At 63.3% G+C, this 56,987-nt stretch carries 52 protein-coding genes and 1 pseudogene (2 of these 53 running past the window's edge); 31 read left to right on the top strand and 22 right to left on the bottom strand.

Features of this window, described 5'->3' with window-relative positions; all coding sequences use genetic code 11:
* The 10 genes from GA0004734_RS15195 to GA0004734_RS15150 all read right to left on the bottom strand — a co-directional run.
* Positions 1–206, bottom strand: partial view of a cyclic nucleotide-binding domain-containing protein gene (locus GA0004734_RS15195; RefSeq protein WP_092935006.1) — the 5' portion only. It extends 256 nt beyond the left edge of the window; only the first 206 of its 462 coding nucleotides appear in the window; its start codon is at positions 204–206; the stop codon falls past the left edge of the window.
* A 109-nt stretch (positions 207–315) separates the two neighbouring features.
* Positions 316–3,099 (bottom strand): ABC transporter transmembrane domain-containing protein, encoded by a 2,784-nt coding sequence (locus GA0004734_RS15190; protein WP_092935004.1) that lies wholly within the window; start codon positions 3,097–3,099, stop codon positions 316–318.
* Between the two features lie 148 nt (positions 3,100–3,247).
* Positions 3,248–4,396, bottom strand: a complete 1,149-nt coding sequence (locus tag GA0004734_RS15185; protein ID WP_092936343.1) for a glycosyltransferase family protein — start codon at positions 4,394–4,396, stop codon at positions 3,248–3,250.
* A complete protein-coding gene (locus GA0004734_RS15180; protein ID WP_092935002.1) occupies positions 4,393–5,637 on the bottom strand; it encodes a glycosyltransferase family 4 protein in 1,245 nt (414 codons plus the stop codon). The genes GA0004734_RS15185 and GA0004734_RS15180 overlap by 4 nt, the downstream gene beginning before the upstream one ends.
* 6 nt (positions 5,638–5,643) lie before the next feature.
* Positions 5,644–6,852, bottom strand: coding sequence for a glycosyltransferase family protein (locus GA0004734_RS15175; protein ID WP_092935000.1), 1,209 nt, complete (start codon positions 6,850–6,852; stop codon positions 5,644–5,646).
* 45 nt (positions 6,853–6,897) lie between these two features.
* Positions 6,898–8,115, bottom strand: a complete 1,218-nt coding sequence (locus tag GA0004734_RS15170; RefSeq protein ID WP_175386397.1) for an ABC transporter permease — start codon at positions 8,113–8,115, stop codon at positions 6,898–6,900.
* Positions 8,112–9,110 carry an ABC transporter permease gene (locus GA0004734_RS15165; RefSeq protein WP_092934998.1) on the bottom strand — a complete coding sequence of 333 codons (999 nt, stop codon included), beginning with the start codon at positions 9,108–9,110 and terminating at the stop codon, positions 8,112–8,114. The genes GA0004734_RS15170 and GA0004734_RS15165 overlap by 4 nt, the downstream gene beginning before the upstream one ends.
* A gap of 3 nt (positions 9,111–9,113) precedes the next feature.
* Positions 9,114–11,036, bottom strand: coding sequence for an ABC transporter substrate-binding protein (locus GA0004734_RS15160; RefSeq protein ID WP_092934996.1), 1,923 nt, complete (start codon positions 11,034–11,036; stop codon positions 9,114–9,116).
* Complete coding sequence (locus tag GA0004734_RS15155) at positions 11,033–13,015, bottom strand: ABC transporter ATP-binding protein (RefSeq protein ID WP_092936341.1); 1,983 nt, start codon at positions 13,013–13,015, stop codon at positions 11,033–11,035. The genes GA0004734_RS15160 and GA0004734_RS15155 overlap by 4 nt, the downstream gene beginning before the upstream one ends.
* 206 nt (positions 13,016–13,221) lie before the next feature.
* A complete protein-coding gene (locus GA0004734_RS15150) occupies positions 13,222–14,562 on the bottom strand; it encodes an adenylate/guanylate cyclase domain-containing protein (RefSeq protein WP_092936340.1) in 1,341 nt (446 codons plus the stop codon).
* Between the two features lie 257 nt (positions 14,563–14,819).
* Between GA0004734_RS15150 and GA0004734_RS15145 the strand changes: the two genes are divergently transcribed.
* On the top strand, positions 14,820–16,151 hold the full coding sequence (locus GA0004734_RS15145; RefSeq protein WP_175386396.1) for a nucleotide sugar dehydrogenase: 1,332 nt from the start codon (positions 14,820–14,822) through the stop codon (positions 16,149–16,151).
* 4 nt (positions 16,152–16,155) lie between these two features.
* On the opposite strand, the gene GA0004734_RS15140 is transcribed toward GA0004734_RS15145, so the two are convergent.
* Complete coding sequence (locus tag GA0004734_RS15140; protein ID WP_092934993.1) at positions 16,156–17,322, bottom strand: DUF3095 domain-containing protein; 1,167 nt, start codon at positions 17,320–17,322, stop codon at positions 16,156–16,158.
* A 134-nt stretch (positions 17,323–17,456) separates the two neighbouring features.
* On the opposite strand from GA0004734_RS15140, the gene GA0004734_RS15135 reads away from it, so the two are divergent.
* A complete protein-coding gene (locus tag GA0004734_RS15135) occupies positions 17,457–17,939 on the top strand; it encodes a class I SAM-dependent methyltransferase (RefSeq protein ID WP_092934991.1) in 483 nt (160 codons plus the stop codon).
* Here the strand turns inward: GA0004734_RS15135 and GA0004734_RS15130 are convergent.
* A pseudogene (locus GA0004734_RS15130) lies at positions 17,924–18,806 on the bottom strand (FkbM family methyltransferase). The gene GA0004734_RS15135 and the pseudogene GA0004734_RS15130 sit on opposite strands and share 16 nt — an antisense overlap.
* A gap of 240 nt (positions 18,807–19,046) precedes the next feature.
* Between GA0004734_RS15130 and GA0004734_RS15125 the strand changes: the two are divergent.
* Entirely contained in the window at positions 19,047–19,445 is a 399-nt protein-coding gene (locus tag GA0004734_RS15125; RefSeq protein ID WP_092934989.1) for a response regulator, read from the top strand.
* A gap of 17 nt (positions 19,446–19,462) precedes the next feature.
* Here GA0004734_RS15125 and GA0004734_RS15120 read toward each other — a convergent pair whose 3' ends face one another.
* Positions 19,463–21,394, bottom strand: coding sequence for a PAS domain-containing sensor histidine kinase (locus tag GA0004734_RS15120; protein WP_175386394.1), 1,932 nt, complete (start codon positions 21,392–21,394; stop codon positions 19,463–19,465).
* A gap of 399 nt (positions 21,395–21,793) precedes the next feature.
* Here GA0004734_RS15120 and GA0004734_RS26020 point away from each other — a divergent pair, with 399 nt between their 5' ends.
* Positions 21,794–21,952, top strand: coding sequence for a hypothetical protein (locus GA0004734_RS26020; protein ID WP_175386393.1), 159 nt, complete (start codon positions 21,794–21,796; stop codon positions 21,950–21,952).
* Between the two features lie 93 nt (positions 21,953–22,045).
* Here GA0004734_RS26020 and GA0004734_RS15115 read toward each other — a convergent pair whose 3' ends face one another.
* Entirely contained in the window at positions 22,046–23,224 is a 1,179-nt protein-coding gene (locus GA0004734_RS15115) for an aminotransferase (RefSeq protein WP_092934985.1), read from the bottom strand.
* A gap of 277 nt (positions 23,225–23,501) precedes the next feature.
* Between GA0004734_RS15115 and GA0004734_RS15110 the strand changes: the two genes are divergently transcribed.
* On the top strand, positions 23,502–24,032 hold the full coding sequence (locus GA0004734_RS15110; RefSeq protein WP_092936339.1) for a DUF3833 family protein: 531 nt from the start codon (positions 23,502–23,504) through the stop codon (positions 24,030–24,032).
* A gap of 15 nt (positions 24,033–24,047) precedes the next feature.
* Here the strand turns inward: GA0004734_RS15110 and GA0004734_RS15105 are convergent, their stop codons facing one another.
* Both GA0004734_RS15105 and GA0004734_RS15100 read right to left on the bottom strand, forming a co-directional pair.
* Positions 24,048–25,637, bottom strand: coding sequence for a VOC family protein (locus tag GA0004734_RS15105; RefSeq protein ID WP_092934983.1), 1,590 nt, complete (start codon positions 25,635–25,637; stop codon positions 24,048–24,050).
* Positions 25,634–26,512, bottom strand: coding sequence for an SDR family NAD(P)-dependent oxidoreductase (locus tag GA0004734_RS15100; RefSeq protein WP_092934981.1), 879 nt, complete (start codon positions 26,510–26,512; stop codon positions 25,634–25,636). The genes GA0004734_RS15105 and GA0004734_RS15100 overlap by 4 nt, the downstream gene beginning before the upstream one ends.
* 202 nt (positions 26,513–26,714) lie before the next feature.
* On the opposite strand from GA0004734_RS15100, the gene GA0004734_RS15095 reads away from it, so the two are divergent.
* Complete coding sequence (locus GA0004734_RS15095; protein WP_092934979.1) at positions 26,715–27,470, top strand: Crp/Fnr family transcriptional regulator; 756 nt, start codon at positions 26,715–26,717, stop codon at positions 27,468–27,470.
* Positions 27,471–27,482: 12 nt separating this feature from the next.
* Here GA0004734_RS15095 and GA0004734_RS26015 read toward each other — a convergent pair whose 3' ends face one another.
* Entirely contained in the window at positions 27,483–27,650 is a 168-nt protein-coding gene (locus tag GA0004734_RS26015; protein ID WP_175386391.1) for a hypothetical protein, read from the bottom strand.
* 302 nt (positions 27,651–27,952) lie between these two features.
* Here GA0004734_RS26015 and GA0004734_RS15090 point away from each other — a divergent pair, with 302 nt between their 5' ends.
* Positions 27,953–28,357: a response regulator gene (locus GA0004734_RS15090; RefSeq protein WP_280949496.1), complete on the top strand. Its 405-nt coding sequence runs from the start codon at positions 27,953–27,955 to the stop codon at positions 28,355–28,357.
* Here GA0004734_RS15090 and GA0004734_RS15085 read toward each other — a convergent pair.
* Positions 28,341–29,369: a DUF2793 domain-containing protein gene (locus GA0004734_RS15085; RefSeq protein ID WP_175386389.1), complete on the bottom strand. Its 1,029-nt coding sequence runs from the start codon at positions 29,367–29,369 to the stop codon at positions 28,341–28,343. The two genes, GA0004734_RS15090 and GA0004734_RS15085, sit on opposite strands and share 17 nt — an antisense overlap.
* A 172-nt stretch (positions 29,370–29,541) precedes the next feature.
* Positions 29,542–30,318 (bottom strand): 3'(2'),5'-bisphosphate nucleotidase CysQ, encoded by a 777-nt coding sequence (cysQ, locus tag GA0004734_RS15080; protein WP_092934975.1) that lies wholly within the window; start codon positions 30,316–30,318, stop codon positions 29,542–29,544.
* Between the two features lie 474 nt (positions 30,319–30,792).
* On the opposite strand from cysQ, the gene GA0004734_RS15075 reads away from it, so the two are divergent.
* The 6 genes from GA0004734_RS15075 to GA0004734_RS15050 all read left to right on the top strand — a co-directional run bounded on the left by GA0004734_RS15075 (position 30,793) and on the right by GA0004734_RS15050 (position 36,345).
* The gene (locus tag GA0004734_RS15075; protein WP_092934973.1) at positions 30,793–31,695 is read left to right on the top strand and encodes a branched-chain amino acid ABC transporter permease; all 903 of its coding nucleotides are present in this window, start codon (positions 30,793–30,795) and stop codon (positions 31,693–31,695) included.
* A gap of 4 nt (positions 31,696–31,699) precedes the next feature.
* Positions 31,700–33,103 carry a high-affinity branched-chain amino acid ABC transporter permease LivM gene (gene livM / locus GA0004734_RS15070; RefSeq protein ID WP_092934971.1) on the top strand — a complete coding sequence of 468 codons (1,404 nt, stop codon included), beginning with the start codon at positions 31,700–31,702 and terminating at the stop codon, positions 33,101–33,103.
* Positions 33,103–34,011 (top strand): ABC transporter ATP-binding protein, encoded by a 909-nt coding sequence (locus tag GA0004734_RS15065; protein WP_092934969.1) that lies wholly within the window; start codon positions 33,103–33,105, stop codon positions 34,009–34,011. The genes livM and GA0004734_RS15065 overlap by 1 nt, the downstream gene beginning before the upstream one ends.
* Entirely contained in the window at positions 34,008–34,730 is a 723-nt protein-coding gene (locus tag GA0004734_RS15060) for an ABC transporter ATP-binding protein (protein WP_092934967.1), read from the top strand. Before GA0004734_RS15065 ends, GA0004734_RS15060 begins: the two co-directional genes overlap by 4 nt.
* 39 nt (positions 34,731–34,769) lie before the next feature.
* Positions 34,770–35,114 (top strand): DUF6867 family protein, encoded by a 345-nt coding sequence (locus tag GA0004734_RS15055; RefSeq protein ID WP_092934966.1) that lies wholly within the window; start codon positions 34,770–34,772, stop codon positions 35,112–35,114.
* A 112-nt stretch (positions 35,115–35,226) separates the two neighbouring features.
* On the top strand, positions 35,227–36,345 hold the full coding sequence (locus GA0004734_RS15050) for a branched-chain amino acid ABC transporter substrate-binding protein (RefSeq protein WP_092934964.1): 1,119 nt from the start codon (positions 35,227–35,229) through the stop codon (positions 36,343–36,345).
* A gap of 92 nt (positions 36,346–36,437) precedes the next feature.
* Here GA0004734_RS15050 and GA0004734_RS15045 read toward each other — a convergent pair whose 3' ends face one another.
* Both GA0004734_RS15045 and GA0004734_RS15040 read right to left on the bottom strand, forming a co-directional pair.
* Positions 36,438–37,352 carry a response regulator transcription factor gene (locus GA0004734_RS15045; protein WP_092934962.1) on the bottom strand — a complete coding sequence of 305 codons (915 nt, stop codon included), beginning with the start codon at positions 37,350–37,352 and terminating at the stop codon, positions 36,438–36,440.
* On the bottom strand, positions 37,349–40,744 hold the full coding sequence (locus tag GA0004734_RS15040; RefSeq protein ID WP_092936337.1) for a hybrid sensor histidine kinase/response regulator: 3,396 nt from the start codon (positions 40,742–40,744) through the stop codon (positions 37,349–37,351). Before GA0004734_RS15040 ends, GA0004734_RS15045 begins: the two co-directional genes overlap by 4 nt.
* 273 nt (positions 40,745–41,017) lie before the next feature.
* Here GA0004734_RS15040 and urtA point away from each other — a divergent pair, with 273 nt between their 5' ends.
* The 18 genes from urtA to ureG all read left to right on the top strand — a co-directional run bounded on the left by urtA (position 41,018) and on the right by ureG (position 55,371).
* Positions 41,018–42,307 (top strand): urea ABC transporter substrate-binding protein, encoded by a 1,290-nt coding sequence (gene urtA / locus GA0004734_RS15035; protein ID WP_092934960.1) that lies wholly within the window; start codon positions 41,018–41,020, stop codon positions 42,305–42,307.
* Between the two features lie 355 nt (positions 42,308–42,662).
* Positions 42,663–44,282 (top strand): urea ABC transporter permease subunit UrtB, encoded by a 1,620-nt coding sequence (gene urtB / locus GA0004734_RS15030; RefSeq protein ID WP_092934958.1) that lies wholly within the window; start codon positions 42,663–42,665, stop codon positions 44,280–44,282.
* Entirely contained in the window at positions 44,282–45,460 is a 1,179-nt protein-coding gene (gene urtC / locus GA0004734_RS15025) for an urea ABC transporter permease subunit UrtC (RefSeq protein WP_092934956.1), read from the top strand. Before urtB ends, urtC begins: the two co-directional genes overlap by 1 nt.
* A gap of 5 nt (positions 45,461–45,465) precedes the next feature.
* Positions 45,466–46,218 (top strand): urea ABC transporter ATP-binding protein UrtD, encoded by a 753-nt coding sequence (gene urtD, locus GA0004734_RS15020; protein ID WP_092934954.1) that lies wholly within the window; start codon positions 45,466–45,468, stop codon positions 46,216–46,218.
* Positions 46,219–46,426: 208 nt separating this feature from the next.
* Positions 46,427–47,122, top strand: a complete 696-nt coding sequence (gene urtE, locus GA0004734_RS15015) for an urea ABC transporter ATP-binding subunit UrtE (RefSeq protein ID WP_092934952.1) — start codon at positions 46,427–46,429, stop codon at positions 47,120–47,122.
* Between the two features lie 47 nt (positions 47,123–47,169).
* Positions 47,170–48,036 carry an urease accessory protein UreD gene (locus GA0004734_RS15010; RefSeq protein ID WP_245292434.1) on the top strand — a complete coding sequence of 289 codons (867 nt, stop codon included), beginning with the start codon at positions 47,170–47,172 and terminating at the stop codon, positions 48,034–48,036.
* A gap of 32 nt (positions 48,037–48,068) precedes the next feature.
* Positions 48,069–48,371, top strand: coding sequence for an urease subunit gamma (locus tag GA0004734_RS15005; protein WP_062591957.1), 303 nt, complete (start codon positions 48,069–48,071; stop codon positions 48,369–48,371).
* An 8-nt stretch (positions 48,372–48,379) separates the two neighbouring features.
* The gene (locus GA0004734_RS15000) at positions 48,380–48,628 is read left to right on the top strand and encodes a DUF1272 domain-containing protein (RefSeq protein WP_092934950.1); all 249 of its coding nucleotides are present in this window, start codon (positions 48,380–48,382) and stop codon (positions 48,626–48,628) included.
* 75 nt (positions 48,629–48,703) lie between these two features.
* Positions 48,704–49,009 carry an urease subunit beta gene (locus tag GA0004734_RS14995; protein ID WP_092934948.1) on the top strand — a complete coding sequence of 102 codons (306 nt, stop codon included), beginning with the start codon at positions 48,704–48,706 and terminating at the stop codon, positions 49,007–49,009.
* Positions 49,010–49,016: 7 nt separating this feature from the next.
* Positions 49,017–49,442, top strand: coding sequence for a lysozyme inhibitor LprI family protein (locus GA0004734_RS14990; protein WP_092936335.1), 426 nt, complete (start codon positions 49,017–49,019; stop codon positions 49,440–49,442).
* Positions 49,443–49,534: 92 nt separating this feature from the next.
* Positions 49,535–50,191: a Urease operon accessory protein gene (locus GA0004734_RS14985; RefSeq protein ID WP_092936334.1), complete on the top strand. Its 657-nt coding sequence runs from the start codon at positions 49,535–49,537 to the stop codon at positions 50,189–50,191.
* A gap of 9 nt (positions 50,192–50,200) precedes the next feature.
* Positions 50,201–50,455, top strand: coding sequence for an AbrB/MazE/SpoVT family DNA-binding domain-containing protein (locus GA0004734_RS14980; RefSeq protein WP_092934946.1), 255 nt, complete (start codon positions 50,201–50,203; stop codon positions 50,453–50,455).
* Positions 50,452–50,862, top strand: coding sequence for a PIN domain-containing protein (locus tag GA0004734_RS14975; RefSeq protein WP_092934944.1), 411 nt, complete (start codon positions 50,452–50,454; stop codon positions 50,860–50,862). The genes GA0004734_RS14980 and GA0004734_RS14975 overlap by 4 nt, the downstream gene beginning before the upstream one ends.
* Positions 50,863–50,865: 3 nt before the next feature.
* Positions 50,866–52,578 carry an urease subunit alpha gene (gene ureC / locus GA0004734_RS14970; RefSeq protein WP_092934942.1) on the top strand — a complete coding sequence of 571 codons (1,713 nt, stop codon included), beginning with the start codon at positions 50,866–50,868 and terminating at the stop codon, positions 52,576–52,578.
* A gap of 59 nt (positions 52,579–52,637) precedes the next feature.
* Positions 52,638–53,339, top strand: coding sequence for a TIGR02117 family protein (locus GA0004734_RS14965; protein ID WP_245292433.1), 702 nt, complete (start codon positions 52,638–52,640; stop codon positions 53,337–53,339).
* A gap of 11 nt (positions 53,340–53,350) precedes the next feature.
* Positions 53,351–53,950 (top strand): urease accessory protein UreE, encoded by a 600-nt coding sequence (locus GA0004734_RS14960; RefSeq protein WP_092934940.1) that lies wholly within the window; start codon positions 53,351–53,353, stop codon positions 53,948–53,950.
* Between the two features lies 1 nt (position 53,951).
* Complete coding sequence (locus GA0004734_RS14955) at positions 53,952–54,647, top strand: urease accessory protein UreF (RefSeq protein ID WP_245292525.1); 696 nt, start codon at positions 53,952–53,954, stop codon at positions 54,645–54,647.
* Positions 54,648–54,759: 112 nt separating this feature from the next.
* Complete coding sequence (gene ureG, locus GA0004734_RS14950; protein WP_092934936.1) at positions 54,760–55,371, top strand: urease accessory protein UreG; 612 nt, start codon at positions 54,760–54,762, stop codon at positions 55,369–55,371.
* Between the two features lie 206 nt (positions 55,372–55,577).
* Here ureG and GA0004734_RS14945 read toward each other — a convergent pair whose 3' ends face one another.
* Positions 55,578–56,987 carry the 3' end of an efflux RND transporter permease subunit gene (locus tag GA0004734_RS14945; RefSeq protein ID WP_092934934.1) on the bottom strand. It continues 1,914 nt past the right edge of the window, so 1,410 of the gene's 3,324 nt are visible here — the last part of the coding sequence; its start codon lies beyond the right edge, outside the window — the gene reads right to left on this strand; its stop codon occupies positions 55,578–55,580.

Below are 56,987 nucleotides of genomic sequence, written 5' to 3'. Positions count from 1 at the left end.
CCGGTCGAGGATTCGACCAAAATCTCCGCCTTGCCGTCCAGCACGACATAGGCTGCATCGCCGGCATCGCCCTGATGGAAGAGCGTTTCGCCAATGCCGTAGCTCACGCGGTCCGAGGTGAAGGCCAGCAGCTTCAGCTTGCCGGCTTCCACACCGGAAAAGAGCGGCACCCGCCGCAGCATTTGCACTTCGTCCTTCAGCAACATCAGCTCGTAAACTCCCCATGTTCGGCGTTGCCCGTCCGTGTCCTTCCGGGCGATGCATCGGTGTCTGCCAGTCTTTTGGTGCCTGCCAGTCTTCTCGTTCCCGCGATTATCACGCGTTTACCAACTGTTTAAAGACACCGTCATTGTTTACCAGATTGGCGTGCGTGTCATCCTCAACGAGCGCGCCGCGATCAAACACCAGCACGCGCTCGAACAATTTCGTCAATCCGTTGTTCGACAGCACCCAGATCACCGCCGGATTTGCGCCGTTGCGGGTGAGAAGCTTCATCACGTCGCGGACGATCTCGTCCTGCAAGCGGTGATCGAGGCTCGGAAGCGGGCGGTTGAAGACATAGTAGTCCGAGCGGCGGATGATGGCGCGGGCGAGGTTCAGCTTCTGGCGCTGGACGGCCGTCAGGCGCTTGCCGCCGGCACCCAGATTGAAGTCGAGGCCGATATCGAGCACCTGCTCGATCAGGCCCTGCGAATTCAGCAGCGACGATACGATGGCACGGATGCGCTTGGAGCCATCGGTGTGCTTGTGGCTGATACGGCCGAACAGCACATTGTCCATGAGGCTGGCGGAGGCGAGGTATTTTTCCGGATCGTAGCGCTCGATGTCGTGCTGGAGGTCTTCCGGCATGTTCTCGTGGAACTGACGGCGCACCTCGACGATCTGCGCCATCAGGTCCTCGGTCAAGAGGCCGAAGCGGTGGCGGGGTTCGACATAGTTGAAGCTCAACCGGATGATCTGATAGCGATCGTCCTCCGTCGCGGTCTCCAGCCCCTTGCCGGCATATTTCTGAAGCAGCAACTGGTAGGCCGGGATGTCGTCGGCCGTCATGAAGGTCAGCTGCTGGAAGAAGGGGTGGTCCGGCGGCAGGTCTGCGAAGAGTTCCACCGCGTTCTCGGCGATCTGGTAACCCATGTCGAAGAGCACGCGGTCGATGCCGGTTTCCGAGACGACCTTGCGGAAATAGGGGTTCTTGGCGATGGCGCGGCCGGCCACGCTCGGGGCGGTCGCCGTGCCGAACAGCAGGTTCTCGCCGACGGTGGCTTCCATGTTGTATTCGCCGGGTTCGAAATAGGCGATCAGCCCGTTGAGGCCGGCTTCTTCCAGTTCCTCGCGCAGGGCCTGCCGCATGTCCACGATGCTGGCCGCAAAGTCCGGCCGGTCCGCCGGGTCGATATTGGTGCGGAGCGCAAGGTCGAGAATGTCCTTCGACAGTTGTACGGTATCGAGCACCGCGAGGATCGAGGGGAAGAGATCCTCGGCCTGCGTGGCGCCGGCGGCGATATAGTCGATCCAGTCGCCATTGACGTCGTAGTCGGGATTTCCGGCAAGCTTGGCTTCAGCCACTTCCCATTTGCGATGGGCGGCAAGGCTGCCCTCGTAAGTGGCGGCCGCCAGCGGTGCGTGCTTCAGGCCGTAGAGCAGGTTGTCGCGCAGCGAGCCGTAGAAGAAGTAGGTATCCGACGATGCATAGGTGATCGCCCGACCGACGACGGACTCCGGCATATGCAGCAGGTCTTCGCCGCCGAGCGTCACCTTGCCGCCTTCCGGCCAGATCAGGCGGCCGAAGGCCTCCGCCAGCACGTCGCCACCGCTCGCGGCACCGCCGATGATCGCCACCTTCTCTCCGGGTTTAATTTCGACCGAGACATGCTCCAGCAGGCGAGCACCGCTGTCGTCGGCAAGGGTGAGGCTGGAGGCGGCAAGGGCACCTGACGCATCGTTTCCGCCATCGTTGGCGCCTGCCGCAGCACCGGCAAGGCCCGCACCGGCGGCCAGGGCGCCGACGGCAACGGTACCGGTGGAAATCGCCTGGATCTTCGGATCGATCAGCGGCTCGACCGTGAACTGTTCGACCACCTGAACGTATTTCACCTGCACGTCCTGACGCAGCTGGTCCCAGTCGATCAGTTCCTTCAGAGGGCCGGGCAGGTCCTTGTAGGCGCTGATGACCGCGACGAGCTGGCCGATGTCGAGCTGTCCGCGCAGGGCAAGATAGCCGCCGATGCAGTAAAACAGGAAGGGCGTGAGCTGCGCGAGGAAGTTGTTGATGAACTTCACCATGAACTTCCACTGGTAGAGATCGTAGCGGATCTTGTAGATCCGTCCCAGCCGCGCGGCCACGTCGGCGCGCTCGTAGTTCGAGGTGTCGTAGGCGTGGATGGTGCTGATACCATCGACGATCTCGCTGACGCGGCCGGCAAGCTCGCGTGCGGTGATCTGGCGCTCGCGGCCAAGCACGAGCAAGCGGCGGCGCATGCGCGGAATGATGGTCGCCTGGATGCCGACCATGAAGGCGGCGATGAAGCCGAGCCACATATTTTGCATGAAGATGAAGGCGAGCGCCGTCAGGGCCTGTCCGCCAAGCAGCGCCGGCGAGACGAAGGCGTCGCCCGTAAAGCCGCCGAGCGGTTCGACCTCGTCCTTCACCATGGAGGAGACTTCCGCCCCCTTCATGCGCTTGAACTGGGTCGGCGGAAACCGGAGGATGCGATCGATGAGCTCGAAGCGGATGCGGCGCAGCAGGCGCTCGCCGAGCCGGCCCTTGTAGGTGTTGATATAGAGCTTGAAGAGGCCGTTGATGATGACGAGCAGCAGGAAGATGACGCTCAGCGCATAGAGCGTCTCCATGCGCGTCAGGTCGATGCCGTTGAACAGCGTGACGTTGCCGATCCAGGGCAATGAGAAGGAAATCTCGAAAAACCGCTCGGTCGCGCCCGGCTGCTCGAAACCCTTGCCCTGTATAGGCCCGTTCACGATCTGCTTGGGCAGGTCGAACGACAGGAAGTAGGGGATCATCGAGATGGCGACGATCATGAGGATCCACATCTGCTGCTTGCGCGTGTGGGTCCAGATGTAACGGGTAAGGCGGATATCCATGAAGGGCTGCCATCGAGACGAAGCGGAGACGACGCGGCGGACCAGGTGCTCGTCTGTCTCCTCCGTTACGGTGAAATCTATAGCAGTGATGGCAGGAAAACCACCCGCAAACGCATCGTCCTGAAGCGTGTGAGCGGCGATTTCGCCGTCACGCGTCCGACAGCATGTCGCGCAGGATATCGGCCGTCCGGTCGGCGCCCTCGAGGTCGATCGAGAGATCGCCCTGCTGGAAGGCCGGAGCCTCGAGACCGGAGCGGATGGCCGCGGCGATCCGCTCGGCCGAAATGTCGGAATCGCTAAGCGCTGTCACGAGGCCAAGGCGCTCCAGGCGTTCTGCACGGGCCGCCTGTTCGGTTTCGCCGCCGGTCGTGAACGGCACGACGATCGCCCGACAGCGCGCCCGCAGAATGTCGCACACCGTGTTGTAACCGGCCTGCGACACAGAGAGGGTCGCGCCCGAAAGGAGGCTCGCGAAATCGGGGCGAAAGCGGAAGACCTTGACATTGCCGACGACGCCGGCGGTGATCGCATCATGGTCGGCCTGCGCGAGGTTGGGTCCGGTGATCAGCGCCCAGGGCTTTTCCGGCCGGAGGATTGCGGTCGCGCCCACGACCGCGTGCAGCACGTGCCGGCCGACAGCGCCGCCGCCGGCCGAGACGATCACTTCGAAACGGTCTGCCGGGGCGTCGGGCTGCGGCGGGGCGACGAGGCCGGTATAGACCACCTTGTCGGCGATCTCGTCGGCATGGGGAAAGGTCTCTTCCAGCCGAGCGAAGGTCGGGTCGCCGTGAATGAGGATGCGGTCGAAATAGCGGTCGATATAGTCGACCGTCTCGCGGTCGCGCTCCGGCTTCGGGCGTTTTTGCAGGATATCGCGCACGGAGGCGAAGATCTTCGGCGGCTCGGGCATGGCGCGGGCGGCATCGAGGAAGGGGAGAAGCTCGAAGCGCATCTGACGCCGGCCGAACGGGAAGGCCTCGGTGAGGATGGCATGCGGCCTGATCTCGTGGAGGATCGCGAGCAGCCGGTCGCGGCGCATGTCGCGGAAGGCGTCATCGACCGGATTGCCATCCATGTCCTGCAAGGCGGAGAAGCCCTCGTCGCTGGAGACGACGGGCGGCAGCGCGATATGGCGGACGGCAGGGCCGGGAAAGCCGGACACGGGCTTTCCGCCGGTGACCACGGTCACGTCGAAGCCACGGACAGCGAGCGCATTGGCGATGCGGCTCGCGCGGGTCAGGTGACCGATGCCGAGCAGGTGCTGGACGTAGAAGAGAACGCGTTTCGTTTCGGTCATTCGGCTGTCCGCCATTCGGTTTCAAAGAGATTGCGAAGCTGGGTGATGCTGGTGTGGTAGTCGAAATCCCGGCGGACGCGCCGTTCGGCAGCGTCGCCGAGCCGCTTGCGGAGATCGGGATCGCGGATGCCGCGCTCCAGAGCCTGTGCGATCGCGTCCGGGTTCTCGGGTGGAACCAGCAGGCCGTTCTCCCCGTCGGACAGAAGCTCGGGCACGCCGGAGATCGTGGTGGACAGACAGACGAGGCGTTGGCTGGAGGCCTCCACGATCACGTTCGGCAGACCGTCGCGGTCGCCGTCCGCGCCGATGCGGCAGGCGAGCGCGAAGATGTCGGACGCCCGATAGCGCGCGAGAACGTCTTCCTGAGCCATCGCGCCCAGCCAGTCGATACGATCGGCGATGCCGAGGTCTTTCGCCATGTCTTTCAGGGATTTGGCGAGCGTGCCGCCGCCGATATGAACGAAGCGCCAGGCGAGATCGGCAGGCAGGGCTGCCACAGCTTTCAGGAGCAGGTCGTAGCCCTTCTTTTCCACAGCCCGGCCGACGCTGAGGATGATGACGGGGTCAGTGGGATCGCTGCCGTCGCGCCGACGGCGCTCCTGCGTGAAGGGTGCAAAGCGGGCGAGGTCGAGGCCGTGATAGCTCAGATGCACGGTCTTCTTGTCGGCGGCGAGCGTTCGCAGGTGGTGGAACCCGGTTTCGGTGCAGGTGACCGTCCAGCGGTTGGCGGCAAGCTTGTCGGCCAGCTCCCAGTCCGGCGAGGTCCAGATGTCCTTTGCATGGGCCGAGCATGTCCAGGGGATGCCGGTCAGGAGGCTGGTATAGGCGGCGACGGAGGCGGGCGTGTGGATGAAGTGGGCGTGCAGCCAGTCCCCGCCCTCCGGCCATTCCGCGGCAAGGACGGCGGCCTGCCCGAAGCGGCGGACCCTATTGCGCGAGATATCCCGGGCAAGATCGCGCCGGAAAGCGGCGACGGCTATGCGGAATCCCGGACGCCGGGCCGCCGCCCACAACCCGCGCAGCACGCGCAGCGGCTCCTGATGCAGATATTCGGGCAGGTAGAGAACCGGCGCGCGGATCTCCTCGTGAACGGGATGGCGTTTCTTATCGGTCGGGTGGCGCATCGAGATCAGCGACAGTTCCAGCCCGGACTGTTCAAGGCCCAGCAGTTCCTGGGCGATGAAGGTTTCCGACAGGCGCGGGTAACCCTTCAGGATGACGACGATCTTGCGGCTTTGCATGGAGTCTCAGGCCTTGACGACGCTCAGATGGTCGCGTTCCCGCCCGTCTAGCATGTTGCCGACGATCCGGGAAATATTACTCAGGCCGTCGAGATGCATGTTGCTCGCATGGTGGGACGGCGGCGCGCGGTGCGGCAGGGCATGAAGAGCGGCGGCCAGCCGCTTGGGGTCTGCGGCCTCCTGTGGCAGCAGCATATCGATGAGCCCGAGTTCACTGGCGCGGCGGGCGCGGATCAGCTGTTCCTCGCGCGGGACGACGCGCGGCACGATCAAGGCCGGTTTGTCGAAGGAAAGGATTTCGCAATAGGTGTTGTAGCCGCCCATGGCGACGACGCCGCTCGCATTGGCGATCAGCTCTTCCATGCGGTTGTCGAACTCGATCACCGTCAGGTGCGGGGTCAGCGCGCATTTCGACAGCAGCTTGTGGCGCTGCTTGGCCGGCATATAGGGGCCGAGCACGACGAAGGAGGGGTGCGTCAACGTCGGATCGGCGCGGTAGGCATCCACCACATCGTGGATGAGGTCGGATCCATCACCGCCGCCGCCGGTGGTGATGAGGATATAGTCGCCCTTCGGCTTGTGCTCGGAGCTGACATCGAGCGAGACGCTGCGCTGGAGGAAGCCGACGAAATCCATGCGGGCGCGCACCTGCGCCGGTACGTCGAGACCGACCAGCGGATCGTAGAAGTCGGGCGGGCCGTAGACCCAGACCGTGTCGTAGAACTGGCCGATCTTGCGCATCACGTCGTTGCGCTTCCACTCGGCGTCGAGCAGATGCGGTGCATCCATGACCTCGCGCAGGCCGAGCACCAGCGTCGTCCCCTGATGCTTGAGATAGGCCAGCGTGTCCTCCACCTCGCCGCGAAGGCCCATCGGCTCCTTGTCGACGATGAAGATGTCGGGCTTGAAGGTCTCTGCCGTGTGCCGGATGATCGAGCGGCGCATCTTCAGCGTCTCGTTCAGATCGATATGGCGATCCATCGACGTGTATTCGCCGTTGCGAAGCTTGATGACGCTGGGGATCTTCACGAAATCGACGCGGGCGCGGTAATCATAGGCACCGGCGATGGTCGCGCCCGAGATGATCAGGACCTGCAGGCCGCGATAATCCTCGACGAGCGCATGCGCGATTGCCCGGCACCGCCTAAGGTGGCCCAGTCCGAACGTATCGTGGCTGTACATGAGGATGCGAGCATTCTCGATGCGACGCGTCATCGGCACGGCTCCACGCACAGGGCAGGCTTCATCACCATGGAAAACTCACTTGTACGGATCAGCCGCATCTCTAAGTCCATCGCCGAGAAAGTTAAAGGCCAGGATGACGAGAATGACCGGAATGGTTGGGTAGAGCAACCATGGATAAAAAGCGATGGTACTGACGCTGCGCGCTTCCGTCAGGAGAATGCCCCAGCTGGTGATCGGTGGACGTAGACCAAGACCGAGGAAACTCAAGGCAGTTTCGCCCAGAATCATCGCCGGAATCGACATGGTCGCGCTGGCGATCAGGTGCGACATGAAGCCGGGCACGAGGTGGCGGCCGATGATGCGGCTGGTCCTTGCCCCCATCAGCTGTGCCGCAAGCACGTAGTCCTCCTCGCGCAGCGCCAGCAGCTTGGAGCGCACCGCGCGGGCAAGACCGGTCCAGTCGAGCAGGCCGAGAATGGCGGTGATGCCGAGATAGATGACGAGGGGGCTCCACGTGACCGGCATGATGGCTGCAAGCGCCATCCAGAGCGGAATGCTCGGGATCGACTGCAGCACCTCGATAACGCGCTGGACAATGAGGTCGAAGACGCCGCCCTTGTAGCCGGCAAGGCCGCCGATGACGATGCCGAGAATGAAGCTCATCGTGACGCCGAGCAGGCCGATGGTGAGCGAGATACGGGCGCCGTAGAGAATGCGCGACAGCACGTCGCGACCGAGCCGATCGCTGCCGAGCATGAAGAACTGCCCGCCCTGTGCCGGACAGACGAAATGGAGCGAGGCGGGAACGAGGCCCCAGAAATTGTAAGCGTCGCCGCTGCAGAAGAAGCGCAGCTTCTCGATCCGCTCGGGATCTTCCGTATAGACGCGGCGCAGCGTGTCCATATCCAGGTTCATCGTGCGGCCATAGACGAACGGGCCGACGAACTGACCGTCATCGAACAGATGCACCTGTTGGGGCGGCGCATGGATGAAATCCACGTTGCGCGTGTGCAGATTGTAGGGCGCCAGAAACTCGACGACCGTGATCATCGCATAGAGCAGAACGAGGAAGACGAGCGAGACCAGGGCGACCCGGTGCCGCTTGAACTTCCACCACATCAATCGAAGCTGGGATGCTTCATAAACGTGCTTCTGTTCCTCGGTCATGGTTTCCACGGCCATGGGATCGAAAGGGGCGGCGGATACGAAGTGCGTCAGGGGCTGGCCGGATTCGGGCAGGCAGGCGGGAGGCGTATTGGAGGACGTCGTGGACGGCGGATGCGTTGATGTCACTTCGTGCTGCCCCCCTGGAGCCGGATGCGCGGATCGAGCAACGCCAGCGCGATGTCGGAAACGAGCACGCCGATGACGGTGAGGAAGGCGAGGAACATCAGGAACGAGCCGGCGAGATACATATCCTGGCTTTGCAGCGCCTTGATGAGCATCGGGCCGGTGGTTTCGAGCGACAGCACGATGGCCGTGATTTCCGCACCGGAGATAATGGCGGGCAGGATCGAGCCGATGTCGGCGATGAAGAAGTTCAGCGCCATGCGGAGCGGGTACTTCACCAGCGCGCGGAAGGGGTGAAGCCCCTTCGCCTTCGCCGTCACGACATATTGCTTCTGGAGTTCATCGAGCAGGTTGGCCCGCAGCCGGCGGATCATGCCCGCTGTCCCGGCCGTGCCGATGATGATGACGGGGATCCAGAGATGTTCCAGAATCGACAGGAATTTGTCCCAGCTCATGGGCTGCGACAGATATTTCTGGTCCATCAGATGCCCGATGGATGTGCCGAACCACATATTGGCAAAATACATGAGGATCAGCGCGAACATGAAATTGGGAATGGCAAGGCCGAGCAGACCGAGGAACGTCAGGCCGTAATCACCCCAGCTGTACTGGTGCGTGGCGGAGTAGATGCCGATCGGGAAGGCAATGAGCCAGGTGAAGAGGATGGTCACGAAGGAGACCATCACCGTCAGCCAGAGCCGGTCGCCGACCACGTCGGAAACCGGCAGCTGATATTCGAACGAATAGCCGAAGTCGCCGTGCAGCATGCCTGCGACCCAGTAGAAGTAGCGCATGACCGGCGGCTTGTCGAAGCCGTATTCGGCCCGCAACGCCTCGATTTCCGCCATATCGACGCCTTCGCCCTGGGCGCGCATTTCCGAGATGTAGCTCTCGAAATAGTCGCCCGGAGGCAGTTCGATGATGGTGAAGACGAGGGCCGAGATAATGACGAGCGTCGGGATCATGGCACTGACGCGCCAGAGAATGTATCGCAGCATCGATCAGCTCACCTTGTCGCCGAGCCAGAACGTATCCGGCATGTAGACCCCGAAGAAGCAGGTCGGATCGAAGCCGTAGAGGCCGTGTTCCGGAACGTTCTGCATGCGCGACGAATGAAGGATCGGCTGGAGCGTGGCGTTGACCATACCGATCGAATAGACCTGATCGGTGTAGATCGACAGCATCTCGTGCCAGATCCGCGTGCGACCGGCATTATCCGCTGTGCGCCGCCACTCTTTCAGGAGATCGACAAGCTTCTGCGCCTCGGGAAGCTCCGGCGCATGACCGAACTGCCCGAGCGACAGGTAGTGCATACCCCAGACCGGCCATTGCAGCTGGACGTCGCTGCTCGGTGCCAGCTGCCCGGGGTTCATGTCGGCCGTCGGCACGCCATTGTCGAGCCCGAGCCACATGGACATCATGATCTCGCCGCCCATGGTGCGGTTTCGAAAGACCTCGCGCTGGGAGGTCTTGATGAAGAGCGGAATGCCGATCTTTGCCCAGTGATCGGTCACGAGCTCGAGCACGTCGGTTTCCAGCGTGCTCTCGCCGGCGGATTCCACCACGATCTGCGCAAGACGGCCATCCGGCAGCAGGCGCATGCCGTCTTCGTTGCGGCCGGTCAGGCCCGCCTCGTCCAGCAGGCGGTTGGCCTGCTCGGTGTCATGCTGCGACCATGCGGCGGCATATTCGGGCTTGTAGAGCGGGCTCTCCGGCAGCACGGTATCGGCGCTTTCCTTGCCGAGGCCGTAGAAGGCAACTATATTGATCTCGCGCCGGTCGATGGCGAGCGAAAGGGCGCGGCGAACGCGGACGTCGCGCAGCAGGCCCTGCCAGACGGGGTCACCGTAATTCAGGTTCGGCAGCAGCGCGACGCGCGACCCTTGCGTGCGCTTCCACAGTTTCACCTTCACCGGATACCGCTTTTCGGAATCCTTGATGAAGGCGTAGTCGGTAAAGTCGATGTTCTGCGCCTGCAGGTCGGCTTCGCCGCCACCGGTTTTCGCGGCGATGATGCCGGGCGTGGAGACGTTGAGGACGACGCGGTCAATATAGGGAAGCTGCACCCCGTTCTCGTCGACGCGGTGGAAGAAGGGGTTCCGGTCGAAGAGGAATTGTTCGGCCGGCGAGGCCGTCGTGTTCTGCCACGGGTCGAGCGTCGGCAGGTCCGGATTGTCGGGCCGGTTCTGCCGCGACATCTTGATGTGCAGGTCCACCCACTTCTTGACCCGGTACGTCTTCATGAAAGTCTTCAGCTGTTCCTCGGTCTGGTACTTTTTGTGGAACTGCTTCATGTACGCGGCGGGCAAGAGCAGGATCAACGGCAATGCCGCTGCGAGGTTTGGCAGGAAATCGGGGTTCGGCGCGTCCCAGCTGTAGCGCACGGTGCGCTCGTCCAAAACCTCGAACCGGGGCGGCTTTCCCTCCGCCAGAAGCTCCCGCTGCACACCGCCCTTGCGCAGGTCCTCGTTCAGGACCACGTCTTCCCAGGTATACCGGAAGTCTTCCGACGTGAGTGGGCTGCCGTCCGACCAGCGATGGCCCTCGCGAATGCGGAAGGTGAAGACCTTCTCGCCCTCGACCTCGCAGGCCTCCAAAATATCCGGCTGGAAATTCAGTTTCTCGTCGTAGCCCACCAGACGGGCATAGCCGTTAATGAACATCACGCGGATGTCCTTCTGGCTGCCGATGAGGATGCGGATGGAGTTGCCATAGCTTCCGGGCGTGCGGCCCATGGCGGCGAGGTTGACGATGCGTGGCGTCTTCGGAACCCGCTCGGCCATCGGCGGCAGGGTGCCCGCCGCGATCTTCTCGAGAAGGATCTTGGGCTCCGTCCCCGCGGCCATGGCGTTGCGCGGCAACATAAGCCGGGGCAGGGCGATGGCGGAGGCGAGGAGGCCGAGTGTCGTGCGGCGCTTGATCACGGCTGGAGCTCCTTCACATCGGCATTCCGGCTCGCCAGAACCCAGTGACCGTTGCCAAGATCGGCGGGCGCTAGGCCGCTATCGCTTTCGCCGGGGCGGAAGGCAGAGTTCCAGCGCTTCTTATCGGAGGCTCCCCCCGCATTGAGCGCGACGAAGTCGAGGGGCCGGTCGAGGTCGGGGAAGGGCACAGCGGCCAACAGCGCCTTGGTATAGGGGTGGACCGGCGCGCGCATCAGCTGTTCGCGCGGCGCAAGCTCGACGATCCGCCCGGCACACATGACGGCGATACGGTCGGCCATGTAATCGACGACGGCGAGATTGTGCGAAATGAACAAATAGGTCAGGCCGAGTTCCGCCTGCAGATCCTTCAAGAGGTTGAGGATCTGCGCCTGAACGGAGACGTCGAGCGCGGAGACCGGCTCGTCGCAGATCAGCAGTTCCGGCCCGAGCGCCAAAGCGCGGGCGATGCCGATGCGCTGGCGCTGCCCGCCGGAGAAGCTGTGGGGATAACGGTTCATGTGCCGCTCATCGAGGCCGATGGCCTTCAGCAGCGACTTGACGGTCTGCTGCCGGCTCTTCGGATCGCCACGGCGATGGATTTCGAGCGGTTCGCTGAGGATGTTCTGCACCGTCATGCGCGGCGAGAGCGAGGAGACAGGGTCCTGGAAGATCATCTGCATGCGCGTGCGCAGCCTGTCCAGCGTCTTGCCTTGGGCTTCGCGGATGTCGATCGGGCCATCGGCCGAGTTCAGCATGATCGAGCCGGTGTCAGGCGAGAGAGCCCGCATCAGGATCTTGCTGAGCGTGGTCTTGCCGCAGCCGCTTTCGCCGACGAGTCCGAGACATTCGCCACGATGGATGTCGAAGCTGACATCGTCCACGGCGCGATGCTGGTTGGCCTTGCCCTTTTTCCACCAGCCGGATTTGCGGCTGGAAAACGTCTTGCCGACATGGCGCACGGAGAGGAGCACATCGTCGCCCGGTGCCGGAAGCGTGTCCTTGCCCAGCCCCGGATACGTGCTTTTGGCGAGTACCGGACGCGTATCCTCGACGCGGGGTAGCGGGCGAGCGGGCGCAGGTTCGCCCTTGCGCCGCACGATCAGGCTCTCGACGTTGACGGGCACCTCGCGCAGCGCCTTCAGGCGCTCGCCGGGCTTCATATCGAAATGCGGGACCGCGGCCATCAATCCCTTGAGATAGGGGTGGGAAGGATTGCGGAAGATATCCTCCACCGAACCCGCTTCCATGATCTCGCCGTGATAGATCACCACGACTTCGTCGGCCATGTTGGCGACGATGCCGAGATCGTGGGTGATGAGCAGTACGGCCATGTTGAAGGTCGATTGCAGATCCTTGAGCAATTGCAGGATCTGCGCCTGAATGGTCACGTCGAGCGCCGTCGTCGGCTCGTCGGCAATGAGGAGCGACGGCTTGCAGATCAGCGCCATGGCAATCATCGCGCGCTGCCGCATGCCGCCGGAAAGCTCGAACGGATACATGCCGAAGGCGCGCTTGGGGTCGGGGAAGCCGACGAGACGCAGCATCTCTTCGGTCTGTTCCCGCTGTCCCGGCTTGTCGACGTTGCGGTGGATGCGCAGGCTTTCGCTGATCTGGTCGCCGATCGTGTGGAGCGGCGACAGCGAGGTCATCGGCTCCTGGAAGATCATGCCGATGCGGTTGCCGCGAAAGGCGCGCATGTCGGCACCGTCAGGCGCGAGCGCCGCGAGATCGACGACACCGCCCGGTGTCGTTTCATCCTTGAAGAAGATCTTGCCGCCGATCCTCGCCGATTTCGGAAGGATGCCCATGATGGCCTGGCTGATCACGGATTTTCCGGAACCGGACTCGCCCACAAGCGCCGTGACTTTGCCCGGAAGGACCCGGAGGCTGGCCTTTCGAACCGCGTCGATCTGGCCGCCGAACATGGCGAAAGAAACGCTCAGGTCCTCGATCCGCAACAGGTCTCCGCCTGATGTCATGCCTGCCATTCCCCACTTATTCTCTCCATCCGATGCGGATGGTGGCTGGCTTTGCGCCGATACCTTATGGGAAGACTATCGCAGGCATTTCGGCCTGTCCATGACCGCAATGTAAACCGCACGGTCACGCCTTCCCGGCGTCGGCTGCGGGTCTAGCGTCGTCATGTATCGTTTTTTTTAAATAATGCCCCGCAGGCAGATAATTTCTATTGCAGCAGTTTGTTCCAGATGTCCCGCTGCGGCGTGTTGCGGTTGCGGTAAAGCAGCATGACCTGCTCGGCCTCCGAACTGCTCTCCTGCGTGCGATGGCGGATGGCTTCCGCCTGATCGATCTTCAGGAGCTTTTCGCTCGGTACCAGCACCGTCAGTTTCTGGCGCACGCCGCGCAGCTTTTCCTCGCCGAGCGTCTCCCATTCGCCGCCGGCATAGGCGGTGAAGGCCTGGCTGGCGACGATGTGGGTGGAATGCTTCTTGGTCAGGCCCTGCAGGCGGGAGACCTCATTGACGGCGGTGCCGAAGGCGGAGAAGGTCAGGCGGTCGCGCAGGCCGACATTGCCGAACATGACGTTACCGATATGAAGGCCGATGCCGTAGCCGACCTCGCTCAGTCCGTTTTCGCGGCGCTCGCCGTTCATCTCGGCCATGCGTGCGGAGGCCTGGCGCACGGCCTCCATGGCGGCAAGGGCTGCGGCCTGCGACGGTTCGCGGTGGCGCCCGCAGGGGTAGACGGCGAGGAAGCCATCGCCCAGGAAGCTCAGGATCTCGCCGCCGCCGCGGTTGAACGGCGTGGCGATGGCATCGAAAAACTGGTTGAGCGTGTCGATATAAGCCTGACGGCCTTCGCGTTCTGCGAGAACGGTCGATTGGCGCATGTCGGCCATGACGAGGACGGCGCGGATGGTTTCGCCGTCGCCACGCCGGATCTGGCCGGACAGCACGCGCTTGCCGGCGTTTTCGCCGAGATAGGTGGTGAGCATGTTGTCGGCAAGCTTGCCGAGCACGGCCATCTTGGCGGCGACGGCCAGACTGCTCTGGAGCCGCAGCATGGCCTCGATCAGCTGGTCGGAGAAACCTTCCGGCGCGTCCGTGGTCCAGGAGCCGACCATGCCCTGTCCATGACTTTCGCTGAAGGACTGTACGAAGGCGAAGTAATCGGTCGCGCCGTCGCGCTTCAGTTCCTCGAAGATCGGGAACTCGATGGGAGACTCCGGCGTGATGCGGCGGCGCAGATGGTCGAGGTCGTGGGAATAGAGATAGTAATAGGGGCTGCGCAGGAAGCGCTCCGCATCCGTTTCGCTCTGACCGGCGCGAAAGCCCTCGACGGTGACGCCCTTGCCGCGCTGCCAGGTGAAGCCGAGCGCGTCGTAGAGTGGATGGAGCATGGCGAAGCTTAGATGCACGCGCGACAGCGGCACGCCGGCGGCGGCAAGCCTTTCGCAGAAGCCCGTCACGAGCATCTCAAGCGAGGCGCCGTTCAGCGCCGTCTGCTTGAGCCACAGGGACACGCGATCGAGCAGATGGGTGGAAACCTGCTGCATCTGGGTCATGTCGATCTTCCCGCTGTTTGCCGCGAACGATCGCCGCAGGCCGATATCAACCCCCCGGCGTGACGCGATCGTCTTCACGATATAATGATGCGGTATGGCGGAAACCAGAATGGCGGCGACGAAAAGTTGGCGATGGCTGCTGCGCGGGAATTCGCATGATGGCCTGGCCCCGATATCCTGGCCTTGACAGCGGCAGGCCAAGTCCGCATCTGCCATGGCTTCGGCGTGCGAGGCGCGCCCAACAGGCAAGGTTACCGATGAGCACGTCCTCCCACGCGGTTCTCCTGTCGCGGATCGCCGATCGCACGGCGCATGCGGGCGTCATCGGCCTTGGCTATGTCGGACTGCCGCTTGCCATCGCCATCGCGCGCAAGGGCTTCACTGTCACCGGCTTCGATATCGACCCCGGCAAGATCGTCGCCATCGAGGCGGGTCGGTCCTATATCGAGGCGGTCGGCGACGATGTTCTCTCGGTCGAGCGGGATGCAGGCAGGTTTTCCGCGACGGTCGATTTCGATGGCCTTGCCGCCTGTGACGTCATCGTCATCTGCGTGCCGACACCGCTGACGCGACATCGCGATCCAGACCTCACCTATATCGTGAAAACCTGCCAGGAGATCGCGCTGCGGCTGCGGCCGGGACAGCTCGTAGTGCTGGAATCCACCACCTATCCCGGCACGACGACGGATGTCGTGCGGCCAATCCTGGCTGCCACCGGGCTCGATATCGGGGGGGAGGTCTTCCTCGGCTTCTCGCCCGAGCGCGAGGACCCTGGCAACCGCGATTTCTCGACCACCAGCATTCCGAAGATCGTCGCTGGCGACGGCGATGCGGCAGCGCAGGCGATGGAGGCGTTCTATTCGGCCGTGGTGGAGCGCGTCGTGCCTGTCTCCACGACAGCCACAGCCGAGGCGGTGAAGCTGACGGAGAACATTTTTCGCGCGGTCAATATCGCGCTCGTGAACGAGCTGAAGACGGTGTTCGAGGCGATGGGCATCGATATCTGGGAGGTGATCGACGCGGCGAAGACCAAGCCGTTCGGCTACATGCCGTTCTATCCCGGCCCCGGTCTCGGCGGGCACTGCATCCCGATCGATCCGTTCTATCTCACCTGGAAATCCCGCGAGTACGACATGCCGACCCGCTTCATCGAGCTTGCGGGCGAGATCAATTCGGCTATGCCGAAGCATATTGTCGGGCGGCTTGCCGAAGCGCTTGACATTCACCTGGGTAAAGCTCTGAGCCGGTCGCGCGTGCTGATCATCGGGCTTGCCTACAAGAAGAACGTGCCGGATATCCGGGAAAGCCCGTCGCTGAAACTGATCGAGCTGATCGAGGAGCGTGGCGGCAGCGCATCCTTCCATGATCCGCATGTGGACGAGATTCCGAGAACGCGCGAATATCTGTCGTTGAAGGGCCGGCGCTCGGTGCCGCTGAGCGAACTCGGCCGTTTCGATGCCGTGCTGGTTGCGACCGATCACGACGATGTCGATTATGCGCTGATCGCGCAGCAGGCGCCGCTGGTCATCGACACGCGCAACGTTTTTGCCCGCCGCGGTATTCAAGGTGGATTGATCGTAAAGGCCTGAGGCGTCAGGCCGCGGGTGCGGCCGGCATGGGTGCCTTTAGGTGGCTGGCTGCCATTGCATAGCCGCCATTGGCGCCGTCGATGAAGTGCATGTGGTCGCGGCTGAGTGCGGTCGGCACGATGCAGGTCATCAGCGCCTCGTCCTGCCGGTGCAGGCCGTACCGGCAGACGCCTTCGGACGCTGCGCGTTCCAGCCGTGCTTCCAGGCTGACGAGGCGGGTCGCCTCGATGTCGATGGTCATCTTCAGCCCGTCGTCGAACTTGCGAAAGTCCGAATTGGTGGCGACGTCCTGGCGGTAGATCTTCGGATCGAAGCGGCCGAGCGTCATTCCAAGCTTTGCCAAGCCATAGGTCAGTGCCGCTTCCACAAGGATGCGGCCGCGCTGACGCAGGCGGCGAGGTTTTCCGACCGTGCGCACCTCCGTTTCCAGACCTTCGCGGGAGAGGCCGAGCGTCGGGCCTTCCGCCGGGACCGGATGGCCCTCTCGCTCCTCGCCCGCGGCCAGCGCGACGATATCGGAAACCAGCGTCGCAAACGGTCCGGCCTCCTTGCCGGGGCAGGGCACCGCAATGATCGAGACGATCGCGCCGTGGCGGGAGGCGATGGGGTTCCAGCGACAGGAGAGGCCGGTGAGGTCGGGGCGGGCACCCGCCGGCGCCGGCGCGACGAGATAGCGTCCGGCCTTCATCTCCGTCTCCGCCCATGCACCGCCGCCGCCGGCAAACATCGCATAGGAGACGTCCGGGCTGACCTGGAAGCGTGCCACGCGCACATCGAGCCCAGCCATGCGGATGTCGGAGACCGGGACGAGGGCGGCGCGCAGGTCGAGATCGAGCTCTTCGCGCGCATAGAGTTGAACGGAGGCCAGCGCCGATGTGGCCGCGACCAGCGCCGAGGGGGGAAGCGCCACGAGCGCGCCATCGCCGCCGAAGACGAAGGGAAGGTCGAAATGACCGACCGCGTTGAGCACCGCCGAGATGACGCTGGCGCCGGCCATGTTAACGGCCTTGTACCGACCGGCGTCGATGGCGCCGGTGGAATCGACGATATCGGCGCTGGCGATCCACCAGTCGATGGGTAGCGGGCGATAGTTCTCCGCGTCCGCCACGCCCTCGAACGCCGTGAAGACGGGGAGTGTGGAAAAGAACTGGTCGCTCTGCATCTGTGCCATGCGATTTAAGGTAGCACAGCCTTCTCCGTCCGACAGGCCGTGCCGAATGACTTTTGCGTGCGGCGCCGTGCGATGTTGCCTGTCGGGTGGCGGGCACCCTATAGAGGGCGCTCACAGCAACGGGAAGCGCCTTCATGAGTCGTCTCGACAGCTTCATCGCCCGCCTGCAGGCGCAGCGCGCCATCCTCAACCATATCCGCGATGACATGGCGCTTCCGGGCACGGGCGCAGTGCTCGAAATCGGGCTTGGAAACGGCCGCACCTACGATCATATCCGCGAGATCTTCCCCGGCCGTCGCATCATCGCCTTCGATCGGGCGGTGGGGTCGCATCCCAAATCGACGCCGGATGAAGGCGACCTGGTGCTCGGCGAAATCTCGGAGACGCTGAAGAGCGTGGGGGGCATGGGGGTGGCGTTCGCCCATGCCGATATCGGCACGGCCTATCCCGAGGTGGATGCGGAAACGAAACGCTGGTTGCCGCCAGCGCTTGCCGACGCGCTGGCCTCCGGCGGCATCGTCGCCAGCGGCCTGCCGCTCGACCATTCCGACCTCGCGCCTCTGCCGGTCCCAGAGGGGATCGACCCCAGGCGCTACTATCTCTATCGCCGCCGCTGAACCGCCTCGGGCAGCAGCAGCAGGTCGAACTGGTCCGCGTCGAGGGGGATGTCGGCGAGCGCCATTTCGGGCATGTCGGTTTCGGTGAAGACGATGCAGCGGGAATAGAAGGTGCCGAGCCATTTTGCGAAAACGCGGGCCTGATCGCGGCCGTAGAAGACCGGCGAGAACTCGAGATAGAACGGCGTCTGGCGCTCAAGAAGCGGGATCATCGAGCGGGCGGCGACCGGCTCGTAGCCCTCGATATCCATAAAGATCAGCGACACGCCATCGGCTGCGATGTCCGCGTCCGCGAGGATCTCCATCACGGGGCGCACCGGCACGCTGATCTGCCGGTCGCGCGGGCTCTGGCGCGTCGCGCTGCTCTTGCCGTGATTGTCGGGGTGCTGGAAGAAGTCGATCGTGCCTGCGGTCTCGCCGGCTGCGCAGGGGATGGCGGTAATCCGGTCTTCCAACCCGTTCTGGCGGATGTTCTCTGTGAGCAGCGCGTAGTTGCGCGGATCGGCCTCTACCGTCACGATGTGTGGAATATCGCTGCCAAGGGCGAAATAGAGCGTTTGCGTGCCGATATTGCCGCCGACCTCCAGCAAGGCGCCCGAGAGGTCGATATTCCGCTCCCGCAGGACAGCGAGAAGGCGGACGACGTGTTCGCGCTCGAACTGGCCCTTCCGGTAGATCTTGCGACCGATATAGTCATGCGGCGAAAACGTCATGACGTGATCGCCGCAATCCGCCGTCATGGTAAGAACGCGGGGGGCTGATGCACTGGACCAGCAGTTCCCGTCCGTAGCGGGTGGCAAAGGCGCGGCGGGCAAGCCTGTTGCGCAGCTTGCGGACACGGCGCTTCCACCGTTTCAAAACCGGCATGACGTCATTGAGGGGCATGCGCCACCTTTCCCGGTCGATCGCGTTGCGCGGGTTACATCACAGGCGCGGGCGGAAAAAAAGAGCGTTTGAAAGAGTTTCTTCGGGCGCAATGATATGGAACTTTTGGCGTCCTGCCGCATTCATGAGCGTCTCCGTCTTCCTCCCGGGGCAATTGGAGCCGTCTGTTCGGATCTGTAAAGGGGAGCGACAAGGCACTTTCGGTGAAGTGGGCGTTCGATAATGAGTTGTAATATCATGGTGGTCGAGGACGAGATGTTCGTTGCGACCGAGATCGAGTACGTTGTCGAGGAACTGGGTTACCGGCCTGTCGGCATCGCTGCCGATACGGCATCGGCAATCAAGCTCGGCCCGCTTGCCGATATCGCCCTCGTCGATCTCAACCTGCGCGATGGCGCCACGGGCCGCGATATCGGCCGGATGCTTGCCGAACGTCACGGCATGACCGTTCTCTTCATGACCGCCAACCCCTCGCAAGTCGGCGAAGCGTTTCCGGGTGCCGTCGGCGTGCTGCCGAAGCCGGTGGCGGAGGAGGACCTGAAAGCGGCCGTTCGCTATACGGTTGCGTTGCGCGAAGCGCGGCAGGCACATGCACCCGCACGTCTTCGTGTTTTTGCCTGAGGCAAGCGGCCTGTCGCCTACCGGCGCCCGAGGCGCCCGCTGCGGGTCAATGCGCTCAACGGTATCGACGCCTCGATCCGCAAACCATCCGGTTCCCAAAAACGCTCCAACTGTCCTTCCAACTGGCCTTCTGCGCTGATCTTCATCAGCCGCGACCCGAAACCGTCCTTCTCCGGCGCGGAAATGACGGCGCCCGGAACCTTTTCCTTCCAGCTTAAATGATAGGTCTCGCCATCGATACGTCCGGTGATCTCGACCCGACCATCTGCCGTTGAGAGGGCTCCGTATTTCGCAGAGTTGGTGCCGAGCTCGTGGAGAAGCAGGGCCAGAGGCGTGGCCGCGCTGTCGGCAATGGCGGTGTCGTCGCCGTGCAGTCCAATCGCACTTCTACCTTCTTCGCCCCAATAGGGCTCGAGCAGCCGTGCCAGAAGGTTGAACAACGTCGTGTCCGGCATGGTCGGGCGCGACGCCTCGCTGTGCGGACGCACGAAATCATGCGCGCGGCCCATGGCGTCGATGCGCTTGCGCAATTGTTCGGCAAAACCCCGGGCCTGCGGCTCGGAACGTGCGGACAGGCTGATGATGCCGCTCAGCACCGAGAAGATGTTCTTGATCCGGTGGCTGAGTTCGTGTGCCACGACCTCGCGCTCCGCCTGCGCCATTTTGGCGTCGTGAATGTCGGTGCAGGTGCCGTACCAGCGCGTGATCCGCCCCTCGGCATCGCGGATGGGCAGAGCGCGTCCGAGCACCCAGCGGTAGGACCCGCTATGATGGCGCAGCCGATATTCGATCTGGTAGGGATCTCCGGTCTCCAGGCTGTGGCGCCAGACTGCCCAGGCACGGTCCTGATCTTCCGGGTGGAAGATGCCGCTCCAGCCTGCTCCGTCGGTCGAGCCGGGTGGTGCGCCGGTGAACTCGTACCATCGGGCATTGTAGTAGTCGTGGAAGCCGTCGGGCCGCGTCGACCACACCATCTGCGGCATGGTGTCGGCCAGCGTGCGGAACCCGGTTTCCGACTGCGCATAGGCCTCCGTCACCTCCTTTTGCGCGGAAATATCGACGGCGATGCCGGGAAAGCGGATGCAGGTTCCGTGTTCGAGCAGCGGCTGCCCCTCGGCCAGAACCCAGCGCACGGACCCGTCCGTCTGGACGAGCCTGTATTCGATCGAAAGCTTCTCGCCCGACCTCATGACGTCTTGCAGGACGTCTGACACACGCTCGGCATCGTCGGGGTGAATGGCGGCGGTGAAGCCGGAGATCGGCACGCCGTCCGTCGCCGCAGCCTTGGGATCGACGCCATAGAGGGAGGCGAATCTGTCGTCGGCGTAGACACGGTCGGCGACGACATCCCAGTCCCAGATGCCGACGACACCGGAGGCCTGCAGGGCGAGCGACAGCTTTTCGCGACTGCGCAGAAGCGCCTGCTCGGCCTCCACAGCTTTCGTCGTTTCCACGACGACCGCGAGCACGCCGTTGATGGCGCCGTCATCGTCGAAGACGGGGCTGTAGTCGAGATCGAACCAGACGCGTTCCGGCGCGCCGCTGCGGTTCAGCGTCATTTCCATATCGGCGTAGGAAAAGCACGCGCCACTGAGCACGCCATCGATGATGGTGCGGTTGAAATCTGCGACCTCGGGCCAACATGCTATGGCCGACATGCCGAAACATGTCGGATGGCGGCCGCCGGCGATGGCGGCATAACCGGCATTGTAGATCATGATGCCATCCGGACCCAGCAGCAACGTCATGGCGACCGGCGACGACAGGACGGTGCGGACAAGGCTCGTCAACGATGCCGGCCATTTCGCGCGCGCGCCGAGCGGCGTCTGGCTCCAATCCCGGCTTTCGAGGAGCGCTGCAATCTCGCTCCGGGATGTCGCGACCGTCGTCCAGCGCTTGCCAGACACAGGCGGCGTATCGACGGTTTCTGGCGGGAGAGAACTCTGCATGGGGCATCTCGAAGTGGGTTCGGTCGCTCCTCGCATCCCGGGAGCATCCTAGGGGAGAGATATAGGTAAAACCGCCCGAAAGTCATCTTTTTCATAATGCTATGACGGGTTGGACGAGAGGATTTTCGGCCCTTGTGAGCGCGTCCGGACGGTGCACAGCCCGCCGTCTCCGGTGCGACCATTGCCGGACTGGACAAATGATAGGGTGGCCGGGAACCATGAAGGAGCGTTGACGTTATGGCTGCGATGGTCTCCGAGAGAAAAGTAGAAAATTCCGAAAACGATCGGTGCCATGGAATATATTATCTATGAAATCGGTGGAAATTCACGAATTTAGACGCAGAGCCGATCGCGGTCGACCTTGCGAAATGTGAACGCGGCTCGCTTATTCTGGAGGATATGATGCGAACGTCGAAACAGGTCCTGCACGGTCCCCACGCCCGATATTCCAATGCCGCATCGACGGCCACCCTGCCGAGCTTTCATGCCGTGCTCCGCACGCTGACGCTGGTTGCGGCCTTCGCCTTCATCGGCGCATGTGTCTTCGGAGCGATCTGAGCGCTCCTTCTTCTCCGACATTGCAAAACCGGATCGTGGCGACAAGCTGAGGTCCGGTTTTGTCGTTCTGGAACGGTCAAATGCCTTTCGACGTCAAATGCCGGGCAGCTTGAAGTCCTCAAGGCGCTGGCGCAGGAGGCCGATGGTCTCGACATCGGCATTCGCAAAGGCGAAGCGCAGGAAGCCTTCCTGGATCTCGCCGAAATAATCGCCGGGGAGGCAGACGACGCCGGCAAGCGTCGCGAGCTTGCCCGCAACGAATTCGGCGCTGATGTCGGGGTAGGGGTGGCGGACATAGGCGAAGTAGGCGCCGATGGATTCGAGCCTCCAGCCATCGAGGCCAGCCATCACGGCCTGCATGGCCGCGCTCCGTCGGCCGATTTCCAGACGGTTCTCATCACGCCAGTCGGCAAGCGCCGGGATTGCCTTGACCAGTGCGATCTGGCCGGCGCGGGGCGGGCAGATCTGCAGGTTGTCCATGATCTTGGCGATCTGGTGGACCGTCTGCATGCCGCAGGTGATGGCGCCGATCCGGTGGCCCGGGATGCAATAGGATTTTGAAAAGCTGTAGAGGCTGACGAAGTGGTTCTGCCAGCCTTCGACCGAGAAGATGCCATGCGGCGGCTCGGCCGTGTCGGCCAGGAAGTCGCGGTAGGTCTCGTCGAGGATCAGCCAGATGTCGTTGCGGCGGCAGAGGTCGAAGATATCGGTAAGGAGGGCGGGAGGGTAGACGGCGCCCGTCGGATTGTTCGGCGAAACCAAAGCCAGCGCCTTGACGCCCGCATGCAGCGACGCCTCGATGGAATCGAGATCCGGAATGAAGCCGCTTGCTGCATCGCAGGGCACGATATCGACATTGATGCCGAGCATCGACAGCGTCGTCTCGTGGTTGAAGTAATAGGGGTTGGTCATCAGGACCGTATCGCCGGCACCGGCAAGCGCGATGACGGTGGCGACGAAGGCCTGATTGCAGCCGGCGGTGATCTGAACGTTGCGGCCGGTGAGCGGCGCGCCGTAAAGTGCTGCGACATGTGTGCCATAGGCGGTGCGCAGGGGGATTTCTCCCTCGATCGGCCCATAGCCGGCTGCCTGTTTGGAGGCCGCGGCTTCGCCGAGCCACGCCAGCATGTCGGGATGCGGCGGGTAGCCGGGCACCGCCTGGCTGAGGTCGAGCAACGGGCCGCGCCTTCCATCATAGCTCTTGGCCCAGGCGGCAACCGAGGGGACGGGCGGCGGCGACAGCCGGGCGACCAGCGGATTGAATTTCGGCATGGGTTCGTTCCTGTGAGGGACGCTGGTCCGGAGGTTGGGAGGCCGCCGCGGATCAGCGTCGAAAGAGATTGCGCTTGAGGATTCAGGGAGAATGGTGGCCGATTTGCGCCGGAAGGGGGTTCGTCCGAACGTAAGACGATTTCCCGGATATTTCCAGAAGCCGTTCCAGGATAAAAGGGCTACGATGGTTTCGTGGCCAGGTGATGTTTTGCCGGTGTCGTGGAAAACCGTTCTGTCGAAAGATCCGTATCGTCTCCATGACAGAATGGAGATCATCATGAAGATTGCATCGACCGCCGTTTTCGCCGCCAGCCTCACAGCAGCCCTCCTGTCTGTATCCAGCAGCGCCTTTGCCCAGACCGCGGACGGTATGCGGGAGACCGTCATGGAGCGCTTCTTCCGGGGGCAGACACAGGCCCAGGGAACCTTTCGCGCTATCAATGGCACACGGCGGGACCTCGATATCGCGCTGCGGGGAACGGTGACGAAAACCGGGCTGACGCTGCGGGAAGACATCCGCTACGACGACGGACAGAAGGAGCGCAAGACCTGGCATTTCCTCCGTACCGGCCCTGCGACCTATAGCGGAACGCGCGAAGACGTCATCGGCGGCACCACGGTGCGGGTGGATGGAAATGTCGTGCGGTTCAACTATCTCGTGGATCTCGACCCCGGTCCGAAACAGGATATCTACCGCTTCTTCGATACGCTGACGTTTTCGCGCGACGGCAAGACCATGTCGAACACGGCGGTGGTGTGGAAGACGATCCTGCCCGTCGCCCGGGTCAAGATCGACTTCCGCAAATAGCCGATATGGCGCTCGCTACAGCGCCTGGTGCGCCGGGAGCGCACGCAGCCAACTGGCGATCGTGCCTGCATCCTCCGGTGAGAGTTCATGCCCGGCCGACAGCATGACGACGGTCGTTTCGGCACCGGCGCCTGCCAGCGCGGCCACCTGCGCCGGGCGATAGGCGTCGAAACTGTCGTCGGCTCCCGAGACGATCAGCACCTCTGTGCCGGAGAGATCGGCCGGCGGTATCGTTTCCAGAGGCATCATGCTGCGCAAGAGGACGGCCCGGCGGATGAGGCCCGGCTGCAGGAACAGCGTCGCGGCGATCAGGTTCGCGCCGTTGGAATAGCCGAGAAACGTCGCGCGCCCGAGATCGATGCCATAGCCGGATGCCGCTCCTTCGATGAAGGCAGCGAGGGCTTCCGCTTCGTTTGCGATATCGGCCTGATCGAATGTCGTGGCGCCGAGGCGCCGGTAGAAACGCGGCGCACCTTCCTCGAGGCTGCGACCGCGAAGGGCGACGAGCAGCGCGTTCGGCGCCGCCTTGCGCGCGAGCGGCAGGAGGCTCAACTCGTTGGCGCCGCTGCCATGCAGCAGAAACAGCGTGGTGCCGTCCGGCTCGGCCGGTTGGTGCAGGCGGTGGACGAAGGGCAGTTCGCGGGCAGCGAAACGCTCCTCGCCGGGAAGGCCGAACTGGGGCAAGAGGACGGTTATGTCCTCGTCTGGCCCGTTCTCGCTCTGTCCGGGGACGAAAAGCCGGGTACCCAGAGTGGGTTCATCCTCGTCGATCGTCATGCCCGGCCCGTCGGTCGCGACCTCTATAAGACTGCCGCCGGGTTCGCGGACGTAGAGCGAGAAGAAATAGGTGCGGTCATGCGCGGGCGTGGGGCCGGCATCCTCCGCGCCGAGGCGATCCCTGAGAGCCTTCACGGCTTTGCGGTCGGGCGCGCGCACGGCAATGTGGTCTATCGTGCCGGTGCCGGGGGCGGATGTCCAGAAACCGGTGGCGTCGCGAACGTCGATGACGTCGCCTGCATCCGAACGCAGACGCTCGATCGTTTCGGTTCTTTCGGCCGACCGGAAGCCGGTGTGACGTTCGAGGAAGGTGGCTGTTTCCACAGGTCGGCTGGTGAGGATGGTGGCGCCGCGCAGCGCGCGGATCGCATCTTCCGGCGGGATGCCGGGGGTATAGGCGGGCTCGACGCCCGCAATATCCGTCGTCCCCACCAGCTTGACGATGACGCCGTCCGGGTCCTTCAGGCGCAGCACGGGCTCGCCGAATTCCGGCGCCGGGCCGGAAACGGGCACGAGGTAGCGCAGGGCGCGTTGAAGCCAGAAGCCGATCGACCCGGGGGCGATGGCGAAGGCGATCTCGCTCGGCTGGCCTTCGCCGACACGGCCGGGTCCGCCGTCTTCCCAGACGAGGAAGGTAACGAGCGAACCGGGCGTGCCGATGCGGTCGCCATAAAGCAGGTGCAACTGGGCTGTATCCTCGAACCCCGCCGTCCGCTTGACGAGGCGCAGGCCAAGGAAGCCGACGTAGAAATCGACATTCGCCTGCACCTTGCGCGTGATGAGCGTGATGTGGTGGAGGCCGCTGGTGCCTTTGGGGATCGCGGTCATGCAGGGTCGCCCGACTGCCGCGGACGGTCCTGGGTCAGATAGGTGCGGAAGGCTTCGGCATGGTCGGGGTGCCAGCGGGAGAGGGGCGGGCGGTTTTCCACGATATCGCCGGCAGCCCACAGAATACGCTTCTCGTCAAGGTCCCGGCTGACATCATTGTCAGGGCAGAGGATGTAGAAGTCGCCGTGCGCGATGCTGTCCATCATGAAGTCCACCGTCTGCTCCGGGGTCCACGCGGCATCCGGCTTTTCCGTGCGGCCGTTGGCGGTCAGGCCGGTATAGACGAAGCCGGGGATGAGGAGATGGGACGCAATGCGGCACCCGGCGGTGTTGCGCAACTCGTGCTCGAGCGCTTCCGAGAAAGCTTTGACGCCGGCTTTTGCTACGTTATAGGCCGGATCTCCCGGCGGCGTGGTGATGCCCTGCTTGGAGCCGGTGTTGATGATGAGGCCGGGTTCGCCATGCGCGATCATGCCGGGGCCGAAGACCCGCGTGCCGTTGATGACGCCGCCGAGATTGACAGCCATCACGCGCTCCCAGTTTTCCAGCGCACCGAAGAGCGTGCTGCCGGGCTGGATCCCGGCATTGTTCATGAGCACGTTGACCTTGCCGAACCGCTCGATGACCTCTTCCTGCAGGGCTTCAAGCGCTTCCAGCTCCGAAACATCCGTCGCGCAGGCGAGAACGCCCTCTGCGCCCTGCGCGGAAACCTCCGCAACCGACCGTGCGGCGTCGATCAGACGCTCGCCCTTGCGGTCGGCCAGCACGACCTTCATGCCGAGGGATGCGAAGCGGTGGGCGGCGGCAAGGCCGATGCCGGAGGCGGCTCCGGTGACGACGGCAACGGCATTGGCGGCGAAGGCGGCATGTGTCATGGTCGGTCCGAACTCTGCGGCCCCATTTATGAGGCGTGCGGTTAGCAAATTTAATAGTGTCGCCCGCGAAACTAGGTAAGGAGAAGGCTCAAGTCCATCCTCTTGGCGCTCCCCGCCTTGCCCTTATCCTCCAGCGCCAGACTGCCTCGCCGAGCGTGCTCTTCCGCTCCCGTCATCCATCCGTCTCCCTCTTCGAGTCCCTATGTATCCCCCGAGAACGCGCAATAGCCGGCAGACGCCGTGCGAACAATGTCCCCTGCGTCACCTGCCGACCTTCCGCGAATTTCAGCCTGAGGAGCTTGCATTTGTGTCGCACTTCAAGACCGGCGAACTGTCGGTGGATGCGGGAACCACGGTGCTGAGCGAAGGAAGCCACAGCGCGCATCTGTTCACCGTGCTGTCCGGCTGGGGCTTTCGCTACAAGATGCTCGGCGATGGCCGCCGGCAAATTCTGAATTACATCATGCCGGGCGATCTCGTCGGCCTGCAAGGGAGTCTGATGGGGGAGATGAAGCATTCGGTGGAGGCGCTGTCAGCGCTGACGCTCTGCGTGTTCGAGCGCGAGCGCCTCGGGCAGGTCTATCGCAACCATCCCGATCTCGCTTTCGACGTGACCTGGATCGCCTCGCAGGAAGAACGGATTCTCGATGAACACCTATTGAGCATCGGACGGCGTACGGCGCTGGAGCGAGCAGCCTATCTGCTGTCGTTCCTTTCGCAAAGGGCGGGGGTGTCGAACCTTTTCAGAGGCGAGCGCGTCTCTATCCCGCTCACACAGCAGCATGTTGCCGATACGTTGGGGCTCTCGATCGTTCACACGAACAAGACGCTGAAAAAACTTGCCGAGCGCAACCTTATTCGCTGGGCGGATCGCGGGTGCGACGTGCTGGACGCCGAAGGGCTGATGCGTGTTGCGGACTGGGACGGCCTGGAAGCCGTCCGGCGTCCGTTTATCTGACGGATATCGGGCCTAGACGCTTGGTACCGATGCCGGGCGCGCTGGTAGCCGTTTCTGGAAGAAGGCGCGGATACGATCGGCAAAGCTCTGATGCTCCTCGACGATCAGAGTATCGCCGTCATCATGGCCGAACACGCTTCGTGCTGCTTGTTCCAGTCTTTCGATATCGCTGGCTGTCATGATTTCCTCCCTTTTGTTCTCCCGAAAACCAGAATGCTCCCGAAGCGTTAAAAGTTCCAGTCCAACATAAGGGCTCTCGAAAATATGCTGCTGTTTTTCCCATTCCTGGTGCTATTCCCAGGGGTATCTTGATGGTAGCGTAATGCCTGCCGTTACCGCCTCCAACCTTCGCTATGTCTTATTTAAATGTGACCCTGCGTGATAAGCACTAGTGTTGAATTCGAGGACGTCGAATCATATTTATGTTGGGCGACTTGAAGCCTCTGTAAGATCGGATCCTGGTGCTGCGTTTGGAAACACTCTTGTCAATCAAACGTGTCCTCGTCCTGGAAGACAATTTCATCATCGCGATGGAAGCCGAGGATATTCTGCGCACGCTGGGCGTCGAGACCGTCGATATCGCAACGAATGTCGCGCAGGCCAAACAGCTTGTCGATGAGCATGCGTTCGACTTCGCGCTCCTCGACGTCAATCTGGGTAGCGAGACGAGCTTCGATTTCGCCAACATTCTCGTGTCCCGTGATACGCCGTTCGGTTTCGTCAGCGGCTATGGCGAAAGCGCCATGTTCCCCGGCAGCCACCGGGACCGGCCACGCATCACCAAGCCCTTCAACGAGACGTCGATGAGCCAGTTGCTCGCCTCCGTGTCGGCTGTGGGAGATGCCGGCGCGGAACCCGCCGAAGTCTCTTCTAAAGCATCGCGATAAGCACTTCCGTCCGGTCTTCGCCGAAGGTGAAGGTGGCGCTGCCCGTATGGGACAATGTTACCGGATCCCCTGCCGTCATGGCTGCAAGGCCTGTGACCATAGTCGCATGTCGGGCTGACGGGCCTGAAAACGCACGCAGGGTGGCCACGGCTTGCGTTCCCGCCTTTACGGCAAGGGAAAAGGCGCCGCTCGGCTCGACCTCCGCTTTGAGCGTGACCAGATAGATCCCCGTTGCCGGCACGATAAGGCTCTTGCCGCCGCCAGCCGCCGTCGCCCCAAGCGCGAAGCCGCCTTGAGAGAGCGGCATTGTCGCAAAGCCGCTTTCGCTGCCATTCGCAGGCGTTGCCGTGCCCACCGGCGTGCTCGCGCGGGCGATGGGCCTCTGCGGCAGGTGAACGCGGCCGGCTGCGTCCACGCTCAAGGCCTCCTGCCAGGACGTGCCGTCGGGGCTGGTCTTAATCGCGAAGGTCTCCGTACCGTTCAGGCCTATTTCCGCCCGACCGGACCAGCCGCTCTGAAAGAGGAGGCTGGCCGTGTCGTCGGGCGATGCCTTGTTGATCTTCAGCTGATGGCCGTGACCGGCATGGCTGAGCAACGTTGCATCTGCCGACACAGCGAGGCGATTGACCTCGTCGGCGGTCGCGTTGATACCCAGCCGCTCAAGACCGGCCGTGGCATCGTAGACGCGGAAGGCCGTCCCGTCATGGATGTACAGCCGGAAGTCGCTCGCAAAGACGGCCCGCCAGCCGGGGCGGGGCGTGACGAAGGTCCATGCGCCATCCTGCCGTACGGCGATCTTGCCGGCCTTGCCGGTCCATTCGTCCGTTGGCAAAGGCGCGATCTCGTAGCAAGCGCCTTCGCCGGGATTCACAGGGGGATGCGCCAGACGCGCGGCGATCACGAGTTGCGTCACGGCATCCAGCCGCTGCAGCGCCTCATTGTGCGTGACATGCTTCTGCGCCTGCGATGGCAGGATGTAAGGCATTTCGAGGTTGGGGGTCATCTCGCTCATCGGCATCTCCTGTCAGGGGGTGCCGGTAGTGTGCGCGCGGTAAAGGGGGCGGGGAACCGCAGGGAGGTGCGGCGCTGTTTTGATGGGCCTTTTGCGGATTTCTTTCCCCGCGGCGTCAGAGCATGCGGGGGGCGAACGAAGCGGCGCCCCATGCTTTGAGTCGCAACGAGCGTCAGGCCCGGCCGCGGGAGACGAAATGCGGATTGGCGAAGTCCACATCGTCGGTCTGGTTGCGCTTGCCGTAGAAGAGCGGGTTGCCATCCATGGTCACGGTTTCCCCGCCGGCCGCGCGCAGCACGGCATCGCCGGCTGCCGTGTCCCATTCCATCGTGCGGCTGAGGCGCGGATAGATGTCGGCGAGACCTTCCGCGAGAAGGCAGAATTTCAGCGAGGAGCCGACCGACTCGTAATCGGTGACGCCGTGTTCGGCGAGGTAGGCGATGGTCTCCGCGCTGTTGTGCGAGCGGCTGGCGAGTGCGACGATGCGGTCGCCGCGCTGGCGACAGCCGATGACAGTGGGGGTGCCGATATCCGTCTGGCCGGACACGACGGACTTGCGGGCCTGGTTGCGCTCCGCTGCATAGAGGATACCGAGGGCCGGCGCGTAGACCACGCCCAGCGTCGGCGCGCCCTGTTCGATCAGCGCGATATTGACCGTGAAGTCGTGATTGCGGCCGACGAATTCCTTCGTGCCATCCAGCGGATCGACAAGGAAAAAAGCGCGTCCGTCGATATCGGGAACGAGGCCCGCCGAAGCGGCTTCTTCCGCAACCACGGGAATGCCGGGAAAGGCACCCTGAAGATGCCGCAGGATGATGCGTTCCGCGCTTTCGTCCGCATCCGTAACCGGCGATGCATCCTCCTTGTAACGGACCTCCGCACCCACATTATAGACGTCGATGACTGCCCGCCCGGCCTCTACCGCCGCCCTCTCCAACACGTCCAACATTGCGCTCGCCGCGCTCCTTTTCGGTCTGGCGGTGGCCTCGCGTCCCGGCGCCCACCGCGTTATCACCACAACCTTACAGGGTTCTGCCGCATTCGTCAGGCAAATCCCTGTGACCGGGCGTTACAATTCGTGGTGTTGTGGGCCGAGCCTTACGAGCACGATTTTGTAGTCGCGTCACGCGCATCGCGCGTTTCGTTAGCAAATTCAGTTTGATGACCTGAGAGCAGTAAGGCTCGATGCCCTTGCCAACATGCTGATATGCATAAAATGTAAGCGCCGACTGCTTCCCATTCAGCCGATTGCCGAGGAAACTGCCAGAAATTTTCTGAATGGAAAAGAATCTGTTGGGTGCCTTCTTTTTGTGCTTTTCTTTTCGACCGAAAACAGTATGGAATCCCCGCAAACGTCGGGTCCTCAATGGACTGCAGAACAAGAGGCCGGACCCGCCAAGGGATCTGGTCCAGGGGAAAATAGATGGTGTATTTCGTCCAACAGCTCGTCAACGGGCTGACTCTTGGATCTATCTACGGCATGATAGCCATCGGCTATACGATGGTTTACGGCATTATCGGCATGATTAACTTCGCCCATGGCGATATCTTCATGCTGGGCAGTTTCGCGGCCCTCATCGTCTTCCTGATTCTCACGACCCTGTTTGCCGGCATCCCCGTCGTCCTCGCTCTCCTGGTGATGATGATCGTGGCCATGCTGCTGGCGGGTCTGTGGAACTGGACGATCGAGCGGATTGCCTACCGGCCGTTGCGCGGATCGTTCCGGCTTGCGCCGCTGATCACCGCCATCGGCATGTCGATCGCGCTGTCCAACTTCATCCAGGTCGTGCAGGGGCCGCGCAACAAGCCGATCCCGCCGCTGGTCAATTCCAACTTTCAGGTGCTCGGCATTTCGATCTCGCTGAAGCAGATCGTGATCATCGTCGTCACCGCCGTGCTGCTGACCATCTTCTGGTACATCGTCAACAAGACGCCGCTCGGTCGGGCGCAGCGTGCTACCGAGCAGGACCGCAAGATGGCGGCACTGCTTGGCATCGACGTCGATCGCACGATCTCCATCACCTTCATTATGGGTGCTGCGCTCGCTGCCGTCGCCGGTACGATGTATCTGATGTATTACGGCGTCGCCGTCTTCACCGATGGATTTATTCCCGGTGTGAAGGCCTTTACGGCGGCCGTTCTGGGCGGCATCGGCTCGCTGCCGGGCGCCGTTCTCGGCGGCATCCTCATCGGCCTCATCGAAAGCCTGTGGTCGGCCTATTTCTCCATCGCCTACAAGGACGTCGCAACCTTCGTCATCCTCGCGGTCGTTCTGATTTTCAAGCCGACCGGCATTCTCGGCCGGCCCGAAGTGGAGAAGGTATAAGTCCATGGCGAACATGTCCTCTCCCGTCTCAGAACCACATGCCGAGCCCAGCGTCATGGCGCGTGCTCTTAAGGAAGCCTTCTTCGCAGGCCTCGTCTCGCTCGGCCTCTTCTGCCTCTTCGTCGGCGTCGAGACCTACCAGAACATCAACAATGAGCTCGTCTGGCGCATGCGCTGGGGCCTGCTCGCGGTCTTTGTCGGCGTCGCTGCCGTCGGTCGCTTCCTCAACGTCGCCTTCATCCGGCCGACGCTCGACAAGCGCAAGCTTGCGAAAGCCAAGAGCGGCATCCTCGACGTGTCCGAGGACAAGGGGTTTTTCCACCGCCACTTCCTCAAGATCGCGCTGATCGCGCTGCTGATCTATCCGCCGGTGTCGGTCATGCTGCGCGGCGTTCAGGGTTCGCTGCTGCTGGTCGACAATTTCGGCATTCAGATCCTGATCTACGTGATGCTGGCCTGGGGCCTCAACATCGTGGTCGGCCTCGCAGGCCTGCTCGATCTCGGCTATGTCGCCTTCTACGCGGTCGGCGCCTATTCCTACGCGCTGCTGTCCACCCATTTCGGCCTCTCCTTCTGGGTGCTCCTGCCGCTGGCAGGCATCTTTGCGGCGCTGTGGGGCATCATTCTCGGCTTTCCTGTCCTGCGCCTGCGGGGCGACTATCTCGCCATCGTGACGCTCGCCTTCGGTGAGATCATCCGCCTCGTGCTGATCAATTGGACGGAAGTGACCAAGGGCACCTTCGGGATCTCGGGCATCGCCAAGGCGTCGATCTTCGGCATCTGGTCGTTCGACGTCGGCTCGCCGTCGAACTTCGCCAAGGTCTTCGGCCTGCCGATGTCGTCGGCCTACTACAAGATCTTCCTGTTCTACGTGATCCTGCTGCTCTGCATGCTCACGGCCTATGTTACCATTCGCCTGCGCCGCATGCCGATCGGCCGTGCGTGGGAAGCGCTGCGTGAGGACGAGATCGCCTGCCGCTCGCTCGGTATCAACACGGTCACGACCAAGCTGACCGCCTTTGCCACGGGCGCCATGTTCGGCGGTTTCGCCGGCTCGTTCTTCGCCGCCCGCCAGGGCTTCGTTTCGCCGGAAAGCTTCGTGTTCATCGAGTCCGCTGTCATCCTCGCCATCGTCGTTCTCGGCGGCATGGGCTCGCTCACCGGCATCGCGATTGCAGCCGTGGTCATGGTCGGCGGCACGGAACTGCTGCGGGAAATGAACTTCCTCAAGGTCGTCTTCGGCCCTGAGTTTACCCCGGAACTCTATCGCATGCTGATCTTCGGTCTCGCCATGGTGGTCGTGATGCTGTTCAAGCCGCGTGGCTTCGTCGGTTCCCGCGCACCATCGGCCTTCCTCCACACCCGGAAGAACGTGTCGGGAAGCTTTACCAAGGAAGGGCACGGCTGATGGTTACGGGAACGGCGACGACAATGTCCAAGGATCCAATCCTCAAGGTCGAACATCTCTCCATGCGCTTCGGCGGTCTGATGGCCATCAACGACTTCTCGTTCGAAGCCACGCGCGGCGAGATCACCGCCCTCATCGGCCCGAACGGGGCCGGCAAGACCACCGTGTTCAACTGCATCACCGGCTTCTACAAGCCGACCATGGGCATGATCACGATGCGGCAGAAGGGCGGCAAGGAGTTCCTGCTGGAGCGCCTGCCGGACTTCGAGATCACCAAGCGGGCGAAGGTCGCCCGTACCTTCCAGAACATTCGCCTGTTCTCGGGTCTGACGGTGCTGGAAAACCTGCTGGTCGCCCAGCACAATGCGCTGATGCGGGCATCCGGCTACACCATTCTCGGCCTCTTCGGCTTCCCGGCCTACAAGAAGGCGTCGCTGGCCAGCATCGAGCTTGCAAAATACTGGCTCGACAAGGCATCGCTGACCGACCGGGCCGACGATCCGGCCGGCGATCTTCCCTATGGTGCCCAGCGCCGGCTGGAAATCGCCCGCGCCATGTGCACGCAGCCGGAGCTTCTGTGCCTGGACGAGCCCGCAGCGGGTCTCAACCCGCGCGAGTCGCTGGCGCTCAACACGCTGCTGCGCGATATCCGCACCGACACCGGCACGTCGATCCTGCTGATCGAGCACGATATGTCGGTGGTCATGGAAATCTCCGATCACGTCGTCGTGCTGGAATACGGACAGAAGATCTCGGACGGCAATCCGCAGTTCGTACAGAACGACCCGAAGGTCATTGCGGCCTATCTCGGCGTCGAGGATGATGAGGTCGACGAGGTGATCGCGGAAGTGGAAGAGGTTGCGGCAACGGTCGGTCATGGTGCCGGCAGCACGGGAGAGCGCCCATGAGCCCGCTGCTTCACGTCAAGAACGTCGAGACCTATTACGGCAATATCCGGGCGCTCGGCGGCGTCGATGTCGTTGTGGAACCCGGCGAGATCGTCTGCATGATCGGTGCGAACGGCGCCGGCAAGTCGACGCTGATGATGACCATCTGCGGCAGTCCGCAGGCGCGAACCGGCTCCGTCATCTTCGATGGTCAGGACATCACCCGCATGCCGACCCACGAGATCGCCCGGCTGCGCATCGCCCAGTCGCCCGAGGGCCGGCGCATCTTTCCGCGCATGACGGTCTATGAGAACCTTCAGATGGGCGCGAGCCTCGACAACCTCAAATATTTCAACGAGGATATCGAGAAGATCTTCACGCTGTTTCCGCGGCTGAAGGAGCGCCAGTCGCAGCGCGGCGGCACGCTTTCGGGCGGCGAGCAGCAGATGCTGTCCATCGGCCGCGCGCTGATGGCCCGCCCCAAGCTCCTGCTTCTCGACGAGCCGTCGCTCGGTCTCGCGCCGCTGATCGTCAAGGGCATTTTCGCGGCAATCAAGAAGCTGAACGAGGAAGAGGGGCTGACCGTGTTCCTCGTCGAGCAGAACGCGTTCGCCGCGCTCAAGCTGTCGCATCGCGGCTACGTGATGGTCAACGGACAGGTGACGATGAGCGGCGGCGGCCGGGAATTGCTGGCCAATCCGGAAGTGCGCGCCGCCTATCTCGAAGGCGGGCACCATTGAGCGCCGCTTCCCTCATCCCTTCCATCGGGAGTTTCTGACATGCAGGGCATTCTTCACGAAGAGCCTTCGATCCTTCAGTTCATGCTGATCACCTGTGTGCTCGGCGGCTGGAGCGCCTGGCGCACGGGCAAGAGCGTCGCGGACGGCTGGCAGACCTATACGACCGTCGTGGTCTACACGCTGTTGCTCGGTCTCGGCATCCGTTTCGTGCATCACGCACTGTTCAACGGCACGATGTTCAGCCTGCACTACTACGTCGTGGACACGATCATTCTTTTGCTGTTTTCTACCGCTGGCTTCCGTTTCTACCGGACACGCCAAATGGTCAGCAGCTACTACTGGCTTTACGAGAAGGCATCACCGTTCTCGTGGAAGAATAAATAATAAGGGAACAGCCGCAGGTGCATCGCCTCGGCCACAACGAACACCGGCGCAGTCAGAGTGGGAACTGCGTTGGCTATGGCAACAGACCCGCTTGAAAATTGGGAGTTACAGGATGAAGAAGTCACTTTTGTCGGCTGTTGCGCTGACGGCGATGGTCGCGTTCAGCGGCCAGGCCTGGGCGGACATCACGATCGCTGTTGCCGGTCCGCTGACCGGCCCGAACGCCGCATTCGGCGCGCAGCTCCAGAAGGGTGCCGAGCAGGCAGCCGCTGACATCAACGCCGCCGGCGGCATCAACGGCGAGCAGATCAAGATCGTTCTCGGCGACGACGTGTCCGACCCGAAGCAGGGCATTTCGGTTGCCAACAAGTTCGTTGCCGACGGCGTGAAATACGTCATTGGTCACTTCAACTCGGGCGTTTCGATCCCTGCGTCGGAAGTGTACGCAGAAAACGGCATTCTCGAAATCACGCCGGCTGCAACCAACCCCGTCTTTACCGAGCGCGGCCTCTGGAACACGTTCCGCACCTGCGGCCGTGACGACCAGCAGGGCGGCGTTGCCGGCGCGTATCTTGCTGAAAAGTTCAAGGACGCCAAGGTCGCCGTCATTCATGACAAGACGCCTTACGGCCAGGGCCTTGCCGACGAAACCAAGAAGGCGATGAACGCTGCCGGCATGACGGAAGTCATGTACGAAGGCGTCAACACCGGCGACAAGGACTTCTCGGCCCTCATCGCCAAGATGAAGGAAGCCGGCGTTTCCGTGATCTACTGGGGTGGCCTCCACACCGAAGCCGGCCTGATCATCCGCCAGTCGGCAGACCAGGGCCTCAAGGCAACGCTCGTTTCGGGTGACGGCATCGTCTCCAACGAACTGGCCTCGATCGCCGGCGACGCCGTTGAAGGCACGCTCAACACCTTCGGCCCCGATCCGACGCTCCGCCCGGAGAACAAGGAACTGGTCGAGAAGTTCAAGACCGCCGGCTTCAACCCGGAAGCCTACACGCTCTACTCCTATGCCGCTCTGCAGACGATCGCAGAAGCTGCGAAGGCCGCCGGCTCGATCGATCCTGAAACCGTTGCCACCGCGATGAAGGAAAAGGGTCCGTTCAAGACCGTTCTCGGCGATATGTCGTTCGACGAAAAGGGCGACCCGAAGCTTCCCGGCTACGTCATGTACGAGTGGAAAAAAGGCCCGGACGGCAAGTACAGCTACTTCCCGCAGATGTAAGACATAACGGCTTCGGCCTTTGTGTTCGCAACGAGGAGAGCCCGGCCCTGTGCCGGGCTTTTCCGTGTTTTCCGGGTGTGATGAACAACCCCTCAACTCTGGCTCAGCGCATTCGTCGCCTTCACCGCGGCCGAAGCCCGGTTCTCGACGCCCAGCTTCACGTAGATCTGCTCGAGGTGTTTGTTGACGGTGCGGGCGGAGAGGCCGAGGATTTCGGCGATATCGCGGTTGGATTTGCCCTTGGCGATCCAGACGAGGACTTCCGCCTCGCGCATCGTCAGGGAGAAATGCCGGCGCAAGGCTTCCTCGTCGGTGGTCTGGCTCACGGCGGTGAGGCGGAACAGGTATTCGTCGCTGCCGACGGTGCCGAGAAAGGCGAGTTGCAGGACGGGGACACCGGCGCTCTCGATGACGAGGGGGGCGTCCTTGCCACTGGTGCGGTCGCGCAGGAAAAGGGCGATCTGGTCGGAGACGGCATCAAGCCCGTCCTCCGAGCCGATGGCGGTATCGACCAGTCGGGTCGCCTGCGGCGTCGACCAGTGCAGCGCGCCATTGCCGCGCACCGCGAGCAGATGCCGACCGGCCGCATCCAGCGCGACGCGGGCGCTCTGGGCGGAGCGGGCGTTGCCGAGGTGGACGCGGATGCGGGCGCGCAGCTCGTCGATATTGATGGGTTTGGAGAGGTAATCCACGCCGCCGGATTCGAGCGCGTGGACGATGTGCTCCGTCTCCGTCAACCCGGTCATGAAAATCACGGGAACGGGGGCGATGTCGGCAAGCGCCTTCAGCCGCCGGCAGGTATCGAATCCGTCCATCTCCGGCATGACGGCGTCCATCAGCACAATGTCGGGCGTGATCCTGGCGACGACCTTCAGGGCAGCCGGGCCGGAGGTGGCGATCAGCACGGAGAAGCCGGATTGCTCCAGCGCGTCGGTGAGGAAGCCGAGGGTTTCCGGGCTGTCATCGACGATCAACACGATATCGCGGGGGCGGGGTGCGTCGCTCACCGGTGGTCTCCTTCCGGCAACGGGTCGCTTCGGACGGCTGCTGTTTCGAGAAAGGTGGCGTAGCCGGCCATGTCGAAGGCCTGCACGTAGGCGCGGGCCGCCTCGGCAAAGGGCTGGTGGGCGGCGTCGCGCGCAAGCTCGGCGAGTTTTGCCTCGATGCCCCTGATATAGCCGATTTCGCCGAGCCGGATCAGTTCTTCGATATGCGATGCGTCAGGGACGAGTATAGGCCGGGGCGCTATGGGCTCGGCCGGCTGTGGGGAGTCGTCATGCGTCCACTCAAGGCCGAGATTGACGGCAATCTTGTCCTTGAGTTGCCGGATGACGAAAGGCTTGGCGAGCGTATCGTTGTGGCCAGTGTGCTGGCTGGCCAGACTGCCGTCCCCTATGTTGGCCGACAGCATGATGATGGGCGCGGTCTGCCCGTGCTCGCGCAGGCGCGAGACCAGCTGCCAGCCGCTCATGCCGGGCATGGAGATATCGACCAGAAAGAGATCGGGCTCGATGCCCTCGATGAGCGTCAAGCACTCGGCGCCGCCGATGGCTGTAAGAACAACGAAGTCGAGCGGGATCAATACCTCGCGCATCAGCTCCCGGTGATCCTCGTTGTCGTCCACGACGACGATGGTGCGGCGCGGGCCGGCATAGCCGGTCACGTCTCGCTGGGGTGTGGGAACGGCCGCAGGGCGGGCAACAGCCGACAGCATCAGCCGCACGCGGAAGGTCGAGCCCCTGTCGCGCTCGCTCGTGACCTGAATTTCGCCGCCCAGCGTTTCGGTCAGAAGCCGCGTGATCGTGAGGCCAAGGCCAAGGCCCGGCATGGGGCGGATGGTTTCGGCCTCGCCGCGCTGGAACGGCTCGAAAATGCGGGGGCGGTCGGCCTCGGAGATGCCGCGACCGGTGTCGGTCACGGTAAACGTCGCAACCTGACTGCGATAAGCCACTTCGAAGCGCACGACGCCGCGATCGGTAAATTTGACGGCGTTGGAAAGAAGATTGACGAGGATTTGTCGCAGGCGCTTTTCGTCTGTGCGGACATGCGTCGGCAGGCCGGGCGCCCTTACATGCTCGAAGGCGAGGCCCTTGGCCTGAGCCTGGGGACGGAACATATCGACGATCTGGTCGAGAAAGTCCTGAATATTGATCTCGTTGGAGAAAACCTGCAGCCGACCGGCCTCGATGCGGGAGATGTCGAGCAGGCCGTCGATGAGCCCCGAGAGATGGTCGGCGCTCCGCTTGATGACGCGGATGGCCGCTTGCCGGGGGGCGGGAATGGTCTCGTCACGCTCGAGGATCTGGGCATAGCCCATGACGGCGTTGAGCGGGGTGCGCAGCTCGTGGCTGAGGCCGACGACATAGCGGCTCTTGGCGCGGTTGGCGGCCTCGGCGGTTTCCTTTGCATATTGCAGCGCGGCGTCCGTCTTCTTGTGGGCGGCGATCTCCTTGAGAAGCAAGGTGTTCTGGCGGGACGATTCCTCCTCTGCCACGAGCCGGCTGTCATGGGCCAGCACATAGAACCAGCAGACCACGCCGGTGACGACGGTGAACACGAAGAAGACGATGCCGATGGTGCGGTTGATGACCTCGGCGGCAATGGGCGAGGCGGAACCGGTCTGGTAGGCGATCATGGCGAGGATGGCGCCGATGGCGGAGACGGCGATGACGACGGCGGTGGCATAGCGGCCGAGGCGACTGGCGAGTGCCGCGACGATGCGCTCGGGCAGTAGCCTGCGGGCGACGGCGGCGGTCTGTGCATTCACTCGCGCATGCGGCTTGCAGATATCGTGGCAGCGGCTGTCGAGCGAGCAGCAGAGCGAACAGATCGGCGCGGCATAGGCCGGGCAATAGGCCATGTCTTCGGGCTCGAATGGATGCTGGCAAATGGAACAGGTGATGGTGGCGCGCAGCTTCCAGTGCGCGCGCGGCTTGCGCGCGAGATAGTAGCGGCCGCGCGTGGCATAGGCGAGCGCGGGGGAGACGAGGAAGGCAATGAGCGTGACGTAAGTCGACAGCGATGCCATGACGGTGCCGAAAAGGCCGAAATGAGCGGCAAGGGCCACGCCGGCAGACGCGAACATGGCGCCGAGGCCGACCGGGTTGATGTCGTAGAGATGGGCGCGCTTGAACTCGATGCCATCAGGCGAGAGGCCGAGCGGCTTGTTGATGAAGAGATCGGCCGAGAGCGTGCAGAGCCAGGACATGGCGATGATGGAGAACACGCCGAGGGTGGCTTCGAGCAGCTTGTAGATGCCGAACTCCATGAGGAGGAGGGCAATGGCGACGTTGAACACCAGCCAGACGACGCGGCCGGGATGGCTGTGCGTCAGGCGGGAGAAGAAATTCGACCAGGCGAGCGAGCCCGCATAGGCATTCATCACGTTGATCTTCAGTTGCGAGACGACCACGAAGGCGGCCATGAGCACGAGGGCGGCCGTGTCGTTGGGGATCATGTAGCCGAAGGCTGCAAGATACATACGCGACGGGTCCGCAGCCTCGCCGGCAGGCACGCCGGTGGAGAGCGTGAGCACGGCGAGGAACGAGCCCGCGAGCAGCTTCGGCACGCCGACCACCACCCATCCGGGTCCCGCCAGAAAGACGGCGAGGCGATGCCGCCACTTCTTCATGCCTTCCGGCGGCAGGAAACGCAGAAAGTCCACCTGTTCGCCGATTTGCGGCATCAGCGCCAGGATAACCGCGGAGGCGGCGCCGAACTCGATCAGATCGAACGGCGTCGCGCCGCCGACCTGCGCATTCGAATGGGCGATGCCGGCGAAGGCACGCCAGAGATCGAACTTCTCCCAGTCCGAATAGGCGATGAAGACGAACGGCAGGATGTTGAGCACGATCCAGAAGGGCTGGGTGATCAGCTGGAAGCGCGAAATGAGCTGGACACCGTAGACGACGAGCGGAATGACCACGACGGCGCTGATGATGTAGCCGATCCAGAGCGGGATGCCGAAGGCGAGGTTCAGCGCGCCCGTCATGATCGATGCCTCGATGGCGAACAGCATGAAGGTGAAGCTGGCATAGATCAGCGAGGTGATGGTGGAGCCGATATAGCCGAAGCTCGCGCCGCGCGTGAGAAGGTCGATATCCACGCCGTGGCGGATGGCGTAGCGACTGATCGGCATGCCGATAAGGAGCATGGCGATGGCGGCGGCGAGGATGGCGTAGAATGCGTTCGTCGTGCCGTAGGAAAGGGTGATCGTGCCGCCGATCGCCTCCAGCGCGAGAAAGGAAATCGCGCCGATGGCGGTCTGGGAAATGCGGCTGGCCGAAAAGCGCCGGGCGCTTTTGGCCGTGAACCGCAGGGCATAATCCTCCAGCGTCTGGTCCGCGACCCAGCGATTATACTCGCGCCGGACCGGAATGATGCGCTGCCGGGCTGTCATTTCGAGGTTTTCATGGTGCGGAGCAACATCCTTGTCGGCAAGCGAGATCGCGGGAGGAAGGTCGCGACGGATCGGGGTTCGGTCGATCTTGAAGACAATGCGTCCCCCTGTCCAGACAGACCGCATGTTTCCGGCGGGAACGCACGCGGCATCTGCGGTTCCGACCTACGTCAATTGACGTATGTGCATTGCACAAGGGCTGGCGGATAGTCCCGTTGCGACCCGTTAACACTCCATAAGGAAACGGCGCCAAAGAACGAGAGGGGTTCTCCGATGTCATTCAAATCCCATACCTTAAGCGCATTTCTGGCCTGCGCCCTGGCAACCACGGCATTTTCTGCCGTCAACGCGGCTGACGACACCATCAAGGTCGGCGTTCTGCACTCGCTGTCCGGCACGATGGCCATTTCCGAGACGACGCTGAAAGACGCCATGCTGATGCTCATCGAGGAGCAGAACAAGAAGGGTGGCGTTCTCGGCAAGAAGCTCGAGGCCGTCGTCGTCGATCCCGCGTCCGACTGGCCGCTGTTTGCCGAAAAGGCGCGCGAACTGATCTCCGTCAACAAGGTCGCGGCCGTGTTCGGCTGCTGGACGTCCTCGTCGCGCAAGTCGGTCCTGCCGGTGTTCGAAGAGCTGAACTCCATTCTCTTCTACCCGGTCCAGTACGAGGGCGAAGAGTCCTCGCGCAACATCTTCTATACGGGCGCCGCTCCGAACCAGCAGGCCATCCCGGCTGTCGATTACCTGATCGCAAACGAAGGCGTCGAGCGCTTCGTGCTCGAAGGCACCGATTACGTCTATCCGCGCACGACCAACAAGATCCTGGAAGCCTACCTGATCGCCAAAGGCGTGGCCAAGGAAGACATCATCGTCAACTACACGCCGTTCGGCTTCTCCGACTGGCAGACGGAAGTTGCGAAGATCAAGGAATTCGGCTCGGCCGGCAAGAAGACGGCCGTCGTCTCCACCATCAACGGCGATGCCAACGTTCCCTTCTACAAGGAACTCGGCAACCAGGGCATCAAGGCCACCGATATTCCGGTCGTCGCCTTCTCGGTCGGTGAAGAAGAGCTTGCCGGTCTCGACACCAAGCCGCTCGTCGGTCACCTTGCTGCCTGGAACTACTTCCAGTCCGTCGATGCGCCTGCCAATGCCGAGTTCATCAAGCAGTGGCATGCCTATACGAAGAACGACAAGCGCGTGACGAACGATCCGATGGAAGCCGCCTATATCGGCTTCTCCGCCTGGGTGAAGGCCGTCGAGGCTGCCGGCACGACCGATACGGACGCCGTTCTCGACACGATCATCGGCACCTCGGTTCCCAACCTGTCGGGCGGCTACTCCACCGTCATGCCGAACCACCACATCACCAAGCCCGTGCTGATCGGCGAAATCCAGGGCGACGGCCAGTTCGAAATTGTCCAGCAGACCCCCCAGGTCGTCGGCGACGAGTGGTCGGACTTCCTGCCGGACTCGAAGGACCTGATCTCCGATTGGCGCAAGCCGATGTCCTGCGGCAACTTCAACGTTGCAACGGGCAAGTGCGGCGGCAAGGGTTCCTGATCTCCGCCTTCAGAGATTGTTTTTCCAGACGGATTTCATGAAGCACGCCTTTCCGGTGCGACCTTCGGGCCGCATCGCCAAAGTTTATTGCAGGATATTTTAGACGCCATCGTCTCCGTCCGGTTTTTGCTCCGGGCGGAGACACTCTTCCTCAGGGGAAGCGATCGTGCGTTGCGTTCAGGACACTCCAGGCATGGCACGGAACATGCATGGATCAGGCCGGACACGGACGGATGAGGGCTTTCCTGCAATGTCGTACCCGCAAAAGCGCAACCGAAAGGTCGTTCCTGCGGAATTCTTGGGCAGATGCGCGCGTTACACCGCCGTCCTGCCGCGTGAAGGGGCTTTGACACACATGCAGCTGACATCGCGCGCACTTCGGATCGTTCTTCTTCTCCTTGGGCTCGGCCTTGCCTTCACGACCGGCGCGGCAAGTGGCGCGCAAGCGCAGGATGCGCTGAAGCCGTTGATCGACGGGCTGGGCGCGACCGCGTTTCCGCAGAAGGTGGAGGCGGTGAAGCAGCTTGCCGCGACCGGCGACCCGAAGGTACCCGAGATCCTCGAAAAGCTCAGCGCCGGCGAACTGTTTGCACCGAAAACGGGCGGCGCGGTCTATCTCGTCGAGGGCGACGTCGTGTCCGATCCGGTGACCGGGGCGCCTGTCGAGGGCGTGCCTGCGGCCAGCCTGCAGAAGATCCGGCTGAACAATATGCTGCGCGGCGCCATTGGCGACGCCATGAGCCAGCTGACCCTGCTCAGCCCCGACCGCAATGCTCGGCTTTCCGCCGCACAGGCGCTGCTGGCGAGCGGCGATACCGCCAATCTCGCGCTGCTCGACGGGGCTCTCTCGAAGGAGGGCGATGCCGAGGTCAAGGCGGCGATGGAATCTGCCAGGGCGGTGCTGATCCTGAAGACGGATGCGAGCGCCGAAGACAAGAAGGCGGCGATCGAGAACGTCGCCGCGCGAGGCGACCGCGGCGCGCTCAACATCCTCACCGCAGCGCTTTCCACGGCCCCGCCGGATCTCGTGCCGGTGATCCAGAGCCGCATCGACGGCATCACCAGCAGCCTTGCTGTGTGGGATGTGGTGCAGAACGTCTGGTACGGACTGTCGCTCGGCTCGGTCCTGCTGCTCGCCGCCATCGGCCTTGCCATCACCTTCGGCGTCATGGGCGTCATCAATATGGCGCATGGCGAGATGGTGATGCTCGGCGCCTACACGACCTATGTCGTGCAGCAGACAGTCGCCTCGTTCGCGCCCGGTCTCTCCACTTTCTCGCTCGCCTTCGCGGTGCCGATCGCCTTTCTCTTTACCGGTCTCGTCGGCGTCGCCATCGAGCGCGGCATCATCCGCTTCCTCTATGGCCGGCCGCTGGAGACGCTGCTTGCCACCTGGGGCCTGTCGCTGATCCTGCAGCAGACCATCCGCACCATTTTCGGGCCGACCAACCGGCAGGTGGACAATCCGAGCTGGATGTCGGGAACGTTCGACTTCGGCGGGCTCGCCATCACCTGGAACCGCATGTGGATCATCGTCTTCTCGCTGGCGGTGTTCCTGGCTCTGCTGACGCTTCTTAAACGATCGCGCCTCGGCCTGCAGATGCGCGCCGTCACGCAGAACCGGCGCATGGCGTCATCCATGGGTATCCGCACGCCGATGGTGGACGCGATGACCTTCGGTCTCGGTTCCGGCATCGCCGGCATCGCCGGGGTGGCGTTGAGCCAGATCGACAACGTCTCGCCCAATCTCGGGCAGAACTACATCATCGACAGCTTCATGGTCGTGGTCTTCGGCGGGGTCGGCAATCTCTGGGGAACCTTCGTCGGCGCCATGACGCTCGGGATCGCCAACAAGTTCCTCGAGCCCTATGCGGGCGCGGTTCTCGGCAAGATCCTGATCCTCGTCCTCATCATCCTGTTCATCCAGCGGCGGCCGCGCGGCCTGTTCGCCCTCAAGGGGAGGTCGATCGAATAATGTTCACGACCCGGCTCATCCACGCCCACGAGAAAAAGGTTCTGGCCCTCGCCGCACTGATCCTCCTCATCGCCATTGCGGTTCCCGCCTCCAACCTGCTGCTCGATCCCGGCAACCCGCTGCATGTGCCGTCCCATGTCGTGCCGCTGTTCGGGAAGTATCTCTGCTACGCGTTGCTCGCGCTCGCGCTCGATCTCGTCTGGGGCTATTGCGGCATTCTCTCGCTCGGCCACGGGGCCTTCTTCGCGCTCGGCGGCTATGCCATGGGCATGTATCTGATGCGCCAGATCGGCGCGCGCGGCGTCTATGCCAATCCGATCCTGCCCGACTTCATGGTCTTCCTGAACTGGAAGGAACTGCCCTGGTACTGGACCGGCTTCGATTCATTCCCCTTCGCGGCCCTGATGGTGGTGCTGGTGCCGGGCGCGCTCGCCTTCGTCTTCGGCTGGCTCGCCTTCCGCTCGCGCGTCACCGGCGTCTACCTCTCCATCATCACGCAGGCGATGACCTATGCGCTGCTGCTCGCCTTCTTCCGCAACGAAATGGGCTTCGGCGGCAATAACGGCCTGACCGATTTCAAGGACATCATCGGCTTCAACATCCAGGCGCCGGAAACGCGCGCCACGCTGTTCGCCATCACCGGCATCGTTCTCGCGCTCGTTCTGCTCCTCTCCTCCGCCATCGTGCAGTCGAAATACGGCAAGGTGCTGGTCGGGGTGCGGGATGCGGAAAGCCGGACGCGCTTTCTCGGTTATCGCGTCGAGAACATGAAGCTCTTCATCTTCACCTTTTCCGCCATGATCGCAGGCGTTGCCGGCGCGCTCTACGTGCCGCAGGTCGGCATCATCAACCCGGGCGAGTTCGCGCCCGCCAACTCCATCGAGGTCGTCATCTGGACGGCTGTCGGCGGGCGGGGGACGCTGATCGGGCCGATCATCGGGGCGGTGCTGGTCAACTTCGGCAAGTCCATCTTCACCGCCGCCTTCCCGGAGTTCTGGCTGTTCGCGCTCGGCGCCCTTTTCGTCGCCACCACGCTCTTCCTGCCGAAGGGCATCGTCGGCACCATCCAGCAGGGATTTGCCTCGCGTCGGGACTACAAGGCCGCCGCCGAAGCCGAGAAGGGGCGCACCGTTGCCGCCCGTGACGCCGTCGACGTTCAACCTCAAGCCGCGGAGTGAGCGCCATGGACGAGAAGATCACCAACAGCCTCCTTTATCTCGATGGCGTCTCGGTTTCCTTCGATGGCTTCAAGGCGCTGAATGCGCTGTCCTTCGTGGTGGCGCCCGGCGAGCTCAGGGCGATCATCGGCCCGAACGGCGCGGGCAAGACAACGATGATGGACATCATCACCGGCAAGACGCGGCCCGACAGCGGCACAGTCTATTTCGACGGGCAGGTGGACCTGACCAAAAAGGACGAGGCGGATATCGCGCAGCTGGGCATCGGCCGGAAATTCCAGAAGCCGACAGTGTTCGAGAGCCATACCGTCTGGGACAATATCGAACTGGCGCTGAACCGCAAACGCGGCGTCTTCGCCACGCTGTTCTACACGCTGACGCCAGCCGACAAGGCGCGGATCGAGGAGATCCTCGAAACCGTGCGCATGACGGCCCGGAAGGATCATCTCGCGGGAAGCCTGTCGCACGGGCAGAAGCAGTGGCTGGAAATCGGCATGCTGCTGGCGCAGGAACCGAAGCTGCTGCTGGTGGACGAGCCCGTCGCCGGCATGACGGACGCAGAGACCGCGGAGACCGCGATCCTGCTCAAGGAAATCGCCAAGACCCGCTCGGTCGTGGTGGTGGAGCACGACATGGGCTTCATCCGCGACCTCGGCGTCAAGGTCACCTGCCTTGCCGAGGGCTCGGTTCTCGCGGAGGGCTCGATCGACTTCGTGTCGAACGATCCCAAAGTCATCGAAAACTATCTGGGACGGTGATTTCAATGCATTACAATGTCTCGATGTTCGCGGTTCAGCACGTCGCCTCCGATGGACTCAAGCGCCATCCTCGCTTTGATGTGGACGCCCAGCCAAGGGTCTTCTCCCCCCTTGTGGGGCAGATGGCTGGCAGGGCAGAGAGGGCTTTCCTTCCCGCAAGCGCTTCAGCCTCCGATGCCTCGACCCCGCCCACCGAACGAGGTGCCTCATGCTGACCGTCGACAATATCAACCTTCATTACGGTGCGGCGCAGGCCCTGCGCGGCGTCTCCATCACGGCGCCGATGGGCAAGATCACCTGCGTGCTCGGCCGCAACGGCGTGGGCAAGACCAGCCTTTTGCGCTCGGTCACCGGCCAGCATGCGACGAGCGCCGGCAAGGTGACCTTCAACGATACCGTCATGAACGGCATGGCGCCCTATAACCGCGCACGCCTCGGCGTCGGTTTCGTGCCGCAGGGGCGGGAGGTGTTTCCTCTTCTCACCGTCAAGGAGAACCTTGAGTCCGGCTACGCCCCCGTCGCCCGCAAGGACCGCTTCGTGCCGGACGAGATCTTCGCGCTGTTCCCCATTCTCAAATCCATGCTCGGGCGGCGCGGTGGCGACCTTTCGGGCGGGCAGCAGCAGCAGCTTGCCATCGGCCGGGCGCTCGTCACACGTCCGAAGATCCTCGTGCTCGACGAGCCGACGGAGGGCATCCAGCCCTCGATCATCAAGGATATCGGACGGGCGATCCAGTATTTGCGTGATTCCACGGGGATGGCGATTTTGCTTGTGGAACAATATCTTGACTTCTGCCGCGAGCTTGCAGACCATGTCTACATCATGGATCGCGGAGAGATTGTGCATGAAGGCCCGGCCGAAACGCTCGACACGCCGGAAGCCCGAAGGCACCTCACGGTTTGATCGCGCAACGCATGTCTGAGGCCTTGGTTGAGTCCCAGCCGGAGGCCATGTCTGAGGCCATGTCTAAACCCGGGCAGGAGGGGCTGGCGGCAGCGCCGCAGCGCGCCTTCGGGCGCGGGCGCCTTGTGGCAAAGCATGCCGGCGGACGAACGCGGCTGCAGGAGTTCTATCAGGAAGGGTGCGCCAAGCTGCGCTTGCCGACCATGTTCGACGGCAGCATGGAAGCCGTGCTGATCAACAGTTCGGGCGGGCTGACCGGTGGTGACGTGATGGACTGGCGGTTCGGCGCCGGTGCGGATACCGAGTTGACGCTAACGACGCAGGCCTGCGAGAAGATCTACAAGGCCAGCGCCGGCACGACCTCGGTGACGACGACGATCCGGGCGGAGGCCGGGTCCCGCGTCCACTGGCTACCGCAGGAGACGATCCTGTTCGACCGGGCCTCGATGACGCGGTCGCTGGATGTCGAGCTTGACGCGGATGCCGAGTTTCTGGCCGTCGAGGCCGTGCTGCTCGGGCGTGCCGCCATGGGCGAGCGCATGCGGAACGGCCTTTTTCGCGACCGGTGGCGGATCGTGAAGGGTGGTGCGCTGCTGCATGCCGAGAATATGCGGCTGTCCGGGGATATCGATGCGCTGACGCGGCGCGCTTTTTCGCTGAGCGGTCACGTCGCCTTCGCCACGCTGTTCTTCACCGCGAGCGGATGCGAGCGCCATCTGAAGCCGCTCCGCGAACGCTTGGACAGAGGTGCAGCCAGCGGGTCGGGCGGCGTCAGCCATGTCGTGGTCGGCGATCAGGAAAAGCTCGTTGCACGGATCGTGGCGAAGGACGGCTTCGCCCTGCGAAAAATCCTCGTGCCGATGATTTCGCACTTGCGCAGGAGCGCGTCTGTGCCGAAAGTCTGGAGCCTGTAGAGAATGTCGAAGATGATGATGGATCGCGTCGCATGAACCTTACTCCCCGCGAAAAAGACAAGCTGCTGATCTCGATGGCCGCCATGGTGGCGCGCCGCCGGCTGGAGCGTGGCGTCAAGCTGAACCATCCCGAAGCCATCGCGCTGATCACCGATTTCGTGGTCGAGGGCGCGCGCGACGGCCGTTCGGTTCCCGACCTCATGGAGGCCGGCGCTCATGTCATCACGCGCGAGCAGGTGATGGAAGGGATCCCAGAAATGATTCATGACATCCAGATCGAGGCGACGTTCCCGGACGGAACGAAGCTCGTTACCGTTCACGAACCCATCCGCTGAGGTTTTCCATGCTGGCGCTTCGACCCAATTGCGAATGCTGCGACACGGATCTGGCGGCCGACAGCCGCGAGGCGATGATCTGCAGTTTCGAGTGCACCTTCTGTGCCGCCTGCGCGCGCGACGTGCTCGGCGGGCGTTGCCCGAATTGCACAGGCGAGCTCGTTCGCCGGCCTGTGCGGCCGGCTGAGAAGATGGTGAACAATCCCGCTTCCACGGAGCGCGTGGTGAAGCTCGCGGGCTGTGCTGCGGCGGCGTGATGCCGAGGCGACAGCATCCTCAGCCTGCCATGATCGCCGTGCAACATGCCTATCGAGACCTTCAGGAGAGACAAGATGATCCCCGGTGAAATCCTTGCGGCAGACGGCGAGATCGAGCTGAATGTCGGGCTGGAAACGGTAACGATCGAGGTGTCGAACACCGGCGACCGGCCGGTGCAGGTCGGCAGCCACTATCATTTCGCCGAGACCAATGCCGGACTGACCTTCGATCGCGAGGCGGCCCATGGCAAGCGGCTGGATATTCCCGCCGGTACGGCCGTGCGCTTCGAGCCGGGGCAGACGCGCGACGTGACGCTTATTCCCTTCGCGGGCAAACGGGAAGTCTATGGCTTCCGCCAGAAGGTCATGGGTGCGCTCTGACATGGTGATGCGGCTCGCATATCCGGGCGCTACGCTGGCCTTCTCTCTGGTTTTCGGGGCAGGGTCTGCCTCGTCCGCCGGGCCGGATGATCCCGATTGCAGCAAGGCGGTTACCCAGAGCGACATGACGGCGTGTTCGCAGCAGGACTACGAGACCGCGGACGTGGCGCTGAACGCGGCCTATCGCAAGACGCTGGCGCGTGCGCAGGCGATGGACAAGGATCTCGCCGATCTGGGCGACCACATGGTCGGCGCGGTGGAAGCGCTGAAGACCGCGCAACGTGCCTGGATCGCCTATCGTGACGGGCAGTGCGCGCTTGCCGGCTTCGAGGCGCGCGGTGGCAGCATGGAACCGATGCTGGTGGCAGGTTGTCTTGCGGAACTGACGACCAAGCGGACGGACGAACTGAACGCGGCGCTGGCCGATCGCTGATCGTCTCGATGCGGGCCGAACATGAAGCAGACTGCTGGCTCGGACGGCAGAAAGACGGACGGGAGAACGCTGTGAAGACCGGTGCGCGCATCGTGATCGTTGGCAATGGGCCGGTGCCGGACAGCGCCGCCAAGGAGATCGCGTCTGCCGATTGCGTCATCCGGTTCAATGATTGCCGCTCGTATCGCCCGGGCCAGCGAACGGATATCGTTGCCGTCTGCAACACCGGCCGGCCGGCAAAAATGATGCTGGGAACGTCGGCGCCCTCGGCTCTGCACGCCAACATCCTGCCGACGGCCTGGGGCGCGCATCCCGCAGTGGTCGCGGCAGCCGGTATCTGGTGCGTCCGCAACCCCGCACTCTTTGCGGCACTCCGGGCGCCGCTCGCCATCACGCATCCGGAGCTCGATGATTTCTGCGACGACGAGACGGCGGGGTTCGAGGCCTTTGCGCTTGCGGCCGACAAGATCGTCCGGGTGCTCGAGGCGGAAACGCAACGTTCGCTGGAGACAGCGCTCGCCGGTTTTTCGCCGGCCCCCTACATCGTGCCGAGCAGCGGCCTCGTCGTTATTGGCGATGTGCTCGGCGCTCATCCCGCAGCGGATATCGCGCTCGCCGGGTTCACCCATGTCGGCTGGGAGGGACATCCCTTTGCGGCCGAAGCGCGGCTGGTCGATCGCTGGGTGGCCGAAGGCCGGCTCCGCCGGCTCTCCGTCGCGCCGGCATTTTCTCTCGCGGTCGGGAGCTAGGAGCGCACCATGGGTGAAACGGTCAGGATCAAGGCAGGCACGATCACGGTTCCCGAATCGGTGCTGAAGACCCTCGGCCTCAAGGATGGCGACGCGGTCGAGTTCGTCGCGAACGACGCCGGCGCGGTCGAAATCCGCAAGCCGGGGAAGAGTTTCGAGGATTTGCGCGGGATCGTGAAGTTCGAGAGGCCGATTACCGGCGAGGAACTGGATGACTGGATCAGGGAAGCCCGAAATGCCGGTTTTCGGGAGAGCGAGGAATGATCGGTCTCGACACCAACATGGTGATGCGGTGGTTGGCCTTGGGCTCGATCACCGATGCCGAAGGCGTGAAGCAGGGCGAGCAGGCGACAGCCTTTCTTGAGCAGGACAGTGCGCCCGTCTTCATCAATCACGTCGTTCTCGTAGAGGTCGTTTGGCTTCTGCGGCAGAAGGTGAAGATGGCGCGGCCCGCGGTGTCCGCGTTCATTTTCGACATGCTGAACCGACCGCGGATCGTCGTGCAGGATCGCGACGCCGTCATCGCATCCCTGCGTTCCTATGAAGATCATCCAGGCGACTTTGCCGACCACCTGATCGGCGAGATCAACAGCCGAAACGGCTGCCGCACCACCTATACTTTCGACCGTGCCGCTGCGCGGTCACCCCTTTTCTCCGAACTCTCGAGGTAGACCATGTCCTACAAGATGTCCCGCGCCGCCTATGCCAATATGTTCGGCCCGACGACGGGCGACCGGGTGCGGCTGGCGGATACGGAGCTGTTCATCGAGGTGGAGAAGGATTTCACCACCTATGGCGACGAGGTGAAGTTCGGCGGCGGCAAGGTCATCCGCGACGGCATGGGGCAGAGCCAGGTGACGCGGGCGGACGGCGCGGTCGATACCGTCATCACCAACGCGCTGATCGTAGACCATTGGGGTATCGTGAAGGCCGATATCGGGCTGAAGGACGGGCTGATCGTCGCCATCGGCAAGGCCGGAAATCCGGATACGCAGCCGAATGTGGACATCATCGTCGGCCCCGGCACGGAGGCAATCGCGGCCGAAGGCAAGATCGTCACCGCCGGCGGCATGGACAGCCATATCCACTTCATCTGCCCGCAGCAGATCGAGGAGGCGCTGATGTCCGGCCTCACCACCATGCTGGGCGGCGGCACAGGCCCCGCGCATGGTACGCTCGCCACCACCTGCACGCCCGGGCCGTGGCACCTGGCGCGGATGATCGAGGCGGCCGATGCCTTTCCGATGAACCTCGCCTTTGCCGGCAAGGGCAATGCCTCGCTGCCCGGCGCGCTGGTGGAAATGGTGCTCGGCGGCGCGACATCGCTGAAGCTGCACGAGGACTGGGGTACGACGCCGGCCGCCATCGACTGCTGCCTCTCGGTCGCCGACGAATACGATGTGCAGGTGATGATCCACACGGACACGCTGAACGAGAGCGGCTTCGTGGAGGATTCCATTGCGGCGCTGAAGGGTCGCACCATCCATGCCTTCCACACCGAAGGGGCGGGCGGCGGACATGCGCCCGACATTATCAAGATCTGCGGCCAGCCGAACGTCATCCCGTCCTCGACCAATCCGACGCGGCCCTACACGATCAACACGCTGGCCGAACATCTGGATATGCTGATGGTCTGCCATCACCTGTCCCCGTCGATCCCGGAGGACATCGCCTTTGCCGAAAGCCGTATCCGCAAGGAAACGATTGCGGCCGAGGATATCCTGCACGATATCGGCGCTTTCTCGATCATCTCGTCCGACAGCCAGGCCATGGGCCGCGTCGGCGAGGTGGCGATCCGCACGTGGCAGACGGCCGACAAGATGAAGCGCCAGCGCGGCCGGCTGGCGAGCGAAACCGGCGACAACGACAATATGCGGGTGAAGCGCTACATCGCGAAATACACGATCAACCCGGCTATCGCCCACGGCCTCAGCCACGCGATCGGCTCGGTCGAGGTTGGCAAACGGGCCGATCTCGTGCTGTGGAACCCCGCCTTCTTCGGCGTGAAGCCGGACATGGTGCTGCTCGGCGGCATGATCGCGGCCGCCCCCATGGGCGATCCGAACGCCTCCATTCCCACACCGCAGCCGGTGCATTACCGGCCGATGTTCGGCGCCTTCGGCAAGGCGCGGACCAACTCCTCCGTAACCTTCGTATCGCAGGCGTCGCTGGACGCCGGCCTTGCGGCCAAGCTCGGCGTGGCGAAAACGCTGATGGCGGTGAAGAACACGCGCGGCGGTATCGGCAAGGCCTCGATGATCCACAATAGCCTGACGCCGGTGATCGAGGTGGATCCGGAGACTTACGAGGTGCGCGCGGATGGAGAGCTGCTGACCTGCGAGCCGGCGACGGTGCTGCCGATGGCGCAGCGCTATTTCCTGTTCTAGACGCTCGTGACCGCGATTTCGACGCCTGTCGCCAAGCGAATAGCCATCGCCGTGCGGGCATGACGAGGTTCCGCAAGGTCATGCGAAGGCTGTCGCTCGGCCTGTCGGTCATCATTCTGCTGCTTGCGATTGCGGCAGGTCTCGGGACCATCGTGCCGCAGCCGCTCTTCGCATCGCGCGAAGGGGAAGAGGAAAGGGAAAATGGGGAGATGCGGCGCATTCTCGTTCTCTCGAACCCGATCCACACCGATATCGCCATTCCCGTGGATGCGGAAAGCCTGGCGCGGTTTCCGTTTCTCGGCCAGAGTGGCGTTCCTGTCGATGATCCCGCGGCGCGGTGGATCATCTTCGGCCGGGGCGGGCGTAGCTTCTATCTGGAGACGCCGAACTGGGCGGACCTGAAGCCGCTGCCCTTACTGCGGGGGCTGACGGTCGATCGGGCGGTGCTGCATGTGGATGTCGTCGGCGCGCTTGCCGAACCTTCACTGAGCGTGCAAGGCTTCGAGATCGGACCGGCCGGCTATGCCCGGCTGCTGGACATGATCGAAGCCAGCTTCGCAAAGCGCGATGGGCAGGTCGTGCCCGTGCCCGATGCGCGCTACGGGCAGAACGACCGGTTCTTCGAGGCGACCGGCTGGTTTACGGCGCTCGCCGGCTGCAACACATGGACGGCCCGGGGCCTGAGGGCCGCGGGCCTGCGCACAGGACTATGGAACCCGCTGCCGGTATCGCTCACCTTTTCTCTCACGCATTTCAACTGATCGAGGTTACCATGCCCTATCGCTCCACCTCCATCGTCTCGCCGGCACCTGCCGATATCACGCCTGTTGCCCTGCTGCGCCTGCCGCACGACCAGCGGCATCTCCGGCGCAAGCTGTTGCACCTGCCGGATGACGATGTCGTCATGCTGGACCTGAAGCAGGCCGTGATGCTGGCGGATGGCGATGCGCTGGTGCTGGAGCAGGGCGGCTACATCCTCATCGCCGCGGTAGAAGAGCCCCTTTACGAGATCCTGCCGCGCGACAGGCTTCACCTCGTCGAGCTTGCCTGGCATCTCGGCAACCGGCATCTGCAAGCCGAAATCTGTAAGGACCGCATCGTCATCCTGCGCGATCCCGTCATCCGGTCCATGCTGATCGGGCTCGGTGCCGAGGTGAACGAGGTGACGGCGCAGTTCCAGCCGATGCGGGGCGCCTATCACAGCGGGCATGACCATGGGCCTCACGCTCATGGGGCGCCTGAACACGGGAAGCACGAACACGGAAAGCATGACCACGCCGATCATGACCATGATCACCATGACCATGTCCACGATCACTCTTGCGACGAGCATGGACATGACGGCAAAGGACACAGCCACGCCCATGACTGACATGCTTACCGAAGGTCAGCAACAACGACCGGCCACCGGCGGCACCCAGGCTCTGCTCCGCCTGATCGCCTGGATGTCGCCGGCTTTCCCCATCGGTGCCTTTTCCTATTCGGCCGGGCTCGAGCAGGCGGTGGCGGATGGCAGTATCGGGGATGCGGCCTCTCTTCAGGACTGGTTGTCCGGGGCGATTGCGGAAGGGGCCGTCTGGAACGATGCGGTGCTGCTGGCGGAAAGCTATCGTGCCGCTGAAGACGTCGAGCGCCTTCACGCTGTCGCTTCGCTGGCCGAAGCCATGGCCGGCAGTCGGGAGCGGCAGATGGAAACGATGCTTCAGGGCGAAGCATTCATCGCGGCGGCTTCGGCCTGGCCGACGGGGGGCGACGAGATCATGCCTGCCCGCATGGCCTATCCGGTTGCCGTCGGCGCGGTCGCCGGTGCGCATGCGACCGGGTCGGAGCCCGCGATTGCGGCCTATCTGCACGCAACGGCCTCCAATCAGATTTCTGTCGCGATCCGCTGCGGCGTCCTCGGGCAGCGTGCGGGGGTCGCCGTGCTGGCGGCGCTGGAAGGCGAGATCGGAGCCGCGGCCGAGCGGGCGGCGGCAAGTTCGCTGGACGATCTCGGCTCTGCCGGTATCCTCGCCGACATCGCCGGTTTCCGGCACGAGACGCTGACCTCGCGCCTGTTCCGCTCGTGAACGACAGACATCGATTCGTGCCGCGCGGCATCTCTCCGGCCGGCTTATGGGCTTTCCGGTAAACTCCGGTTCATCGGCAGCTTTCGACATATTCTTCTGAAAGGATAATCTCATGGCATCTTCCAATGGTCCCCTCCGTGTCGGCATCGGCGGCCCCGTCGGCTCCGGCAAGACGGCGCTGACGGACAAGCTCTGCAAGGCCATGCGGGACAGATGGTCGGTCGCGGTGGTCACCAACGACATCTATACGCAGGAGGATGCGGAAGCGCTGGTGCGCATGCAGGCGCTGCCCTCCGACAGGATCGTCGGCGTGGAGACGGGCGGCTGCCCGCACACCGCCATCCGCGAGGATGCGACGATCAACCTTCAGGCCATCGCCGATCTCAACCGCCGCATTCCGGACCTCGACATCGTCTTCATCGAATCCGGCGGCGACAATCTCGCGGCAACCTTCTCGCCCGATCTCGCGGATATCACGCTCTACGTAATCTCCGTCTGCCAGGGCGAGGAAATCCCGCGCAAGGGCGGACCCGGCATCACGCGATCCGATCTTCTCGTCATCAACAAGAAGGATCTCGCCCCTTACGTCGGCGCCGATCTCGACGTCATGCAGCGCGACGCCGACCGCATGCGCCAGTCCCGCCCGTTCGTGTTCTCGGACATGAAGCGCGGCGAGGGCGTGGAGCGGATCGTGGAGTTTTTGCGGGTTGAGGGTGGGTTGTAGGGCTGCTTTTTCGCCCGCCCGCTTCGTTGCGGGCGCGTTCGCCCCTCATCCGCATGCCTGCACCTTCTCCCCGCAGGCGGGGAGAAGGGACCTCGAGGCACTATTTTCGCCTTATATCGAACCGCTGGGCAGGCCACGTCCCCTCGCCCCGCCCAGCGGGGAGAGGGTTAGGGTGAGGGGCTGCCGCAGGCTTCACGTCCTGCCGTCTACTCCGCAGCCAATGCCGGATGCGTGACGACCGTGCCGCCCACGGCGCGCAGGGTGCCGGGTGCGGTCCGGCCTTCCAGGCGGTCGAGGCGGGTCTGCAGGGCTTCGATGGTCTCGGACTGCTCGGCGAGCTTCTCGGTCAACACCACATTCTCCAGCGGCACGGTCTCGGCCTCCTTGCTTCCCACAAGGCGGCCGAAGGACCAGCCAAGGAGTCGGGAGAGGTCGTCCATGATCAGGAAGAACGAGGGTACGACGACCAGCGACAGGACCGTTGAGACGATGATGCCGCCGATGACGGCGATGGCCATGGGTGCGCGGAAGGAGCCGCCTTCGCCGACGCCGAGCGCCGAGGGCAGCATGCCGGCCGACATGGCGATGGAGGTCATGATGATTGGCCGGGCGCGCTTGCGGCCGGCCTCCACCATGGCCTCGACGCGTTCCATGCCGTGCCGTTTCATTTCGATCGCGAAATCGACCAGCAGGATGGCGTTCTTGGTGACGATGCCCATCAGCATGAGGATGCCGATGAGGACAGGCATGGAGAGTGAATTGTTGGTGACGATCAGGCCGAGCGCGACGCCGCCGATGGCGAGCGGCAGCGAGAAGAGGATCGTGAACGGCTGTATGACGTCCTTGAAGAGAAGGATGAGCACGACGAGCACCAGCAGAAGCCCGAGCAGCATGGCGTGGACGAAGCCCGACAACATTTCCGCCTGCACCTCCGAATCGCCGCTTTTGATGAAGCGGACGCCTTGGGGCAGGTTGGTTTCGGCCGCGATCTGCTCGAAGCGGCCGGAGGCCGTGTCGAGCGCCACGCCAACGGGAAGGTCGGCGCCCATGGTGACGACGCGGAAGCGGTCGTAGCGCTTGATGGAGCTTGGGCCTTCCGAATAGGAAATATCGGCGACGCTGGAGATGGGAACGAGCGCGCCGGAGGCCGTCTGGATCTTGAGGTTGCGGATGGCGGCGAGGTCGGTGCGCAGGCCGGTATCGATCTGCACGCGGATCGGGATCTGCCGGTCGTCGAGCGAGATCTTGGTCAGTGCCGCGTCGATATCGCCGATGGTCGCGACCCGCACGATGTCGGAAAGCTGGGACGTGGTGATGCCGAGGCGCGACATGCGGTCAGCGAGCGGGCGCAGCTGCAGTTCGGGGCGAGGCAGGGCGCCATCCGGGCTGACATTGGCGAGCGTCGGCTCGTCGCGCAAGCGTGCCTCCAGCAGACCGACAGCTTCGTTGAGGGCGGCGTCGTTGTTGGAGAGAAGGTTGAAGGCGAGGTCGCGTTCGCCACGGTCGTTCAGCTTGAGAACGCGAACATCCGGGATCGAATGGATGGCGGCGAAAATCTGGGTTTCGATCTGCGACTGCGGAATGATGCGGCCGGCGGGCGGCAGCTTCGGCATATA

The sequence above is a fragment of the Rhizobium sp. 9140 genome (genome assembly GCF_900067135.1).
GTDB lineage: Bacteria > Pseudomonadota > Alphaproteobacteria > Rhizobiales > Rhizobiaceae > Ferranicluibacter.
This window is presented reverse-complemented; position numbering and strand designations above follow the sequence as displayed.

Coding starts and splice junctions, on each gene's coding strand:
- cysQ (WP_092934975.1), bottom strand. CDS start 30,318: ATGTTGGACGTGTTGGAGAGGGCGGCGGTAGAGGCCGGGCGGGCAGTC.
- GA0004734_RS26015 (WP_175386391.1), bottom strand. CDS start 27,650: ATGACAGCCAGCGATATCGAAAGACTGGAACAAGCAGCACGAAGCGTG.
- GA0004734_RS15065 (WP_092934969.1), top strand. CDS start 33,103: ATGGTTACGGGAACGGCGACGACAATGTCCAAGGATCCAATCCTCAAG.
- livM (WP_092934971.1), top strand. CDS start 31,700: ATGGCGAACATGTCCTCTCCCGTCTCAGAACCACATGCCGAGCCCAGC.
- GA0004734_RS26020 (WP_175386393.1), top strand. CDS start 21,794: ATGATGCGAACGTCGAAACAGGTCCTGCACGGTCCCCACGCCCGATAT.
- GA0004734_RS15150 (WP_092936340.1), bottom strand. CDS start 14,562: ATGACCCAGATGCAGCAGGTTTCCACCCATCTGCTCGATCGCGTGTCC.
- GA0004734_RS15165 (WP_092934998.1), bottom strand. CDS start 9,110: ATGCTGCGATACATTCTCTGGCGCGTCAGTGCCATGATCCCGACGCTC.
- GA0004734_RS15140 (WP_092934993.1), bottom strand. CDS start 17,322: ATGGCACAGATGCAGAGCGACCAGTTCTTTTCCACACTCCCCGTCTTC.
- GA0004734_RS15040 (WP_092936337.1), bottom strand. CDS start 40,744: ATGACAGCCCGGCAGCGCATCATTCCGGTCCGGCGCGAGTATAATCGC.
- GA0004734_RS14990 (WP_092936335.1), top strand. CDS start 49,017: ATGCGGCTCGCATATCCGGGCGCTACGCTGGCCTTCTCTCTGGTTTTC.
- GA0004734_RS15000 (WP_092934950.1), top strand. CDS start 48,380: ATGCTGGCGCTTCGACCCAATTGCGAATGCTGCGACACGGATCTGGCG.
- GA0004734_RS14965 (WP_245292433.1), top strand. CDS start 52,638: ATGACGAGGTTCCGCAAGGTCATGCGAAGGCTGTCGCTCGGCCTGTCG.
- GA0004734_RS15185 (WP_092936343.1), bottom strand. CDS start 4,396: ATGACCGAAACGAAACGCGTTCTCTTCTACGTCCAGCACCTGCTCGGC.
- GA0004734_RS14980 (WP_092934946.1), top strand. CDS start 50,201: ATGGGTGAAACGGTCAGGATCAAGGCAGGCACGATCACGGTTCCCGAA.
- ureC (WP_092934942.1), top strand. CDS start 50,866: ATGTCCTACAAGATGTCCCGCGCCGCCTATGCCAATATGTTCGGCCCG.
- GA0004734_RS15060 (WP_092934967.1), top strand. CDS start 34,008: ATGAGCCCGCTGCTTCACGTCAAGAACGTCGAGACCTATTACGGCAAT.
- GA0004734_RS15155 (WP_092936341.1), bottom strand. CDS start 13,015: ATGACATCAGGCGGAGACCTGTTGCGGATCGAGGACCTGAGCGTTTCT.
- urtA (WP_092934960.1), top strand. CDS start 41,018: ATGTCATTCAAATCCCATACCTTAAGCGCATTTCTGGCCTGCGCCCTG.
- GA0004734_RS15115 (WP_092934985.1), bottom strand. CDS start 23,224: ATGCCGAAATTCAATCCGCTGGTCGCCCGGCTGTCGCCGCCGCCCGTC.
- GA0004734_RS15190 (WP_092935004.1), bottom strand. CDS start 3,099: ATGGATATCCGCCTTACCCGTTACATCTGGACCCACACGCGCAAGCAG.
- GA0004734_RS14975 (WP_092934944.1), top strand. CDS start 50,452: ATGATCGGTCTCGACACCAACATGGTGATGCGGTGGTTGGCCTTGGGC.
- GA0004734_RS15095 (WP_092934979.1), top strand. CDS start 26,715: ATGTATCCCCCGAGAACGCGCAATAGCCGGCAGACGCCGTGCGAACAA.
- GA0004734_RS14955 (WP_245292525.1), top strand. CDS start 53,952: ATGCTTACCGAAGGTCAGCAACAACGACCGGCCACCGGCGGCACCCAG.
- ureG (WP_092934936.1), top strand. CDS start 54,760: ATGGCATCTTCCAATGGTCCCCTCCGTGTCGGCATCGGCGGCCCCGTC.
- GA0004734_RS15180 (WP_092935002.1), bottom strand. CDS start 5,637: ATGCAAAGCCGCAAGATCGTCGTCATCCTGAAGGGTTACCCGCGCCTG.
- GA0004734_RS15010 (WP_245292434.1), top strand. CDS start 47,170: ATGTCTGAGGCCATGTCTAAACCCGGGCAGGAGGGGCTGGCGGCAGCG.
- GA0004734_RS15100 (WP_092934981.1), bottom strand. CDS start 26,512: ATGACACATGCCGCCTTCGCCGCCAATGCCGTTGCCGTCGTCACCGGA.
- GA0004734_RS14960 (WP_092934940.1), top strand. CDS start 53,351: ATGCCCTATCGCTCCACCTCCATCGTCTCGCCGGCACCTGCCGATATC.
- GA0004734_RS15110 (WP_092936339.1), top strand. CDS start 23,502: ATGAAGATTGCATCGACCGCCGTTTTCGCCGCCAGCCTCACAGCAGCC.
- GA0004734_RS15135 (WP_092934991.1), top strand. CDS start 17,457: ATGAGTCGTCTCGACAGCTTCATCGCCCGCCTGCAGGCGCAGCGCGCC.
- GA0004734_RS15175 (WP_092935000.1), bottom strand. CDS start 6,852: ATGACGCGTCGCATCGAGAATGCTCGCATCCTCATGTACAGCCACGAT.
- GA0004734_RS15145 (WP_175386396.1), top strand. CDS start 14,820: ATGAGCACGTCCTCCCACGCGGTTCTCCTGTCGCGGATCGCCGATCGC.
- GA0004734_RS15050 (WP_092934964.1), top strand. CDS start 35,227: ATGAAGAAGTCACTTTTGTCGGCTGTTGCGCTGACGGCGATGGTCGCG.
- urtC (WP_092934956.1), top strand. CDS start 44,282: ATGTTCACGACCCGGCTCATCCACGCCCACGAGAAAAAGGTTCTGGCC.
- GA0004734_RS15125 (WP_092934989.1), top strand. CDS start 19,047: ATGAGTTGTAATATCATGGTGGTCGAGGACGAGATGTTCGTTGCGACC.
- GA0004734_RS15085 (WP_175386389.1), bottom strand. CDS start 29,369: ATGAGCGAGATGACCCCCAACCTCGAAATGCCTTACATCCTGCCATCG.
- urtB (WP_092934958.1), top strand. CDS start 42,663: ATGCAGCTGACATCGCGCGCACTTCGGATCGTTCTTCTTCTCCTTGGG.
- GA0004734_RS15005 (WP_062591957.1), top strand. CDS start 48,069: ATGAACCTTACTCCCCGCGAAAAAGACAAGCTGCTGATCTCGATGGCC.
- GA0004734_RS15105 (WP_092934983.1), bottom strand. CDS start 25,637: ATGACCGCGATCCCCAAAGGCACCAGCGGCCTCCACCACATCACGCTC.
- urtE (WP_092934952.1), top strand. CDS start 46,427: ATGCTGACCGTCGACAATATCAACCTTCATTACGGTGCGGCGCAGGCC.
- GA0004734_RS14995 (WP_092934948.1), top strand. CDS start 48,704: ATGATCCCCGGTGAAATCCTTGCGGCAGACGGCGAGATCGAGCTGAAT.
- GA0004734_RS15075 (WP_092934973.1), top strand. CDS start 30,793: ATGGTGTATTTCGTCCAACAGCTCGTCAACGGGCTGACTCTTGGATCT.
- GA0004734_RS15055 (WP_092934966.1), top strand. CDS start 34,770: ATGCAGGGCATTCTTCACGAAGAGCCTTCGATCCTTCAGTTCATGCTG.
- urtD (WP_092934954.1), top strand. CDS start 45,466: ATGGACGAGAAGATCACCAACAGCCTCCTTTATCTCGATGGCGTCTCG.
- GA0004734_RS15120 (WP_175386394.1), bottom strand. CDS start 21,394: ATGCAGAGTTCTCTCCCGCCAGAAACCGTCGATACGCCGCCTGTGTCT.